50 protein-coding genes and 1 tRNA gene (2 of these 51 only partly in view) are annotated in these 57,552 nt (G+C 64.7%); 26 read left to right on the forward strand and 25 right to left on the reverse strand.

What is annotated here, in order from left to right:
• On the reverse strand, positions 1-239 hold the beginning of the coding sequence (locus tag DFR52_RS20785) for a LysR family transcriptional regulator (RefSeq protein WP_110033941.1). 676 nt of this gene lie to the left of the window's left edge; the window shows 239 of its 915 coding nt (coding positions 1-239); its start codon is at positions 237-239; its stop codon lies beyond the left edge, outside the window.
• A 92-nt stretch (positions 240-331) separates the two neighbouring features.
• On the opposite strand from DFR52_RS20785, the gene DFR52_RS20790 reads away from it, so the two are divergent.
• From DFR52_RS20790 to msrP, 3 genes are all read left to right on the forward strand, one after another.
• Complete coding sequence (locus tag DFR52_RS20790; protein ID WP_110033942.1) at positions 332-1,384, forward strand: NAD(P)H-binding protein; 1,053 nt, start codon at positions 332-334, stop codon at positions 1,382-1,384.
• Positions 1,385-1,422: 38 nt separating this feature from the next.
• Complete coding sequence (locus DFR52_RS20795) at positions 1,423-1,788, forward strand: DUF6220 domain-containing protein (RefSeq protein ID WP_146215639.1); 366 nt, start codon at positions 1,423-1,425, stop codon at positions 1,786-1,788.
• A 68-nt stretch (positions 1,789-1,856) separates the two neighbouring features.
• On the forward strand, positions 1,857-2,861 hold the full coding sequence (gene msrP, locus DFR52_RS20800; RefSeq protein WP_110033944.1) for a protein-methionine-sulfoxide reductase catalytic subunit MsrP: 1,005 nt from the start codon (positions 1,857-1,859) through the stop codon (positions 2,859-2,861).
• Between the two features lie 318 nt (positions 2,862-3,179).
• Here the strand turns inward: msrP and DFR52_RS20805 are convergent, their stop codons facing one another.
• Positions 3,180-4,076 (reverse strand): LysR family transcriptional regulator, encoded by an 897-nt coding sequence (locus tag DFR52_RS20805; RefSeq protein WP_170132325.1) that lies wholly within the window; start codon positions 4,074-4,076, stop codon positions 3,180-3,182.
• Between the two features lie 57 nt (positions 4,077-4,133).
• Positions 4,134-5,108: a thioredoxin-disulfide reductase gene (gene trxB, locus DFR52_RS20810; protein ID WP_110033946.1), complete on the reverse strand. Its 975-nt coding sequence runs from the start codon at positions 5,106-5,108 to the stop codon at positions 4,134-4,136.
• 292 nt (positions 5,109-5,400) lie between these two features.
• Here trxB and DFR52_RS20815 point away from each other — a divergent pair, with 292 nt between their 5' ends.
• Positions 5,401-5,871 carry an Lrp/AsnC family transcriptional regulator gene (locus tag DFR52_RS20815; protein WP_110033947.1) on the forward strand — a complete coding sequence of 157 codons (471 nt, stop codon included), beginning with the start codon at positions 5,401-5,403 and terminating at the stop codon, positions 5,869-5,871.
• Between the two features lie 81 nt (positions 5,872-5,952).
• On the opposite strand, the gene DFR52_RS20820 is transcribed toward DFR52_RS20815, so the two are convergent.
• From DFR52_RS20820 to DFR52_RS20835, 3 genes are all read right to left on the reverse strand, one after another.
• Complete coding sequence (locus tag DFR52_RS20820; protein ID WP_110034120.1) at positions 5,953-7,032, reverse strand: glycosyltransferase family 4 protein; 1,080 nt, start codon at positions 7,030-7,032, stop codon at positions 5,953-5,955.
• A 17-nt stretch (positions 7,033-7,049) separates the two neighbouring features.
• On the reverse strand, positions 7,050-7,526 hold the full coding sequence (greA, locus tag DFR52_RS20825; protein ID WP_110033948.1) for a transcription elongation factor GreA: 477 nt from the start codon (positions 7,524-7,526) through the stop codon (positions 7,050-7,052).
• Positions 7,527-8,389: 863 nt separating this feature from the next.
• Positions 8,390-9,235: a hypothetical protein gene (locus DFR52_RS20835; protein ID WP_146215640.1), complete on the reverse strand. Its 846-nt coding sequence runs from the start codon at positions 9,233-9,235 to the stop codon at positions 8,390-8,392.
• Positions 9,236-9,652: 417 nt separating this feature from the next.
• Between DFR52_RS20835 and DFR52_RS20845 the strand changes: the two genes are divergently transcribed.
• Positions 9,653-10,078: a CopD family protein gene (locus DFR52_RS20845; RefSeq protein WP_110033952.1), complete on the forward strand. Its 426-nt coding sequence runs from the start codon at positions 9,653-9,655 to the stop codon at positions 10,076-10,078.
• A 94-nt stretch (positions 10,079-10,172) separates the two neighbouring features.
• On the opposite strand, the gene DFR52_RS20850 is transcribed toward DFR52_RS20845, so the two are convergent.
• The 5 genes from DFR52_RS20850 to DFR52_RS20870 form a co-directional block, all read right to left on the reverse strand.
• Positions 10,173-10,451: a type II toxin-antitoxin system HicB family antitoxin gene (locus DFR52_RS20850; RefSeq protein WP_110033953.1), complete on the reverse strand. Its 279-nt coding sequence runs from the start codon at positions 10,449-10,451 to the stop codon at positions 10,173-10,175.
• Between the two features lie 3 nt (positions 10,452-10,454).
• Positions 10,455-10,649: a type II toxin-antitoxin system HicA family toxin gene (locus DFR52_RS20855; protein ID WP_110033954.1), complete on the reverse strand. Its 195-nt coding sequence runs from the start codon at positions 10,647-10,649 to the stop codon at positions 10,455-10,457.
• 12 nt (positions 10,650-10,661) lie between these two features.
• The gene (gene carB, locus DFR52_RS20860) at positions 10,662-14,153 is read right to left on the reverse strand and encodes a carbamoyl-phosphate synthase large subunit (protein WP_110034122.1); all 3,492 of its coding nucleotides are present in this window, start codon (positions 14,151-14,153) and stop codon (positions 10,662-10,664) included.
• Between the two features lie 450 nt (positions 14,154-14,603).
• Positions 14,604-14,930 (reverse strand): YnfA family protein, encoded by a 327-nt coding sequence (locus DFR52_RS20865; RefSeq protein ID WP_110033955.1) that lies wholly within the window; start codon positions 14,928-14,930, stop codon positions 14,604-14,606.
• Between the two features lie 78 nt (positions 14,931-15,008).
• Positions 15,009-15,353 (reverse strand): ArsR/SmtB family transcription factor, encoded by a 345-nt coding sequence (locus tag DFR52_RS20870; protein ID WP_110033956.1) that lies wholly within the window; start codon positions 15,351-15,353, stop codon positions 15,009-15,011.
• A gap of 192 nt (positions 15,354-15,545) precedes the next feature.
• Between DFR52_RS20870 and DFR52_RS20875 the strand changes: the two genes are divergently transcribed.
• Positions 15,546-16,724, forward strand: coding sequence for an MFS transporter (locus DFR52_RS20875; protein WP_110033957.1), 1,179 nt, complete (start codon positions 15,546-15,548; stop codon positions 16,722-16,724).
• Between the two features lie 70 nt (positions 16,725-16,794).
• On the opposite strand, the gene DFR52_RS20880 is transcribed toward DFR52_RS20875, so the two are convergent.
• Positions 16,795-17,169, reverse strand: a complete 375-nt coding sequence (locus tag DFR52_RS20880) for a hypothetical protein (protein WP_210205880.1) — start codon at positions 17,167-17,169, stop codon at positions 16,795-16,797.
• A 222-nt stretch (positions 17,170-17,391) separates the two neighbouring features.
• Between DFR52_RS20880 and ypfJ the strand changes: the two genes are divergently transcribed.
• Together ypfJ and DFR52_RS20890 are read left to right on the forward strand one after the other, a co-directional pair.
• A complete protein-coding gene (ypfJ, locus tag DFR52_RS20885) occupies positions 17,392-18,309 on the forward strand; it encodes a KPN_02809 family neutral zinc metallopeptidase (protein WP_110033959.1) in 918 nt (305 codons plus the stop codon).
• 369 nt (positions 18,310-18,678) lie between these two features.
• Positions 18,679-20,625 carry a methyl-accepting chemotaxis protein gene (locus DFR52_RS20890; protein WP_158285009.1) on the forward strand — a complete coding sequence of 649 codons (1,947 nt, stop codon included), beginning with the start codon at positions 18,679-18,681 and terminating at the stop codon, positions 20,623-20,625.
• 117 nt (positions 20,626-20,742) lie between these two features.
• On the opposite strand, the gene DFR52_RS20895 is transcribed toward DFR52_RS20890, so the two are convergent.
• The gene (locus tag DFR52_RS20895) at positions 20,743-21,747 is read right to left on the reverse strand and encodes an aldo/keto reductase (RefSeq protein WP_110033961.1); all 1,005 of its coding nucleotides are present in this window, start codon (positions 21,745-21,747) and stop codon (positions 20,743-20,745) included.
• A 117-nt stretch (positions 21,748-21,864) separates the two neighbouring features.
• On the opposite strand from DFR52_RS20895, the gene DFR52_RS20900 reads away from it, so the two are divergent.
• On the forward strand, positions 21,865-22,770 hold the full coding sequence (locus DFR52_RS20900; RefSeq protein WP_110033962.1) for a LysR family transcriptional regulator: 906 nt from the start codon (positions 21,865-21,867) through the stop codon (positions 22,768-22,770).
• Positions 22,771-22,785: 15 nt separating this feature from the next.
• Here DFR52_RS20900 and DFR52_RS20905 read toward each other — a convergent pair whose 3' ends face one another.
• Together DFR52_RS20905 and DFR52_RS20910 are read right to left on the reverse strand one after the other, a co-directional pair.
• Entirely contained in the window at positions 22,786-24,171 is a 1,386-nt protein-coding gene (locus tag DFR52_RS20905) for a mechanosensitive ion channel family protein (RefSeq protein WP_110033963.1), read from the reverse strand.
• A gap of 94 nt (positions 24,172-24,265) precedes the next feature.
• On the reverse strand, positions 24,266-24,880 hold the full coding sequence (locus DFR52_RS20910; RefSeq protein ID WP_110033964.1) for a TetR/AcrR family transcriptional regulator: 615 nt from the start codon (positions 24,878-24,880) through the stop codon (positions 24,266-24,268).
• Between the two features lie 176 nt (positions 24,881-25,056).
• On the opposite strand from DFR52_RS20910, the gene DFR52_RS20915 reads away from it, so the two are divergent.
• Positions 25,057-26,025 (forward strand): alpha/beta hydrolase family protein, encoded by a 969-nt coding sequence (locus DFR52_RS20915; protein WP_110033965.1) that lies wholly within the window; start codon positions 25,057-25,059, stop codon positions 26,023-26,025.
• 234 nt (positions 26,026-26,259) lie between these two features.
• Entirely contained in the window at positions 26,260-27,663 is a 1,404-nt protein-coding gene (locus DFR52_RS20920; RefSeq protein ID WP_110033966.1) for an MATE family efflux transporter, read from the forward strand.
• A gap of 52 nt (positions 27,664-27,715) precedes the next feature.
• Here the strand turns inward: DFR52_RS20920 and carA are convergent, their stop codons facing one another.
• Positions 27,716-28,912 carry a glutamine-hydrolyzing carbamoyl-phosphate synthase small subunit gene (carA, locus tag DFR52_RS20925; RefSeq protein ID WP_110034124.1) on the reverse strand — a complete coding sequence of 399 codons (1,197 nt, stop codon included), beginning with the start codon at positions 28,910-28,912 and terminating at the stop codon, positions 27,716-27,718.
• Between the two features lie 292 nt (positions 28,913-29,204).
• Between carA and DFR52_RS20930 the strand changes: the two genes are divergently transcribed.
• The 3 genes from DFR52_RS20930 (at position 29,205) to DFR52_RS20940 (ending at position 30,969) form a co-directional block, all read left to right on the forward strand.
• Positions 29,205-29,654, forward strand: coding sequence for a GatB/YqeY domain-containing protein (locus DFR52_RS20930; RefSeq protein WP_110034126.1), 450 nt, complete (start codon positions 29,205-29,207; stop codon positions 29,652-29,654).
• Positions 29,655-29,735: 81 nt separating this feature from the next.
• Complete coding sequence (locus DFR52_RS20935; RefSeq protein WP_146215641.1) at positions 29,736-30,164, forward strand: hypothetical protein; 429 nt, start codon at positions 29,736-29,738, stop codon at positions 30,162-30,164.
• Positions 30,165-30,237: 73 nt separating this feature from the next.
• Positions 30,238-30,969 carry a LuxR family transcriptional regulator gene (locus DFR52_RS20940; protein ID WP_110033968.1) on the forward strand — a complete coding sequence of 244 codons (732 nt, stop codon included), beginning with the start codon at positions 30,238-30,240 and terminating at the stop codon, positions 30,967-30,969.
• 34 nt (positions 30,970-31,003) lie between these two features.
• Here the strand turns inward: DFR52_RS20940 and DFR52_RS20945 are convergent, their stop codons facing one another.
• Positions 31,004-32,863, reverse strand: coding sequence for a putative bifunctional diguanylate cyclase/phosphodiesterase (locus DFR52_RS20945; RefSeq protein WP_158285010.1), 1,860 nt, complete (start codon positions 32,861-32,863; stop codon positions 31,004-31,006).
• 315 nt (positions 32,864-33,178) lie between these two features.
• On the opposite strand from DFR52_RS20945, the gene dnaG reads away from it, so the two are divergent.
• The 5 genes from dnaG to DFR52_RS20980 all read left to right on the forward strand — a co-directional run bounded on the left by dnaG (position 33,179) and on the right by DFR52_RS20980 (position 42,378).
• A complete protein-coding gene (gene dnaG, locus DFR52_RS20950) occupies positions 33,179-35,146 on the forward strand; it encodes a DNA primase (RefSeq protein WP_110033970.1) in 1,968 nt (655 codons plus the stop codon).
• A gap of 298 nt (positions 35,147-35,444) precedes the next feature.
• Positions 35,445-36,620, forward strand: a complete 1,176-nt coding sequence (locus DFR52_RS20955) for a hypothetical protein (RefSeq protein WP_110033971.1) — start codon at positions 35,445-35,447, stop codon at positions 36,618-36,620.
• 469 nt (positions 36,621-37,089) lie between these two features.
• Entirely contained in the window at positions 37,090-39,138 is a 2,049-nt protein-coding gene (gene rpoD, locus DFR52_RS20960; protein ID WP_110033972.1) for an RNA polymerase sigma factor RpoD, read from the forward strand.
• 390 nt (positions 39,139-39,528) lie between these two features.
• Positions 39,529-41,955: a hypothetical protein gene (locus DFR52_RS24330; protein ID WP_146215642.1), complete on the forward strand. Its 2,427-nt coding sequence runs from the start codon at positions 39,529-39,531 to the stop codon at positions 41,953-41,955.
• A 183-nt stretch (positions 41,956-42,138) separates the two neighbouring features.
• Positions 42,139-42,378, forward strand: a complete 240-nt coding sequence (locus DFR52_RS20980; RefSeq protein ID WP_110033976.1) for an RND transporter — start codon at positions 42,139-42,141, stop codon at positions 42,376-42,378.
• Positions 42,379-42,477: 99 nt separating this feature from the next.
• Here the strand turns inward: DFR52_RS20980 and DFR52_RS20985 are convergent, their stop codons facing one another.
• Entirely contained in the window at positions 42,478-43,101 is a 624-nt protein-coding gene (locus DFR52_RS20985; RefSeq protein ID WP_110034128.1) for an FMN-binding negative transcriptional regulator, read from the reverse strand.
• A 352-nt stretch (positions 43,102-43,453) separates the two neighbouring features.
• Between DFR52_RS20985 and DFR52_RS20990 the strand changes: the two genes are divergently transcribed.
• The 6 genes from DFR52_RS20990 to DFR52_RS21015 all read left to right on the forward strand — a co-directional run bounded on the left by DFR52_RS20990 (position 43,454) and on the right by DFR52_RS21015 (position 50,332).
• A complete protein-coding gene (locus tag DFR52_RS20990) occupies positions 43,454-45,280 on the forward strand; it encodes a methyl-accepting chemotaxis protein (RefSeq protein ID WP_110033977.1) in 1,827 nt (608 codons plus the stop codon).
• 529 nt (positions 45,281-45,809) lie between these two features.
• Complete coding sequence (locus tag DFR52_RS20995) at positions 45,810-47,108, forward strand: DUF930 domain-containing protein (protein ID WP_110033978.1); 1,299 nt, start codon at positions 45,810-45,812, stop codon at positions 47,106-47,108.
• Positions 47,109-47,191: 83 nt separating this feature from the next.
• Entirely contained in the window at positions 47,192-47,605 is a 414-nt protein-coding gene (locus tag DFR52_RS21000; RefSeq protein WP_110033979.1) for a ketosteroid isomerase-related protein, read from the forward strand.
• A 17-nt stretch (positions 47,606-47,622) separates the two neighbouring features.
• A complete protein-coding gene (locus tag DFR52_RS21005) occupies positions 47,623-48,231 on the forward strand; it encodes a GNAT family N-acetyltransferase (protein ID WP_210205881.1) in 609 nt (202 codons plus the stop codon).
• 159 nt (positions 48,232-48,390) lie between these two features.
• Positions 48,391-48,825 (forward strand): hypothetical protein, encoded by a 435-nt coding sequence (locus tag DFR52_RS21010; RefSeq protein WP_110033980.1) that lies wholly within the window; start codon positions 48,391-48,393, stop codon positions 48,823-48,825.
• Positions 48,826-49,942: 1,117 nt separating this feature from the next.
• The gene (locus tag DFR52_RS21015; RefSeq protein ID WP_110033981.1) at positions 49,943-50,332 is read left to right on the forward strand and encodes a hypothetical protein; all 390 of its coding nucleotides are present in this window, start codon (positions 49,943-49,945) and stop codon (positions 50,330-50,332) included.
• A gap of 129 nt (positions 50,333-50,461) precedes the next feature.
• Here the strand turns inward: DFR52_RS21015 and DFR52_RS21020 are convergent, their stop codons facing one another.
• The gene (locus DFR52_RS21020; protein WP_110034132.1) at positions 50,462-51,202 is read right to left on the reverse strand and encodes an SIMPL domain-containing protein; all 741 of its coding nucleotides are present in this window, start codon (positions 51,200-51,202) and stop codon (positions 50,462-50,464) included.
• Positions 51,203-51,386: 184 nt separating this feature from the next.
• Here DFR52_RS21020 and DFR52_RS21025 point away from each other — a divergent pair.
• A tRNA-Ile gene (locus tag DFR52_RS21025) sits at positions 51,387-51,461 on the forward strand.
• A 100-nt stretch (positions 51,462-51,561) separates the two neighbouring features.
• Here the strand turns inward: DFR52_RS21025 and DFR52_RS21030 are convergent.
• The 6 genes from DFR52_RS21030 to DFR52_RS21060 all read right to left on the reverse strand — a co-directional run.
• On the reverse strand, positions 51,562-53,187 hold the full coding sequence (locus DFR52_RS21030) for a cobaltochelatase CobT-related protein (RefSeq protein WP_158285011.1): 1,626 nt from the start codon (positions 53,185-53,187) through the stop codon (positions 51,562-51,564).
• A gap of 631 nt (positions 53,188-53,818) precedes the next feature.
• On the reverse strand, positions 53,819-54,613 hold the full coding sequence (locus tag DFR52_RS21040; RefSeq protein ID WP_110033984.1) for a DNA adenine methylase: 795 nt from the start codon (positions 54,611-54,613) through the stop codon (positions 53,819-53,821).
• Between the two features lie 193 nt (positions 54,614-54,806).
• The gene (locus DFR52_RS21045) at positions 54,807-55,826 is read right to left on the reverse strand and encodes a phage late control D family protein (protein WP_146215643.1); all 1,020 of its coding nucleotides are present in this window, start codon (positions 55,824-55,826) and stop codon (positions 54,807-54,809) included.
• Between the two features lie 4 nt (positions 55,827-55,830).
• Entirely contained in the window at positions 55,831-56,070 is a 240-nt protein-coding gene (locus DFR52_RS21050) for a tail protein X (RefSeq protein ID WP_245415427.1), read from the reverse strand.
• The gene (locus DFR52_RS21055) at positions 56,054-56,452 is read right to left on the reverse strand and encodes a phage tail protein (RefSeq protein WP_110033987.1); all 399 of its coding nucleotides are present in this window, start codon (positions 56,450-56,452) and stop codon (positions 56,054-56,056) included. Before DFR52_RS21055 ends, DFR52_RS21050 begins: the two co-directional genes overlap by 17 nt.
• Positions 56,449-57,552: the 3' portion of a phage tail tape measure protein gene (locus DFR52_RS21060; protein WP_158285012.1), read on the reverse strand. 57 nt of this gene lie beyond the right edge of the window; only the last 1,104 of its 1,161 coding nucleotides appear in the window; its start codon lies off the right edge, out of view — the gene reads right to left on this strand; it ends in the stop codon at positions 56,449-56,451. The genes DFR52_RS21055 and DFR52_RS21060 overlap by 4 nt, the downstream gene beginning before the upstream one ends.

A 57,552-nucleotide genomic window follows, 5' to 3' on the forward strand; every position in this document is an offset into this window, starting at 1 on the left:
GCGCTGGCCGCCATGGATTCGGCATGGCTGCGCATGCTCAGCGCCGTCTCGGTGGGCAGCAGCCCCTGATGCGAGCGCAGGAACAGCGGCTTGCCCGCCGCCAGTTCCAGCGCCTCGACATGCCTGCCGACGGTGGGCTGCGAGACACCCAGCGCGCGGGCGGCACCCGATTGCGAGCCTTCCTGCAGCACAGCCAGCAGGGTGCGGTAATGATCCCAGTCCAGTGATCCGTCGGACATGCATGAATGTATAGCAGGTCAACGCAAAACCACAATTCCGTTCGTCACCGCCATTCGGCATCATCTCCTCAGCGAAAAGAAGGAGCATCATCATGCGCAATGACAGCCAAATCCATGCGACGAGTCCGGCCGCGCCCCTGGCGCTGGTGCTGGGCGCCACCGGCGGCATCGGCGGCGCGGTGGCGGCAAAGCTCGCCGGCCGCGGCTACGCGGTGCGGGCCATGCACCGCGATGCCTCAAGCCAAAGGGCGAAGTCTCCGGACTGGGAGTGGGTGGAGGGCGACGCCATGAACAGGGAGGATGTCGTTCGCGCTGCCCGCGGCGCGCAGCTGATTGTCCACGCGGTTAACCCTCCCGGCTATCGGAACTGGGGGAAGCTGGTGCTGCCGATGATCGACAACACCATCGCCGCCGCCCAGGCGGCGGGGGCGGGCATCCTGATGCCGGGCACGATCTACAATTACGCCCCGGATGTCTTCGCGAATCTGGCCGAGGACAGCCCGCAGAATCCGCTGACGGCCAAGGGCAGGATCCGCGTCGCCCTGGAGCAGCGCCTGCAAGCCGCCGCCGGGCGGGGCACCCAGGTGATCCTGGTCAGGGCAGGGGACTTCTTCGGCCCAGGCGCCGGCAACAACTGGTTCGCCCAGGCGGTGGTCAAGCCCGGCGCGCCCCTGGCCGCCATCACCAATCCCGCCGAGCGAGGCGTCGGCCACCAGTGGGCCTATCTGCCCGATGTGGCCGAGACCATGGTCCGGCTTGTCGTCCGGGCCGACGAACTGCCCGCCTTCTCGCGTTTCCACATGCGCGGCTTCTGGGACGAGGACGGCCTGCAGCTCGGCAACGCGATCCGCCGGGTCACCGGCCGGCCGGATCTGCCGACCAAGCGGTTCCCGTGGCTCCTGCTGCGGCTCGCCTCGCCCTTCGTGCCGGTGTTCCGGGAGCTTCTCGAAATGCGCTACCTCTGGAAGACGCCCCTGCGGATGGACAATGCCAGGCTGGTCGAATTCCTCGGCGAAGAGCCCGCCACCCCGATCGACGAGGCCGTTCGCGTGACGCTTGCGAGTCTCGGCTGTCTGGGGCCCGCGACTGGCGGAGCAACCACGCGGGCGCCGGCGGACGACCGCCGCAAGGGAGTGGCGGCATGAGCCGGCGGCGCGGCCGCGCAGTGCCCCTGGTTACGGCCATGGCCGCGCTGGCGATTGCGGGCATCGTGATCCAGGCATATCTCGCCGGACTGGCGATATTCGGCGCCGCTTTCGGCCTCGCCATGCACCGGATGCTGGGCGGGCTGGTCGCCATCCCCATCCTCGGGCTGCTGTCCGCGACGCTACATCCGTCGGGCGGCACCGGATGGCGCGGCCCCGCCCGATTGCTGGGTGTGCTCTATTTCGTTCAGCTGGGGCTCGTCGCGGCGGGCACAGCCGCGGGCGTGAGCTGGATTGCGGCGCTGCATCCGGCAAATGCGCTTGCCATGCTGCTGGTGGCGGTCGAGATTCTGCGGCGCAATGCGGCGCTCCCGAGCGCACGGGCGACAGACACACGAAATTGATTCGTGGCCAATTGTGCAACGGAAGACCGGATTGCTACTCTGCGGGCCTCAATGGAGGTTCGATCGTCATGCCCGCAGCCCGTCCGCCGCTCGCCGCTCCCGCAGGCTCGATCAGGTCGTCCTGGTTCCTGGCCGAGCGCGAAGCCACGCCCGAGGCCGCCTTTCTTAGCCGGCGGTCCTTGCTCCGGTCGCTTGGACTCACCGGCGGGGGGCTGATCCTCGGCAATGCCGTGATGCCGGGCAGGGCGGCGGCCGGCAGTGCCGCCGACAAGACCGCCGGGCTCTATCCGGCCCGGCACAATGATGCCTTCGAGTTGGACCGGGATCTCACCCCGGAGGAGATCAACGGCAAGTTCAACAATTTCTATGAATTCGGCTCGCACAAGCAGATCTACCGCGAGGCCGAGCGGCTGGTCACCGATCCGTGGCCGATCAGCATCGACGGGCTGGTCGATCGTCCGGAAACGATCGAATTCGCCGAGCTGGCCAAGGCCATGTCTCTCGAGGAACGGCTCTACCGGCATCGATGCGTCGAGGCCTGGTCGATGACCATTCCCTGGACCGGCTTTCCGCTGGCCCGATTGCTGGACCGCGCCGGGGTGCAGCCGGGCGCCAGATATGTCCGCTTCGAGACGTTTCTCGATCCGGTCATGGCGTCAGGGCAGCGCCAGGTCTGGTATCCGTGGCCCTATGTCGAGGGCGTCACCATCGCCGAGGCGCGCAACGATCTCGCCTTCCTGGTCACGGGCGCCTATGGCAAGCCGCTCGCCAACCAGTTCGGGGCGCCGCTGAGGCTGGCGCTGCCATGGAAATATGGATTCAAGTCGATCAAGTCCATTGCCCGAATCTCGCTGGTGGCCGAGCGGCCGGTCAGCTTCTGGGAGTCCATCAGCAAGACCGAGTACGGATTCTGGGCCAACGTCAATCCGGCGGTGCCGCATCCGCGCTGGAGCCAGGCGAGGGAACAGGTGCTGCACACCGGAGAGGAGCGGGACACGCTGCCGTTCAACGGCTACGGGCAGCAGGTGGCCGCACTCTACGGCGGGCTGGAGAGCGAGGCGCTCTACAGATGAAGCCTGGGCACGCGATCGCATCCGCCCCGGTTCCCAGACCCCGCCGCCACCCGAATCCGGACAAAAAAATGGGCCTCGAGATTGCTCTCGGGCCCATGAATTATGAAGGTTAAAACCTCCAGAGGGGAACAGCTCATGCGGCGGCACTGGGAGGAGTAGGCCGCCAAAGGTGCATCAGCTGCAGGCGATATGATGCTTATTTGGGCAAGCTTCAAGTGGTGAATGCGCATGCCAGCCCTGCAATCTGTGCATATCTGGCATGTGTGCCCCTGAAATTGTCCGGGTCTGTCTACAGGCTGGCCGACACCGCGGCATGGGTCAGTAGCTCCAGTTGCGCGCCTTGTTGATCAGGAAATCCCGGAACGCCTTGAGTTTGGCGGCATTTCTCATTTCCTCGGCATAGCAGAAATAGCAGTCGAAGGTCGGGATGTCGGCGGTGAGCACCAGTTGGACGAGTCCGGCGTCGCGGCTGACCATGTAGTCGGGCAGCAGCGAAATGCCGGCGCCGTTCATGGTGGCGCGGCGGATGGCGGCGAGATTGTTGATCTGCAGATGCGCCGGCCGGCGGTTTTCGTTGCTGCGCCCGGCATGCTCGAGCCAGTTCACGTCGTGGAGATAGATCGGCGCCGGCTCTCCGAAGGTGATGATTCGGTGATGGTCGAAATCCTCGATCGACCGCGGCTCCCCGAACCTGGCCAGATAGACCGGCGAGGCATAGACGTGGAAATGCACGGTGAACAGCCGCCGCTGGATCAGGTCGGGCTGCTGGGGCGCACGCAGGCGGATGGCGCAGTCGGCCTGGCGCATATTGACGTCGAGTTCCTCGTTGTCGAGGATCAACTGCATCTGGACGTCCGGAAACAGCGTCTGGAATTCCTGCGCCTTCTCGGTCAGCCAACCCTGGCCCAGGCCGACGGTGGTGGTGACCCGGAGCTTGCCGCTCGGCTTTTCGCGGGTCTCCGTCAGCCGGCTCTTGACCGACTCGAGCTTCATCAGCACTTCGTGGGCTGCCTGATAGAGGATCTCGCCCTGCTCGGTGAGGATCAGGCCGCGCGCATGGCGGTGGAACAGCTTGGCGCCCACCTCCATCTCCAGCGCACTCACCTGGCGCGAGATCGCCGACTGCGAAAGATGCAGCTTTTCGGCCGCATGGGTGAACGAGCCGGCCTCGGCGGCGGCATGGAATATGCGCAGTTTGTCCCAGTCCAACGGCATTGGCAGTCCCCCGATGCCACCGGTTGCTCCGGTTGGCTTTTTCCCGCAGTCATGCGCCTATTCGGCTGCCTGCGAATGACCGACAAATGCGGTCAAATAGCGTTCAGCCTCCAGTGCGGCCATGCAGCCCATGCCCGCCGCCGTCACCGCCTGCCGGTAGATGTCGTCGGTGACGTCGCCGGCGGCGAAGACGCCGGGAACGTCCGTCGCCGTCGAATCGGGTGCGGTCCAGAGATAGCCGTTCGGCTTGTGCTTGAGCTTGCCGGTGAACAGGCTGACCGCCGGCGCGTGGCCGATGGCGACAAAGACGCCGTCGATCGGCCTGTCGGTCTCCTCGCCGGTGACGCGATTTCTCAACCGGACCGCGTTGACGGTCGACGGCATCGGGCCGACCGGCGGCGCGCCGTGGAATTCGGTCACCTCGGTGTTCCAGATGATCTCGACATTCGGCCTTGAAAACAGGCGCTCCTGCAGGATCTTCTCCGACCGCAGCGTGTCGCGGCGATGCACGAGCGTCACCTTGGCTGCCAGATTGGACAGATAGAGCGCCTCCTCGACGGCCGAATTGCCGCCGCCGACGACGATGACCTCCTTGCCGCGGTAGAAGAAGCCGTCGCAGGTGGCGCAGGCGGAGACGCCGAAGCCCATGAACTTCTTCTCGCTCTCGATGCCGAGCCACTTGGCCTGAGCGCCGGTGGCAATGATCAGTGCGTCGCAGATCCAGGTGGCGCCGGAATCGGTGCGCACGGTGAAGGGCCGGCTGGCGATATCCACCTCGGTGACCAGATCACTGACGATTTCGGTGCCGACATGCTGGGCCTGCTTGAGCATCTGCTCCATCATCCAGGGGCCCTGCACCGGTTCGGCGTAGCCCGGGTAGTTTTCCACGTCGGTGGTGATCATCAACTGCCCGCCCTGTTCCATGCCGGCGATGAGCACCGGCTTGAGCATGGCGCGCGCGGCATAGATGGCCGCGGTGTAGCCGGCGGGGCCGGAGCCGATGATGAGGACGGGGACGTGGCGGGTGGTCATGGTCGATATCCTGATGGCGGCGCGGGCGGTCCAGCCTGGCTGGTGCCAGTCTGGTCGAATCTTGACTCCCCCGCAATGAGAAGAACCGGGGATAAGCGTTTCATGCTCACCGGTCCACGGGCTCATGCCTATTTAGGAGTTCCTTTCCCGATGTTTCAAGCTTGCAGTGGCTTTGCACACAACTGTTGGTGTCCGCCTCCTGCCTGCGACTGGACAAATCCGGGTGGCCGCGCAATAAAGTTTCGTGTATGAGGCCATTGTGATGCCTCGGACCGTTTCTTGCGAGGCATCCATGGCCATAAAGGCCGAACTTGACGCAATCGATATCCGGATTCTGCGCGAATTGCAGAACGAGGGCCGCATCACCAATGTGGAGCTGTCGAGCCGGGTCGGCATTTCGGCGCCGCCGTGCCTGCGACGGGTGCGCAAGCTGGAGGAGGCGGGCATCATTGGCGGCTACCGCGCCATGCTCAACGCACCGGCACTCGGCTTCGACCTCGTCGCTTTCTGCATGGTCGGCCTCAAGCACCAGTCGGATGCCGGCATCAAGGCCTTTGCCGCGCAGGCCCGCGAGTGGCCGATCGTGCGCGAGGCCTGGATGGTGTCGGGCGAATCCGACTTCCTGCTGCACTGCGTGGCACGGAACCTCACGCATTTCCAGGATTTCGTCATCGAGCAGCTGACCGCCGCCGACAATGTCGACACGGTCCGGACCATGCTGACCATCCGCAAGGTGAAGCAGGAGGGCATGGTGGATATCTGACGGGGCTTCGTGTCGGGCGGCAGTTCGACCTGCCGGCTTCCGGAGACAGCCACGGCCTTCCGGCGAGGACGCAAACGCTCGTCAGTGCTGCCGCAGCAGGCCGGCATAGACGGCATTGACGGCTTCGGCTTCCACCTCGATGGCAAAGCGTGACCGGACCGTCTCGAGCGCGCCGGCGCCGAGCTCGGCGATGGCCTGCCCGCGCTCAAGCACGCGGGCGATCGCGGCCGTGAGTCCGGCGCCGTCGTCGGTCGCGCAGATCTCGCCATTGACGCCTGGAACGATCATGTCGGCATAGGCCCCGGCGGTCGTCGCCACGGCCGGCACGCCGCAGGCCATCGCCTCGAGCGGGGTCAACCCGAAACCCTCGTTGCGCGAGGGTGCGACATAGAGATCGATGGCCCGGTACCAGGGCAGGATGTCGGGCACCTCGCCGAGCAGCACAATCCGGTCGCCCAGCCCGGCTCCGGCGATCTTCTCGCGCAGGCCGGCGGCGAAGCCCGCATGCTCCGACGTCACCCGTCCGGCGATGACGGCCATCCAGTCGGGATGGGCGGGCAGCAGCGCGATCATCGCCTCGACGAACAGATCGGTGCCCTTCTGGTGGCGCACCCGGCCGAAGCAGCCGATGAGCCGCGTCCTGTCGGAGACGGCGCCGGGAAGGTCGACCGCGCGGCGCGCGGCCGGCTTGTCGGCGGCGGGTCGGAATTTCGCGGTGTCGATGCCGTGCATGATGACGGTGTGGGGGACCTTGAGATAGCGGGCGCTGCCGCTGCCGGTGGCGATCACCCGGTCCATGCGGCCGATCAGAAAACGGGTGAAGCCCTTGTGATGGCGCTGGGCCGCCGAGGTGAAGACCAGTTTCAGCGGCATGCGCAGCAGATCGCGCATGATGACGCCGGGCAGCATCTCGGTGTTGCGGCGCGCATGCCAGATGCGGACGCCGCCGCCGCGGGGTCGCTGCCACAGCCGCCACAGATCGCGCAGGCGCAGGCGCGGCAGCCCGGCGGGCAGGCCGGGTCCGACGACGGCGATGCGCGCTCCAAGGCGCGCCTGGGCGGGTACCAGCTGGATGATCGTCGATGTCACGCCCGACAGCCGTCGCTTGAAATTGGGCGCGATGACGTCGATTTCACCGGGATCGATGAAGCAGGCGGCCATGCGCGGACCGGACGGCATCAACCCCAGCGGATTTCGAGTATTTCGTAGGCCTTGGAGCCGCCTGGAGCGACGACTTCGACGCTGTCGCCGACGGCCTTGCCGATCAGCGCCCGGGCGATGGGCGACGAGATCGAGATGCGGCCGAGCTTGACGTCGGCTTCCTGGTCGCCGACGATCTGGTAGACCTTCTCGGCTTCCGTGTCCTCGTCGACCAGCTTGACGGTGGCGCCGAACTTGATGCTGTCGCCCGACAGCTTCGACGGGTCGATGATCTCGGCGCGGCCGACATAGTCCTCGAGCTCGCCGATCCGGCCCTCGTTGTGGCTCTGGGCTTCCTTGGCGGCATGGTATTCGGCATTCTCGGACAGGTCGCCATGGGCGCGGGCTTCGGAAATCGCCTCGATGATCCGCTGACGTTCGGTCTGCTGGCGAAAGCGCAGTTCCTCCACCAATTTGGTGTAGCCGGGCTGGGTCATGGGTACTTTTTCGACCATTTCACTGTCCTTCAGATCTGTGCCGCGCCAGCTTTTGTCTGCGCCAACACAAAATAAAAACGCCCCCGGAGACCGAACTCCGGGACCGTCAATCACTTCGATGGCTCCCATCATAGCAGAGTTGCGATTGAAAAAGCCAGATTTTTCGCGACCACCGGCAGCCGCCCCTGCTTTCTTGGGGGTCATGATCGGGTGATTGGCGCCGGTCCGGCGGCACCGGACCCATCGGCCCGAAAACCGGGCGGAGCTGGGGCGGCGTCCGGGTTTTCGGATAAACGCTATGAGCCAAGATGCGATCCGTACCTAGGGATGGAAGTGAAGCCGATAGAATCCGGGAGCCTAAACTCAATTGCATATGTGAAAATTCAATTTTCCAGAAATTCTGGAATAATAATATAAAAACTATAGACTAATGTCGGTAGTTTCCAACAAGGAAGTTTGACATGTTGAAGAAAATTTCTGTGTTTTTAACTTATGTTGGGTTGTCATGTCTCGTCTTGTACACGTCTACCGTTCTCGAGGCGGGAGCCGAAACGAGATACGGAAAAGTCGAAAAGACAATAATGAAGGGTGAGCAAGCCAGAATACAAATCATGTACTCCATACGCGCATCCAATTGCCATGCTGACAGGATACCACCGAAGCCGAAGATCGTCAGGGCACCAAAGTTGGGAACGCTGACTTTCAGTTCCGGCAGGAGCGCTCCATATCAATGTCCGAATATCGAGATCAACGTCAACTTCGCCGACTATAAGTCGGACGGGGCTCCGGGAGTGGACCGATTTAGGATCAGGTGGATTGCGTCAGGGGGAGTCGTGTTTGACCGGAGCTATGTCATCAACATCAGATGATGTGGACAGATGTCAGTTCGCCACATTTGTGCAGGCTGTGATCGTGCGCCCTCCGTCTCCCAGAAGAAGCCGCATGCTGTTCGGACTGTTTGATGTGATCGCGAGTCTTGCGCGAATGCTCCGGCACCCGAGCCTGGAGCTTCCGGTGCGAAGGAAAAAGCTCGTCGTCCAAGTGTCCCATGTGGGAATTCCGAGAAAACCGATCATCCGAAGCGTCCTCGCCCGCGACTTGGCGTGTGCAGCCAGGGAAGGAATGGTCTGGGCAATCACAGGCGCCGTTGCTGCCCGGGCGCCGATGCCGGTCCTGTAGGTGACCATCCACAGTTTCGCCGGGTGATGGCGGATCAGAAAGTCTTGGGCCCAGACATCTTCAGATACGTTCATATCCCGAAATGCAAACACGCGGCCAAGGCTACGATTGGTGGCGAAGCTCTCGTTGCGAACCCGCCCGCCGACGGCGAGAATTTTTTCAATTTCTGCCGGGCTTACATAGCCTCCGGAAAGCAATCTAGCTGACACGGTGACCGGACCAAGTTCAGCGATGACGACAGGCTCGGTCGCGGACTTGATGAGTTCTGCGATCGCGCGAAGGCGCTCGATGTCGGCGGACTTCTCCGCACGCTTGTTCAAGACGGTGGTGTAGCGCTCATCCGGCCCGCGCAAACGGCGCCAGAGGCCGCCGCCGAGTGCAGGCAACCGACGCTCAAGGTTCCTGTGTATCTGGGCTGTTGTCGAATTTCCGTTCCCAAGGATCGATACGACGCCAATGACCCTCAGACATCCGGCGAGTTCCAACTGTCGATAGGCATGCATGCTTATGCTGTCATCAATTTCGCCGTCGATTGTGAGATCGGTCACGAGCAAAACGGGCTGCTCCCGATCAACACATTGTGGATCTTGTCCAAAATAATGATCCGATAGGTCTCCCGCCAGCGACGGAGCTGCCAGGATAAATATGCAGAATATTGCACATGAACACGCGTTCATTTTTCACGGGTCCTCAATATTCAGAATATTCTACGATAATAACGGAAAAATGAAAATGACGGGCAATGCGAATTCTGGCTTGTTGTTTCTTCACCTATACGATAGGTTTTCGGATTTTTTAGAGTTCTCCGCTGCAATTGAGATGTGATCGACAGCGATTGTGGCAATGCTTGCGGGGCGATGGGTTGCGCGCAATCAGCGGTGGTTTTGGATGGTGATTGATTCCCACAGCCTGACGGTGCAATGAGAGCAAACCGCGCTAGATGCCCGATCCGATAGAGGCTAACCATGGACACCTATCTCTGGCTCAAGGCAGCCCATATCGCATCCGTCGTCGCCTGGATCGGCGGCATGCTGCTGCTTGGCGTCGTCCACCGACTGATCGCGACCGGCGCGATGACCGAAGAGCGGCTGCTGCTGATCCGGCAGGCACTGAAATGGGACCACCGGGTCAGCCAGCCGGCGCTCGGCGGCGTCTGGCTGTTCGGCATCGCCGTCGCCGCGATGGGCCACTGGTTCTCCTCGCCCTGGCTGATGGCGAAGCTCGCGATCGTCATCTTCCTCTCGGCGCTGCACGGCATCCAGGCGGGCCGGCTCAGGCGCTTCGCCAACGATCCGGCCCGGGTGCCGCCGGCGTTCCTGAGGCATTCCGCCGCCATCACCATCGCCTGCATGATCGCCATCGTCGTGCTGGTGGTGACCAAGCCGTTCTGAAGCTGGCGGCGGTAAGTGGGGGAAGTGGGGAGCTTGCCCGACCGCCGGCAACGGACCCGCGGTCCGACCGCCCCTCATGCCGGGGGCCGTGCTCTCACGCCGCGTCGGCTATCCCTGGCGCGGGCATGACGGCGGCGACCACGGCGTCAGCGGATTGCTCCAGAAACACCGGATCCAGCCGCAAAGCGTCGAGCGTGCGCGGCGCCGGACGGTGGCCGCTCCAGTCCTCGAAGGCAAAACCCAGGGCGACCGATGCCTCGCGCATCGCCTCGTCAAGTGTGTCGGCGACTGCGGTAACTCCCGGAACATCGGGAAAGGATACACCGTAGCCGCTGTCGGACTGCTTGTGGATGAGGGCGATGTAATAAGCCATGGTCTAGTCCTTGGGCCAGTTTGCCTGCGCGTAGATCGAGCGCACGGTTCCAACGGGGATGTCCTTGCGCGGATGCGTGACAATCACGATCCTGCCGTCCGAGTGGCGCCGGAACTTGTGGTGAGATCCGCGTGTCGAGACCAGCACGAAACCATCAGACGTCCGACGTTTGATGATATCGCGGCTGTCTCTCAGCATCAACTCACCCCATCACGCCGCCGGAAAGTAACTCTGCAGCGGATGGACCTCGAGATTGCCGGCCTTGAGCGCGGCAATCGCCCGGGCGGCGGAATGGGCGCCGGCCATGGTGGTGAAATAGGGCACCTTCTGCATCAGCGCGGCGCGGCGCAGTGACTTCGAATCCGAGATCGTCTTGGCGCCCTCGGTGGTGTTGATCACCATCTGGACCTGGCGATTGCGGATGGCGTCCTCGACATGCGGCCGGCCCTCAAGCACCTTGTTGACGCGCTCCACGTCGAAGCCCTTGTCCTTGAGGAAGTCTGCGGTGCCCGACGTCGCCATGATGCGGAAGCCGTCGGCGGCGAGAATTCGCACCGCGTCGAGCACGCGCGGCTTGTCCTCGTCGCGCACCGAGACGAAGACGGTGCCCGAGCGCGGCAGATCGACGCCGGCGCCGAGCTGCGCCTTGGCGAAAGCCAGCGCGTAGTCGCGGTCAAGTCCCATGACCTCGCCGGTGGAGCGCATTTCCGGTCCGAGCAGCGTGTCGACGCCGGGGAAGCGGGCAAAGGGAAAGACCGCTTCCTTGACGGCGATGTGCTTGAGCGTGCGGTGGTTGGGCGTGGCGCCATAGGCGGCGAAGGCGGTTTCCAGGCTCTCGCCCGCCATCACCCGGGCTGCGACCTTGGCGATCGGGGCGCCGACGGTCTTGGCGACGAAGGGCACGGTGCGCGAGGCGCGCGGATTGACCTCGAGCACATAGATGACATCGTCCTTGATGGCGAACTGCACGTTCATCAGGCCGACGACCTTGAGCGCATGCGCCATGGCCACCGTCTGCGCCTCGAGCCGGTCGATCATCGCGTCCGACAGCGTGTAGGCCGGCAGCGAGCAGGCGGAATCGCCCGAATGGATGCCGGCTTCCTCGATGTGCTCCATGATGCCTGCGATGTGCACCGACTTGCCGTCGCAGAGGCCGTCGACATCCACCTCGATGGCATTGGACAGGTAGCTGTCAAACAGCAGCGGATTGGTGCCGAGCAGGGTGTTGATCTGGCCGGTCTTGTCGTTGGGATAGCGCGCCTTGATCTCTTCGGGCACCAGTTCCGGCACGGTGCCGAGCAGGTAGTTCGACAGGTTGGTCTCGTCGCGGATGATCTGCATGGCGCGGCCGCCGAGCACATAGGAGGGCCGGACCACCAGCGGGAAACCGATCTCGGCGGCGACCAGGCGCGACTGCTCAACCGAATAGGCAATGCCGTTGCGCGGCTGGATCAGGTCGAGCCTGGTCAGGAGCTTCTGGAAGCGGTCGCGGTCCTCGGCCAGATCGATGGCGTCGGGCGCTGTGCCGAGAATGGGAATGCCGGCCTTTTCCAGCGCGTCGGCGAGCTTGAGCGGCGTCTGCCCGCCGAACTGGACGATGACGCCCAGAAGTTCGCCCTTTTCCTGCTCCTTGTGCAGGATCTCGAGCACGTCCTCGGCCGTCAGCGATTCGAAATACAGCCGGTCGGAGGTGTCGTAGTCGGTGGACACGGTTTCCGGGTTGCAATTGATCATGATCGATTCGTAGCCGGCATCCTTGAGCGCGAAGGCGGCATGGCAGCAGCAATAGTCGAACTCGATGCCCTGGCCGATGCGGTTCGGGCCTCCGCCGAGAATGACAACCTTCTTGCGGTCGGAGACCTGCGCTTCGCAGGCGGGTGCGCCGATGAAGGGCGTCTCGTAGGTCGAGTACATGTAGGCGGTGGGCGAGGCGAACTCGGCCGCGCAGGTGTCGATGCGCTTGTAGACCGGATGCACGTCGAGGCCCTGGCGCAGTCGCGCCACGTCGGTGGAGCGGGTGCCGGTGAGGCTGCCCAGCCGTGCGTCGGAGAAGCCCATCGCCTTGATGGCGCGCAGGTTCTCGGGATCCTGGGGCAGTCCGTGCTCGCGGATGCGGGCTTCCATGGTCAGGATGGCCTCGATCTGGGCCAGGAACCAGGGGTCGATCCTGCAGATGGAATGGACCTCGACGGCGCTCATGCCAAGCCGCATCGCCTGGGCCACCATGCGCAGCCGGTCGGGGGTGGGCACGCCGATGGCGGCCTTGATGGCGTTCTCGTCGTCGCCTTCGCCCAGACCCGGAATCTCGATCTCGTCGAGGCCGGTCAGCCCGGTCTCGAGGCCGCGCAGCGCCTTCTGCAGGCTTTCGGCGAAGGTGCGGCCGATGGCCATCACCTCGCCCACCGATTTCATCGCAGTGGTCAGCGTCGGCTCGGCGCCGGGAAACTTCTCGAAGGCAAACCGCGGAATCTTGGTGACGACGTAATCGATCGACGGCTCGAAGGAGGCTGGCGTGGCCCCACCCGTGATGTCGTTGTCGAGCTCGTCGAGCGTGTAGCCGACGGCAAGCTTGGCGGCGACGCGGGCGATGGGGAAGCCGGTGGCCTTGGAGGCAAGCGCCGAGGAGCGCGAGACGCGCGGGTTCATCTCGATGACGACGAGGCGGCCGTTTGCCGGATTGACGGCGAACTGCACGTTGGAGCCGCCGGTCTCCACACCGATCTCGCGCAGCACCGCGATGGATGCGTTGCGCATGACCTGGTATTCCTTGTCGGTCAGAGTCAGCGCCGGGGCGACGGTGATCGAATCGCCGGTGTGCACGCCCATCGGGTCGATGTTCTCGATCGAGCAGATGATGATGCAGTTGTCGGCGGTGTCGCGCACCACCTCCATCTCGTATTCCTTCCAGCCGAGCACCGATTCCTCGATCAGCACTTCGGTGGTCGGCGAGGCGTCGAGCCCGCTTTCGATGATGTCGTAGAATTCCGAGCGGTTGTAGGCGATGCCGCCGCCGGTGCCGCCCATGGTGAAGGAGGGGCGGATGATGGCGGGGAGGCCGATCTGGTCGAGCGCCTGGGCGGCCATGGCGATGGCATGGCTCATATAGCGCTGCTTGCGGTCGGATTCGCCGAGATTCCAGGTGTTTTCCAGGGCGTCGAGCGCCGTGTCGAGCTCCGGCCCGGACAGCTCGGCGCGAAGCTTCTGCCGCTCGGCCTCGTGAGTCTTGCGGTCGGTGTCCTTGATGTCGGTGGCGTTGGCGAGGAAGGAGCGCGGCGTCTCGAGCCCGATGCGGGTCATCGCCTCGCGGAACAGCGCCCGGTCCTCGGCCATGTCGATGGCTTCCGGCTTGGCGCCGATCATCTCGACATCGTAGCGCTCAAGCACGCCCATGCGGCGGAGCGACAGCGCCGTGTTGAGCGCGGTCTGGCCGCCCATGGTCGGCAGCAGCGCGTCGGGACGTTCCTTGGCGATGATCTTGGCCACCACTTCCGGGGTGATCGGCTCGATGTAGGTGGCGTCGGCCAGTCCCGGGTCGGTCATGATGGTGGCCGGGTTGGAATTGACCAGGATGACCCGGTAGCCTTCTTCCTTCAGGGCCTTGCATGCCTGGGTGCCGGAATAGTCGAACTCGCAGGCCTGCCCGATGACGATCGGTCCAGCACCGATGATGAGGATCGACTTGATATCAGTGCGTTTGGGCATGGTCCGGTCCATTTCGTGCGGTTTGCGCAAAAAATCCCCCGTCGGGAATCCCACACGGGATTCGGAGGCGGGAGAGGCCATGCGCACAATCTGAGGCTAGACGCGGCTTATAGGGAAATGTTGGCCACGGCGAAACCCCTAAAGCGGGTTGTCAAAGGGAAAGTGCGGGCAACCGCGGATGCTGCGGGACGGAGATCCGAAACGCCGGGTCGTGCGCGCGTGCCGAGGAGCCTCGTTCCATCACCCCGCCTATCGACCGGGAGATCGAACGCTGAGTTGATCGGCGTTGGGGGCAGTATTCTGCTCGGGCTATGACTCGACGGACGACGCCTCCCTTCACTCTCATCCCGGGCGGCCGCGAAGCGCCCTCGAAGGGCGAGCGCGAATCCCTATCTGTCGCAGCGACAAGTCCGCGCCATCTGTCGCAGCGACAAGTCCGCGCCGACGATCTCAGCCTGCGCGCGGCGCCCACAGGATGATGCCCGCGCCGACGAGGCAGAGGCCGGCGCCGAGCCCGTCCCACGGATCGGGACGGTGCCCCTCCACCAGCCAGAGCCACAGCAGCGAGGCGGCAATGTAGATGCCGCCATAGGCCGCATAGGCGCGCCCGGCATGGTCGGCGGGGCTGAGCGCCAGCAGCCATGCGAAGGCGGCGAGCGACATGAGGCCGGGTGCCAGCCACAGCGCGGAATGGCCCAGCCTCAGCCACGCCCAAAAGGCGAAACACCCGGCAATCTCGGCCAGCGCCGCGGCAAAATAGATCGGATAGACCAGCATTTGTCCGGGTTACGATCTGGCGGTTGCGGCGTCAACCGGATGCCGCTCGATCATCCCGGGCCGGTCAGGGCGCCATGATCACTGAAGACCGCAACCTTCCGGCCCGAAAGGAGAGGGCAGCGCAATGGCATTGGCGATGATGGCGTCGAGCACGCCCGGAAAGCGGCTGTCGATGTCGGCGCGACGCAGGCTGATCAGCCGCCTGGTGCCGCTCGGTTCGACATGGACGATGCCGGCCTCGCGCATCCTGGCGATATGATAGGTGAGGTTGGATTTCGATGTCAGTTCGCGAAAGTCGGCGCAGCAAAGGGCGGTGCCGGTGCTGCGGGCGAGATCGCCGAGAATGGCCAGGCGGATCGGGTCGCCGAGCGCCGCGAGAATTGTCGTCAGGTCGATGTCTTCTACGGCGGGATGGTCGAGCATGACGCAAAGCTAAGCAATTTGTCGCCCGTTGCAAGGCCGCGCCGGCCTCGCGCTCCGAATCCGCGCCTGCGCGAGGGCCTGCACCGCTGGCCGGGGCATGGATGCTGCAGTGCGGAAGAAAACCGGATCGCGGGCCTTGCAATGAGTCACGACGGCGCTTAGTTCAATGTTTATTGAACAAAGGATTTTCCCGTGGACAAGCGTCTCTTCCTTCTCGGCCTTGGCGCCTTCTGCGTCAGCACTGTCGCCTTCGTCTTTGCCGGCGTGCTGCCGCTGATCTCGCAGAGCACCGGAATCCCGATCGCCAATGTGGGCGCGCTCGTGGCCGTCTATTCGCTCTCCTATGCGATCGGCACCCCGATCCTGTCGGCGATGGCCGGCACCTACAACCGCCGCAGCGTGCTGCTGATCGGCATGGCGGCCTTCGTGTTGGGAAACCTGATGATCGCGGCGAGCGCCACGGTGCCGCTCTTGTTCCTGGCGCAGATGGGCACGGGCATGGCCGCCGGCCTGTTTGCCGCCACGGCCCAGGCCATCGCTGTGCAACTGGCCGGACCGGAGCATCGCGCCAAGGCGATTTCGGTGGTCGTTGGGGGCACCACCTTCGCGGTGGCTCTGGGCGCTCCGCTTGGCACCTTCTTCGCGCATATGCTGGGCTGGCGCGAGACCTTCGTCGGCATCGGCCTGGTGGGACTCCTCTGCGTGGCGGCTCTCAGGCTCTGGCTGCCCGACAATCTTGCCGGCTCCCGCCTCAGCCTCGGCAGCAGGCTCGGCGTCATCCGGCGACCCGGCGTGCTGCGCGCGATCTCCGTCACCTTCCTCTATCTCGCCGGCGGCTTCTCGCTGATTTCCTATCTCGGGCCGCTTGCCATCGAGGGCGTCGGCCTGCCGCAGGACATCCTGCCGGTGGTGATGCTGGCCTATGGCGTTGGCGCCATCGCCGGCAACTACACCAGCGGACGGCTGGCCGACGACCTTGGCGCCAGGCGCGTGGTGGTGACGGCGATCATGTCCTCAATCCTGCTGGCCGTCGTGATGTCCTGCGTCGCGCGCTTCGTGCCGGATGCGATCGCCGGCCCGCTGCTCATCGCCCTGATGCTGATCTGGGGATTCGTCGGCTGGATCTTTCCGCCGGCGCAGACGAGCCGGCTGGTCGCCCTGGCCCCTGATGTTGCCCATCTGACGCTGGCGCTCAACGGTTCGGCGATCTATCTCGGCATCGCGACTGGCACCTTTGTCGGCGGCCGGGTGCTGGCCCTGGCTTCGGTCAACGAACTGGGCCTGGTCGGCGCCGGCTTCGCCCTGCTCGCGCTGGGCCTGGTCGTCACCGACCGCGCCGGTGCGCGCCGGCTTGCCGGACAGCAGGCTTGAGCGCCGTCGCCTCCTTGACCAGCCGGTCGTCCGGTCCCCGGCCCGGCCATGGCTGGCGATCTCCAGTCCGTCACTGCGGCTTGAGCGACAGCAGATACTCGACCACGTCGGCCTTTTCATTCTCGAACAGCCGGTAGGTGGTCATCGGAAAGTGATCTTCCCTGAAGAATCGCTCGAAATAGGCCCGGTCGCGGCCAGGGCGCAGGACGATGCGCTCATAGGGCAGCGCCATGTCGGCATCGGGCCGGTCGCGGGCGCGAAGATGGCAACCTCGGCACCAGTCTTCGACCACCTGCCGCCCACGCCCGGCGGCGGCCGTGTCAAACGCCTCAGCGCCGCCGGCGGGCGCCGGCAAGGCCGGTGCGAGCAGGACCGCGGCGAGCGCCGCGGCGCGGAGATGCGGGGTGGCAAGGGCATTCAGGACTGCAAGAGACTGTGGGTTCACGGCGACCTCCATCGTTGCCTTCAGTCTGCGCGGCAATCGGATACCGCACCCTGATCCTGATCAAACCGGCCGGATCTCCGCGCGAGGGAACTGGTTGGGGCCCGGCGATATTGCCCCGGGCTACGGGATTGGCTTGCGTCGGGATATTCCACCATGCTTGATATGAACCGAATGGCGTCCCGGGCATTGAACGGGACCGGCTGGATGAAGGAGCATTGCGTCATGGACTGGAAGGGCCGTCGCCAGAGCGACAATATCGAGGATCGGCGCGGCCAGGGTGGTGGGCGCGGCAATCCGTTCGGCCGCGGCGGCATAAGGCTTCCCACCGGGGGCGGCGGGATGCGCGCCTCGGGCGGCGGGCTCAAGACCATCATCTTCCTCGTGCTGCTGTTCGTCGTGCTTCGCGCCTGCGGCATCGATCCGACCGCCTTGCTCGAAGGCGTGGCGCCGGGCGGATCGGGTTCCGTCACCGAGAGCCGGACCGCGCCGACATCGGCCCGGCAGGACGAGATGAAGCAGTTCGTCGCCACTGTCCTGGCAGAGACCGAGGACACATGGACAGGCATCATGAAATCCGAGGGGCTGGATTATCCGCAGCCGACGCTCGTGCTGTTCACCGGGTCGGTGGCGTCGGCCTGCGGCAACGCCAGTTCTGCGTCCGGACCATTCTACTGCCCCGCCGATTCCAAGGTCTATCTCGACCTCGATTTCTACAACGAGCTGTCGGACCGTTTCGGGGCTTCCGGTGATTTCGCCCAGGCCTATGTACTCGCCCACGAAGTGGGCCATCATGTGCAGAACCTGATCGGCGTGCTGCCCGAATTCAACCGTCAACGCCAGGCGATGAACCAGAGCGAGGAGAACCAGATGTCCGTGCGGGTCGAGCTGCAGGCCGACTGCTTCGCCGGGATCTGGGGGCATTATACCGAGCAGAAGGGCATCCTCGAGACAGGAGACCTGGAAGAGGCGCTCAACGCCGCCCAGCAGATCGGCGACGACGCGCTGCAGCGCTCGACCCAGGGCTATGTGGTGCCCGACAGCTTCAACCACGGCACCTCGGCGCAGCGCGTCAAATGGTTCAAGCGCGGGTTTGACACCGGCCGTCTGGATTCCTGCGACACGTTCAACGACCCGGTCTGATCCTTCAAGGACGAAATGCATCCGGCACGGGCCGCATCATCGGATGCGGCCCGTTTTCGTTGCGCCGCAGCGGCAGGCCGAAGCGGAAAGCCAGTCCAGTCTCTGTCCTGGGCCTGCCTGGCGCCTTGGCAATCGGCCACAGGCAACGCCTCCGCGGCGCGGTCGGTCTCGTGCCGAGGTGGTTTCTCGCCTGTTTCCTTTTCCTGTTTCTTAAGTATTGGAATTTTAGATATTGGCTATGGACCCGGATGAGACAGGGTCCGCTGCTCTCAACACACCACCTGTCGGCCAGACGCGCTCTGGCGGAAATGGGCTTCAACTTCCCGCATGAGGCTGCGAGTTGAAACAATAGGCCGGGATCATACGGGAATGCACTCTACCAAATTCAAAGTCGGCGCCAAGTTCGCAGCCACCTTCGCACTGCTCATCGGTCTGTTCCTGGCCGTCGCCGGAACGACCTTCTTCAGCCTGCGCACAATCGAGACCGCCAGTGCTTGGAACACCCATACCTACGAGGTCCTGGGCAGCTCAAATGAACTGATGCTCTCCGTCATCAACCAGGAAACCGGGCTGAGAGGATACCTGATTTCAGCCAACGAGAACTTCCTCGAGCCTTACACCAAAGGCCTTGCCAGGTTCGACGAGACCCTGAAGACCCTGCTTGACCTTACCTCGGACAATGCCGAGCAGCAGGCGCGGCTGAAGCTGATCCAAGAACTGCACAATGAATGGCGAACGACGATTGCCGAACGCGAAATCACCATGATGAAGGACCCCGCCACAGTGGAAGAGGCGCGGGCTCTGGCAAGCGCCGGCGTCGCCAAGGGGATCATGGACAAGTTGCGCGCGGCGCATGCGGAATTCGAATCTGCCGAAAGCGGGCTGCTGGGTACCCGCAGCGCCATGCGCGCCGATGCCATCAACTTCTCCCAGATGGCCATCCTGGCTGGTATCGCGGCCATTCTGGTCCTCGGCCCGCTTCTGGCCTATATGCTCACCCGTCACATCGGCGGCGCCGTCTCCTCGCTCACACGGGTTATGGCGGTGCTCGCTTCCGGCAAGAACGACGTGGAGATTCCTTACCGCGATCGCGGTGACGAAATCGGCGAGATGTCCGCCTCCATCGTCATGTTCCGTGATGCGGCCCTCGACAAGGAGCGCATGGAGCGCGAAGCCAACGAGAACCGCAGCCTGAGCGAACGCGAACAGGCCGAGCGCGAGGCCACCAAAGCGGCGGAGGCCCGAAGCCTCGCCGCTGCCATCGAGGCGCTGGCAACCGGCCTGCAGCACCTGTCCGACGGCAACCTGACCATCCGCCTCGACACGCCCTTCGCCGGGGAGCTCGACCGCCTGCGCACGGACTTCAACAGCTCGGTCGAGAAACTCGCCGATACGCTGTCGGACGTGAAGGTCAACATCCACTCGATCCATGCCAATGCCGGCGAAATGCGTTCGGCGGTCGAGGACCTGTCGCGCCGCACCGAGCAGCAGGCGGCGGCGCTCGAGGAAACCTCGGCCGCGCTCGAAGAAATCACCGCCACGGTGAAGAGCTCTTCCGACCGGGCGCAGGAAGCCAGCGACAAGGCATCCGAGGCCAACAGGGCCGGCAGTGCTTCGGCCCTCATCGTCGCCGACGCCGTCGGCGCCATGAGCCGCATCGAGAGCGCCTCCGGCGAGATCGCCAAGATCATCGGCGTGATCGACGAGATCGCCTTCCAGACCAACCTGCTGGCGCTGAATGCCGGGGTCGAGGCGGCGCGCGCCGGCGAGGCGGGCCGCGGCTTTGCCGTGGTCGCGCAGGAAGTGCGCGAGCTTGCTCAACGGTCCGCCACGGCGGCCAAGGAGATCAAGACCCTGATCGGCAAGTCGAGTTCCGAAGTCGAAAGCGGCGTCAGCCTGGTGAAGGCCACCGGCGAAGCGCTGGGCAAGATCGCGGCGCATGTCGTCGATATCAATGCGCATATCGAATCGATCGCGACGGCCGCCCGGGAGCAGGCGAGCGGGCTGCAGGAGGTCAACTCGGCCGTCAGCCAGATGGATCAGGTGACGCAGCAGAACGCGGCGATGGTGGAAGAAACCACCGCCGTCACGCATCGCCTGGCCAACGAGGCCGACAGCCTCAATGCCCTTGTGTCACGCTTCACCACCGAGGGATCCTCCGCTCCGGCCCGCCCTCAGTCGCGGACCGCGCCATCTGCGGCTGTGTCGGGATCGATGCCCCGGACATCACCGGCCAAGGCCATGGTCAACAAGGTGCGGCAGGCGTTTTCCAGCAACGGATCGGCCGCGGTTGACCAGAACTGGTCCGATTTCTGACAGCCTGACGGGTCTTCACCGATACCGGCCGGGAGCCTCAGGGCTCCCGGCCTTTTTGTCTCTGCGGGTCGCCGCGAACGAACCGCCCGGCGGACGGCGACCTCTGGTCGGGGCGGCTCAGCGGCCGCTGCGCTTCTCGCTGTCGAGATGGGCCATCTGCGCCTCGGCGTAGCGAGCACCCGCGGCAGCGTCCTTCGGAACCGCCCGCTCGATCGCCGCCAGGTCTTCCGGCGCGAGCGTCGCTTCCATGCCGCCGATGGCTTCAGCAAGCCGGTCGGGGCGGCGGGCGCCGATCACGGGGAAGATGTCCTCGCCCTGCGCTGCCACCCAGGCGATTGCTGCCTGGGCGGTGGTCATGCCGCGGGATTCGGCAACACGGCCCAGTGCTGCACCCAGGGCGAGATTGCGATCGGCGTTTTCGCCCTGGAAACGCGGCGAGTGGACCCGGTAATCGCCTGCGGCGGCAGTCGATGGCTTCCAGTGGCCGCCAAGCAGGCCGCGCGACAGCACGCCGTAGGCGGTGATTGCGATGCCCAATTCCCGGCAGGTGTCGAGGATCTCGTCCTCGATGCCGCGGGAGAGCAGCGAATACTCGATCTGCAGGTCGACGATCGGATGCACCGCGGCGGCACGGCGGATTGTGTCGGCGCCCACTTCCGACAGGCCGATGTGGCGGACATGACCGGCCTCGACCATCTCGGCGATGGCGCCGATCGTGTCCTCGATCGGCACATCGGAATCGAGCCGGGCCGGGCGGTAGATGTCGACATGGTCGGTCTCGAGCCGCTTGAGCGTGTAGGCAAGCGCCGTCTTGACCGCCACCGGACGGCCGTCAAAGCCGATGAAATTGCCCGCCGGGTCGCGCAGCGCACCGAACTTCACGCTGAGCAACGCCTGGTCGCGTCTGCCGTCCTTCAGCGCCTCGGCGATCAGCAACTCGTTATGGCCCATGTCGTAGAAGTCGCCGGTGTCGATCAGGTTTATGCCGGCTTCGAGCGCTGCGTGGATGGTGGCGATGCTCTCGGTCCGGTCGGCGGGGCCATAGACGTTGGACATGCCCATGCAGCCGAGGCCGAGGCGGGTGGTGAGGGGGCCGGTGCGGCCGAGTTGAAGCTGTTTCATTGTGTCGTCTCCATTGTGGCTGCCGCGGACCTGCGGCAGCGATGAAGGGGATGTAATGCCGATTGCTTTGTGCGATAATCCCAAGCAATCGAAACAGGCTGTTTGGAATTTTGCACAATGGCTGATCTGCCTCTTGCCGAACTGGATGCCTTCGCCACCGTCGCCCGGCTGCGGAGCTTTCGCGCCGCGGGCAAGCTGCGTCGCGTCTCTGCCTCCTCGCTCAGCGAGGCCATGCGGCGGCTGGAGACGCGGCTCGAGGTCCGCCTGCTCAACCGCACCACCCGCAGCGTCACGGTCACCGACGCCGGCCGGCGGCTGCTGGAACGGCTGGCGCCGCTTCTGGGCGAGATCGAGACGGCGCTCGACGACATCAACGACTTCCGCGACCGCCCGGCGGGCCGGCTGCGGCTCAATGTGCCCAGCATCGTGGCGCGCTGCATCCTGCCCGACATCGCCTGCCGGTTTCTCGCGCTCTATCCGGACATCACGCTCGAGGTTGCGACCGAGGATGCCTATATCGATGTGGTGGGTGAAGGCTACGATGCCGGCATCCGCTACGAGGAGGAACTGCAGCAGGACATGATCGCGCTGCCGCTGGGTCCGCGTCGACAAAGGTATGTAACGGTGGCCTCGCCTGCCTATCTGGAGCGATGCGGCACGCCGACACATCCCCGTGACCTGGTCGATCATCACGGTATCCAGCACCGGTTTGCCAGCGGGCGGCTGGCGGCATGGTCGTTCGAGCGTGACGGCGAAACCATCTCGGTCAGCCCCAAGGCGCGGCTGATTGCCGGGTCACTCGACATGGAACAGGCGGCAGTGATCGCCGGACTGGGCATCACGCTGACCTTCGAAGAGATGGTGGGCGAGGCGCTGGCCAGCGGTCAACTCGTCGAAATCCTGCCGGACTGGTCGGACAGCTTCTCCGGTCCGTTCCTCTACTATCACGGCCGCAAATACATGCCGGCGGCGCTGCGCGCCTTCGTCGATTTTGTTCGCAGGGACGGCGGCGGAGGGCCCTGACCGGCCGGGCGGCGGTCAGGCGCGGTCGGGCTTTGTCTTCGGAGCCGGCTTCCTCCGGACGGCCTTCGCGGGTGCCTGGGCCTCGCCGTGGGGGTCGGTCTTGAGCACCACCTCCACCGGCTTGCTCAGCACGATCTCGCGATGCGGGTAGGGGATCGAGACGCCGTTGCGCTTGAATGCGTCCCACAGCGCGAGCAGCACCTGGCCGCGCACATTGGTGAGGCCGGCCTGCGGATCGGAGATCCAGAAGCGAAGCTTGAACTCGAGCGAGGAGTGGGCAAAGCCGGTGAGCCAGCAGACTGCAGTCGGCGCATCGAGCACCCGGGCAACGGTGCCGGCCGCTTCGATCGCCAGCTTCGAGACCTGGTGCGGATCGGAATCATAGGCGACGCCGAACTCGACATCGAGGCGCACCAGCTTGTCGGTGAAGGACCAGTTGATCACCTGCTGGGTGATGAAGTCTTCGTTCGGGATCAGGTATTCGCGGCCGTCGCGGGTGATCACCGAGACGAAGCGGGCGCGCAGTTCCCGGATCCATCCGAACGTGTCGCCCAGTTCCACGGTGTCGCCCGGCTTGATCGAGCGGTCGACCAGGATGATCACGCCGGAGATGAAGTTGGACACCACCTTCTGCAGGCCGAAGCCCAGGCCGACGCCGACGGCGCCGGAGAAAACCGTCAGCGCGGTGAGATCGACGCCGGTCGACGACAGCGCCAGCACGCAGGCGATGGTGATCAGCCCGATGCGCACCATCTTGCCGGCCAGCACCTGGAAGGAGGGCGACAGGTCCTCCATGGTGGTGATGCGGGTCTCGAGAAAACTGCCGATCCAGCCCGCCACCCAGAGGAAGACTGCCGTGATGACGATGGTGCGCAGCAGGAACAAGAGCGACAGGCGGAAATCGCCGATGTCGACGGCGATGCTGTCAAGGATCACCGTGGTCTCGTCGCGCCAGCCGAGGATGCCGAGCGCGATGTAGGCGAAGATCGCCAACGCGATCAGCCGGGCGAAGGACTTGTTGCGGACGATGCGGGTGAGGACCGCTGTGGCGAGCCAGGTCGCCCCGAGCGCCAGCGCCACGGACAACAGGTAGGTTCGCGACGGCCAGGTGGTCTCGAGCAGGACTTCGCGCACCGCTGCGAGCAGGAGCAGGAAGACGATCCATTCGCTCCGCCGCATGAACGCGACGATGATGCGCAGCAGCCCCGGCTTGCCCTTGATCCGGCGCGCGCGGGCTTCGAGCGCCGGCTCGACGCGGCGCGAGACCAGCCAGCCGACGAGGAAACAGACGGCAATGATCAGCAGTTGGTAGAGCGTCCAGCGCTGGGACAGGTAGATGCCGACCGTGTGGCTCAAATTGTTGAGCACGAGCGGCCATTTGGACAGGTCAATGGGTTCCATGGCCCATTATGGAATGCGCCGCACGCTTTGCAACGGAATGTTTGGGGCCGGACGCCGTCGCTCCCCGCGGCTGTGTCCGGCCCCGGGCCGGGCGTCAGCGATCCGGCATCTTCGCTCTGGAAGCCGCGCCCAGGCGCAGGCCGTCGATGAGGAGATCGACCATGCTGCCGGCATGGGCTGCGCCGTCCGCGCCCGTTGCGGAGGAGAGATTGCCGATGGCCCGCAGCAGGTCGTAGGGCGCGACATCGCCGCGGATCTCGCCTTCAGCGGCGGCCGCCTGCATCAGTCCGGTCAGCACCGGCTCGAAATTGGCCCGGAAATAGGCCGGCAGCGCCTCGAAGGCGGGATCGCCGGAATGCAGCGCCGCCGCAAGGCCGCGCTTGGTGGCGATGAACCGGGTGTAGCGCCGGAGCCAGCGCACCAGCGCCTCGGCGGGCGGATGCTCGGCGGAGAGTCTTGCCGCTTCGGCGGCACAGGCGTCGACCTCGCGGCGGAAGACGGCGGCCACCAGATCGGACCGGTTGGGGAAGCGGCGATAGAGCGTGCCGACCCCGACCCCGGCGCGCGCCGCGATGTCGCGCACCGGCGCATCCACGCCGGTTTCGGCGAAGACCTGCCTGGCCGCTTCCAGCACCGCGTCCTCGTTGCGCTGCGCATCCGCGCGCAAATTGCGCTCGGGAAGGCTGTCTCCGTCCTCGCCGCGGGTCAAACGCGCGCTCCGCGCCGGCTGGATGACATTGTCCGGTCTCCCCTTGATAAATGGAACCTTGTTCCGTATATGGTTCCTGCAAGCGGAACGGCGATCCGCTTGCGTCGGATCACCGTTCCACTTTCATCCATATAGGCGCACCACGCCGGTGCCGCCACCGCAAACGAGGTCATCGCATGAACAACCTGATCAATGCCGCCCGCCACATTCCCGTCGGTCCGGCGGCAGTCACGATATCCATCAGTCCGGTGAGCCTGCCGGCTCCGGACCGCGGCCTGCCGCTGGAAATGCGGATCACGGCCCCCGCCGACGGCCACGACCTCCCCGTCATCCTCCTGTCCCATGGAGGCGGGCCGTCGTTCTATATCTCCTCCAAGGACGGTTACGGGCCGCTGGTCAATTTCTATGCGGAGCACGGCTTTGCCGTCATCCAGCCGACGCATGCCAGTTCACGCGTCGGCGGCCTGCCGTCGGATGCGCCCGGCGCGCCGCTGTTCTGGCGGTCGCGGGTCGCCGACATGACGCGCATTCTCGACCGGCTGGATGAGATCGAGGCGATGGTTCCGGCGATCGCCGGCCGCCTCGACCGCAGCCGCGTCGCGGTGGTGGGGCATTCGGCCGGCGGACAGACGGCCGGGATGCTGCTGGGCGCCGGGCTCACCGATCCCAAGGATGAGACCGCCCAGAATGTGCGCCTGATCGAGCCGCGCATCACCGCCGGCGTGTTGCTTGCCGCCCCCGGAAACGGCGGCGACAGCCTCACCGATTTTGTCCGCGAGACCTATTCCGCCCTCAACCCGGATTTCTCCACCATGACGACGCCGACATTGGTGGTCGCCGGCGACAGCGACGTCAACCCGCATCTGACCGTGCGCGGCGCCGACTGGCACACCGACCCCTACCACTGCGCCCCCGGAAGCACCGCTCTCCTAACCCTGGTCGACGGCAAGCACGGCCTTGGCGGCATTGCCGGTTACGACGCCAGGGAGACCGACGACGAGGATCCGGACCGCCTGGCGGTGACGCAGCGCATGAGCTGGGCCTATCTGCGCTCGGCGCTTTATCCCGGCGACGGCGCCTGGGCGGAGGCTTGCAGGGCGCTGGCGCTTCATGCCCCAGCGCTGGCCCGCGTCGAGAGCAAATAGGCAGAGCTGCGCGCGCCACGCCCCATGCCGGGAGATCGGTCGGCAGGGGAGATCGGCCGCTCCCGGGTGCGGAGACAGAGGTGTCCGCACCCATCAATATTTCTGAACGATCAGCCAGACTTTCTTCTGTGCGGGCGATAGTCCTTGCCTGTTTGCCGGCTTTCTTCTACCGGTTTCGGCATGCCGCTGGCCAGAGAACCTGGAAGCGGCTTTTTGCGTCCGGAGGTATGTGGCATGGCGATCGGGATCCAGTCAGACGTCACTGCGGCACGCGGCCAGTCCTGGCTCGGCCATGTCTGGGCGACGCTGGCGCTCGGCATGCCGCTGGTGGGTACCCAGATCGCCCAGATCGCCATCAACACCACCGACGTGGTGATGCTCGGCTGGTACGGCACCGAGCATCTTGCCGCCGGCGTGCTGGCGACGCAGGCATTCTTCTTCGTCTTCATCTTCGGCGCAGGCTTCACCCATGCGGTGGTACCGATGGCGGCACAGGCCGAGGGCAGGGGCGATTCCACCCAGTTGCGCCGCTCGGTGCGGATGGGGTTCTGGGTGGTCATCCTCTATTCGGCCCTTGTCATGCCGGTGATGTGGCAGATCGAGGCGATCCTCCTTATCCTGGGACAGAAGCCGGAACTGGCTGCACTGGCCGGCGATTACATGCATCTGGCGCAGTGGAGCATTCTGCCTGCACTGGCCACGCTTGTGTTCCGGGCCTTCTTCGCGGCGCAGTCGCGGGTGCAGATCGTCCTGTGGTCGGCGCTGGCCGGCACGCTGGCCAATGCCGTGCTCAACTATGCCTTCATCTTCGGCCATTTCGGCGCGCCGGAAATGGGCATCCGCGGCGCGGCCGTCGCCTCGCTCGGCTCCAGCATCGCCATTCTCGTCGTGCTGGTCGTCTGGACCTCCTGGGTGCCGCAGTTCCGCGCCCATCAGCTGTTCGTGCGCTTCTGGCGGCCCGACTGGCAGGCCTTCAACGATGTGGTGCGGATGGGCATTCCGATCGGGCTGATGATCATCGCCGAGGTGGGCCTGTTCCTGTCGGCCTCCGTGATGATGGGATGGCTCGGCACGGTGACGCTCGCCGCCCACGGCATCGCGCTGCAACTGGGTTCGATCGCCTTCATGGTGCCGCTCGGCATGGCCAGCGCCGCCACCGTGCGCGTCGGCCAGTTGCATGGCCGCGGCGACGATGCCGGCCTTGCCCGCGCCGCCCATGTGGTGCTGGCGATCTCCGGCGTGTTCGCGCTTGCCTCGGCGCTGCTGTTCTGGTTCCTGCCCTCCGAACTGGTCGGCCTGTTTCTCGACAACACCAAGCCCGAGGCGATGGAGGTGCTTGCAATGGCCGTGCCGCTGCTGGCCATCGCCGCCTGTTTCCAGTTCGTCGATTCCATGCAGGTGGTCGGCGCCGGGCTGTTGCGCGGCCTCAAGGACACGAGGGTCCCCATGCTGATTGCGGTGATCAGCTACTGGCTGGTGGGGCTGCCGGTGGCCTGGGGAATGGGCTTCGGCCTTGGCTTCGGCGCCAGGGGAGTCTGGTGGGGCCTGGCGCTCGGCCTCGGCGTCGCAGCAGTGTTGCTGAACTGGCGCTTCTTCCGCCGCGAGCGCTTCCTGCCGATCACGCAAAACGCCGCCTGACGGGGTCGGGCGGCGCTGTCTCATTGGCGGGCCGGGTTCAACCGTGGTCCGCTCAGCGTTCGGCCAGTGCCGGTTCGCCCTGGCGCTCGCGCACCATGTTGATGAAGCGCTTGAACAGATAGTGGCTGTCCTGCGGTCCGGGCGAGGCCTCCGGATGGTGCTGCACCGAGAACACCGGCTTGCCGGTCAACCGCAGGCCGCAATTGGAGCCGTCGAACAGCGACACATGGGTCTCCTCGACGCCTTCCGGCAGGCTGTCGGATTCCACCGCGAAGCCGTGGTTCATCGAGACGATCTCCACCTTGCCGGTGGTGTGGTCCTTGACCGGATGGTTGGCGCCGTGATGGCCCTGGTGCATCTTCACCGTGCGGGCGCCGAGCGCCAGCGCCAGGATCTGGTGGCCGAGGCAGATGCCGAAGAGCGGAATGCCGCTTTCGACAAGCTTGTTGATCTCGGCCACCGCGTACAGGCCGGTGGCTGCCGGATCACCCGGGCCGTTGGACAGGAAGATGCCGTCGGGATCGAGGTCGAGGATCGCGGCGGCCGTGGTATCGGCCGGCACCACGGTGATGCGGCAGCCGAGATCGGCGAGCTGGCGCAGGATGTTGCGCTTGATGCCATAGTCGATGGCGACGATGTGGGCGGCCCGGCCGTCGGAACGGCCGTAGCCGGTTCCCCAGCTCCATGCGCTCTCGTCCCAGCGCGACGACTGGCCGGAGCTGGCGGTCTTGGCAAGGTCGAGGCCCTCGAGCCCGCTCCAGGAACGAGCCAGCGTCTTGAGCGCCGGGATGTCAAAATTGCCCGCCGGATCATGGGCGATGACGGCGTTGGGCATGCCGTGGTCGCGGATCCAGGCCGTCAGTGCCCGTGTGTCGATGCCCGACAGGCCGATGATGCCGCGGGCCTTGAGCCAGGCGTCGAAATGGCGTGACGAGCGATAGCTCGACGGCTCGGTGACGTCCGCCTTGATCACCGTGCCGACGGCGCCGTGACGGGCCGCAGGCGTCAGGTCCTCGATGTCCTCGTCATTGGTGCCGATGTTGCCGATATGCGGGAAGGTGAAGGTGACGATCTGGCCCATATAGGAGGGGTCGGTGAGGATTTCCTGGTAGCCGGTCAGGGCGGTGTTGAAGCAGACCTCGGCCTGGACGTGGCCGGTGGCTCCGACGCCGGTGCCCTCGATCACGGTGCCGTCGGCAAACACCAGCACCGCGGTGGGCTTCTTGGTTGTCCAGGGAGGGGTGCTCATGGTCGCTCCGTTCCGGCCGTCGGCTGCGCTCCAGGGCTGCCCCTTGAAGAACGCCAGCGTCAGCGCCATTTGTGTTGCTGATGTCGAATCCGCGTCCGTGTGCGCGCGATCAGTTCCGACTGTTCATGTCATGCAGATGCAGGAAAATAGACAAGCCGGGTCGCGCGGTCAATCGGTCGCGCCTTGATGTCCCGGGAATTATCCACTTGAACTGCCCCTTGAAACGGGGGTAAGCAATCCGTCTGCCGTCGGCACCGCCACGGCAGGACCATGGGACCAGAGAACACATATGCTGCGTGAGAAATTTTCCGAGTCGCTGAAAGATGCCATTCGCGCCAAGGACAGCCGTCGCCTTTCAACCCTGCGCCTCATCCTTGCGGCCATCAAGGACCGGGACATCGCCAACCGCACGGCTGGCAAGGATCCGGTCAGCGATGACGAAATCCTGCAGATCCTGACCAAGATGATCAAGCAGCGCGAAGAGTCCGCCCTCATCTACGAGCAGGCCGCGCGGCTTGAGCTTGCCCAGCAGGAGCGTGACGAAATCGGCATCGTCAAGCAGTTCCTGCCGGTGCAGCTGCCGGAGGAAGAGGTTCGCGTGCTCTGCGCATCGGTGATCAACGAAACCGGCGCTCAGGGATTGCGCGACATGGGCAAGTGCATGAACGTGCTCAAGGAGCGTTATCCCGGCCGGATGGATTTCGCCAAGGCCTGCGGCATGGTCAAGGGCCTGCTGCAGTAACAGGGGCGCGGCGCGACCTCCGTCCGGTCGCATGGACGCCAGCACCGACCTCATTGCCATTTCCATCCGGACGTCACGTCGTTGTTCAGCAGCAATCTCCATCGGAACGACCCTCCAGAGCATTCCCCCGCCGATTTCGCGGTGTCGGCGGCGGACGTCGTCGACATCGCCGGAACCCTGTTTCCGCTCGGCCTGTGGCGGGCGGAGCTGGACACCGGGCTGTTCTACTGGTCGGCCGAAACATTCCGGATTCACGGCATGGAGTTTAGTGCCGCACCGATCAATCTGAAGCAGGCTCTCAGCTGCTACCACGCGCAGGATGTGCAGCTCATGGGTCGGCTGGTCGAAGATGCGGCGGTGGGACGAAGCGATTTCTCCGCCGCGCTTCGGCTTGGCGACGACGCCGGGGGCTATCGCCAGATCGTCTTTGGCGGCCGGTATCGGGATGTCGGCGCGGGCGAGCTGATCGGGTATTTCCACGAGGTTTCGGGGTCGCCGACACCGAAGTGATTTCCCGCTGCCGGGCCGGCGCGGTCGCCCGAGCCAGTGCATCGGAAGTCCAACAAAGAATTGATTTGTCCCATTGATCCAGCAACTCCTGACCCGCCCGCCCTACGCGGCCATCGCAACGATCCATTCGGTGTTCGATGCCATGCAGGTCCTGCGCCAGACCTGCAACAGCCTCGGCTTCCGGTATTTCTCGGTTCTGGCGGTGCCGCCGCTGGCGCTCGAGCAGAGCGTGTCGCTCTCGCGCCTGGCGATCCTGTTGAGCTGGCCGCGCGAACTGATCGCCGAATACGATCGGCTCGACCTGATCAAGACCAGTCCCATCCTCGACCAGCTGCGCCGCCAGATCACCCCGCTTATCTGGGATCTGGCCGCCGTCGCCGAGGCGAGCCGCGGGCCGCTGTTCGAGACCGTTCGGGCGATGTTCCAGCAATACGGGGTCACAAGCGGCATCTACTGTCCGGTGCCCGACGGCAAGGGATCGCTGCATGCCGTTTCGTTCATCGGCGACCGCGAAGCGCTGGACGCCGACGAGATCGCCACGCTTGCGCTGTTTTCCAGCCTGGTCGTCGAGCGTCTTGCCAGCGTCAGCCTGACCGCTTCGGCGTCGACCTCGGCCCTGTCGCCGCGCGAGGTCGAGGTGCTCAAGTGGACGGCCGAAGGCAACACCAGCAACGACATCGCCAGGATCACCGGTCTCTCGGAGCACACGGTCAACCATTATGCGGCGCTGGCAACCCAGAAGCTCGGCTGCACCAACCGGACCCAGGCGGTGGTGCATGCCATCCGGATGGGACTATTCAGCTAGGCCGTTCTCCGGACAGATCGCGGCGCGCTCCAGCCTACCGGCCTGCCGCCGTGTTTCGCGACGAAGCGACTTCCGCTCTGTCTGGAAATGCCGGAGCCGAGGCGGTGATCGTGGTCCCGCTCCTCGCCGGATGCCGGGTGGAATGGTCGGTGCCGGAGGCGGCGGCCTGCTTGGGAGACGTCGCTTCTCCGCGTTTGTGCTGCCATCCCTCGAAGGCCGCCAGCGTCATCGGCCGGGCGAAATAGAAGCCCTGGATTTCGTCGCATCCGAGAGCCGAGGCGGCTGAAACCTGTCCGATGGTCTCGGCGCCTTCGGCGACGACGCGGCAGCCGAGATTCCTGCCCAGCTGGATGATCGACCGGGAGACCTCCTTGCCGGCGCCCTCGGTCTCCAGGCCGGCGACAAACGAGCGGTCGATCTTGAGGATGTCGAATTTCAGGGTGGCGAGCTGCGCCAGGTTGGAGTAGCCGGTGCCGAAGTCATCGATCGCAAAGCGGATGCCGAATTCCCGCATCGGATCTATCTGTCCCCTGACCATGGCGATGTCGGTGCTGGCGATGGTCTCGGTGATCTCGATCGTGATCAGCTGCGGCGGACAGCCGTGGGCCTTGACCAGTTCGATGACGGTGGTGCTGAAATCGGCCTGCTGGAACTGCTCCAGCGACACGTTGATGGAGACCTCGATGGCCCGGCCCAGGGCCGTCCATGCCGCGCACTGGCGCACCGATTTCTCCATGACGAACATTCCGAGGTCGACAATGATGCCGGTCCGCTCAGCCATGGCAATGAACTCGCCGGGCTCGATGACACCACGCAGGGGATGGTTCCAGCGCACCAGCGCCTCCACGCCGGCAAGCGACCAGTCGAGGGCGTCGACCTTGGGCTGATAGTAGACTTCCAGTTCGCCTCTGGCGACGGCTTCCCGCAGTTCCCGCTCGGTGGCTTCCGCCTGCAGCAGCACGTCCAGCATTGGCTGATCGAGAACGCATGTTCCCGCCAGCCGGGGATTTGCCAGCACCTGGCTGCGGGCAAGCGCCGCCCGTCGCAGGATGAAGCGGCCGTTGCCTGCATGCAGCGGGTAGGAGGCGATGCCGACGCCGATGGTCAGCGCGATCCTGTGCCCCTCGACCGCCACCGGTTCCACCATAGCCGCATGCATGGCGCAGGCCAGGCGCCTGATGCCGTCCGGATCTGAAAGACCAGGCATGTGCAGGGCGAAATCCTTCATGCCGATCCGGGCCAGGATCGGGCCGCCCCGGCCCGCGGGCCTGCCCGCATTGACGCGGTTGCCTTCGATCGTCGCCATCGGCGTGACCGCCAGCAGCCGTTCGGAAATAATCCGCATCGCCTGGTCGCCGCAATCATGGCCGTAGCGTTCCAGCACATGGCGCAGCTCGACGACGTCGATGAAGAACACCGAGCCCGCGGCGGACGGCGCGCTGTCGATGTGCGCGTCGAGGCCGTGCACCAGGACATGCCAGTTGGCAATTCCCGTGGCCGGGTCGAAATTGGCCAGATCGGTGATCCTCGCATGGGCCTGGCGCAGCCGCCTCACCATGGTCCGCATGCTGTCGGCCAGCAGCCCGATGTCGCAGGCGCAGTCGACCGAGATGTCGGTGTCGAGATTGCCGCCGGCGATTTGGCGGGCGGCGTCGGTCAGGTCGCGGATCGGCCCCGTCAGGCCCGCGCTGATCCTGTGCATGAGCGCTGCACAGATCAGAAGGCTGAGGGCCGCCAGGCCGAGCCGCACTTGGAACTGCGGAATCTCGTGCCCGAGCCATCCCGGAAGAGCGGTCAGCACCATGGCAAGCCCGCCCAGGGCGGCGAAGATCAGCGACAGGCGCATGCGGGTGCTGTTGAGGCCTTTTCCATAGTCGGCTGGAGCGGATGACATGCGCGGATTTCCGGGTTGAGGGTCCGCGACGCGGAGCATCGGCGGCCGGCAGGGTGCTGTGGAGAGGCGACATGCTGTGACGCTCCGCTGCGGCATCATGCCTGTCGGTCGTGCTGCGACCGAGTGCGTAATCTCTTGATTAGCAGCGTTGGATGAAGCGGCGATTGCCGCGGATGCTGCAATTTTAACGAACCGGCCGGTTGCGGCGGGCCGCGGCGAAGCCGTGAACTCTCCTTTCGCCCTTGGCCAATGGCAGCTGTCGGGCCTATATGGAGGACTGATCCCCAAACCAGCGCGTCGGAGGTGCTTGTCGCAATGCGGTTTTCCCCGTCATTCCTTGACGAAATCAGGGAGCGCGTCCCGATCTCGGACGTGATCGGCCGGCATGTGACGTGGGACAAGAAGAAGACCAACACCTCGCGCGGCGACTGGTGGGCATGCTGCCCGTTCCACGGCGAGAAGTCGCCCAGCTTTCACTGCGAGGACAAGAAGGGCCGGTACCACTGCTTCGGATGCTCGGTCTCGGGCGATCATTTCAGGTTCCTCACCGAAATCGAAAGCCTCAGCTTTCCCGAGGCCGTCGAGCGCATCGCCGGCATGGCGGGCGTGCAGATGCCGGCCCCAGACCTCGAGGCCGAGCGGCGCGAGAAGAGCCGCGCCACGCTGGAAGACGTCATGGAACTGGCCACCGCGCATTTCGAGGCTCAGTTGCAGGCGCCCATCGGCGCCAGGGCGCGCGCCTATCTGCGCGACCGCGGCCTGTCGGGACGCACGCTGTCCACCTTCCGGCTCGGATACTCTGCCGACAGCCGCAACGCGCTCAAGGAATTCCTCGCCGCCAAGGGCATCGAGAAGCAACTGATCGAGGACTGCGGCCTGGTGGTGCACGGCCCCGACATCCCGGTCAGCTACGACCGCTTCCGCGACCGGGTGATGTTTCCGATCCTGTCTTCGCGCGAGCGCGTCATCGCCTTCGGCGGCCGGGCGCTGTCGGAGACGACGCCGGCCAAGTATCTCAACTCGAACGAGACCGAGCTCTTCCACAAGGGCAATGTGCTCTACAATTTCGCCCGCGCCCGCCGCGCCGCGGGCAATGACGGCACGCTGATTGCGGTCGAGGGCTACATGGATGTCATCGCGCTGCACCAGGCCGGCATCGAGAACGCGGTCGCGCCGCTCGGCACGGCGCTGACCGAGAACCAGCTCAAGCTTCTCTGGCGGATCACGCCCAATCCGGTGCTCTGCTTCGACGGCGACGAGGCCGGCCAGCGCGCCGCCGCCCGCGCCGTCGACCTGGCGCTGCCGCATATCGGGCCGGGGCGGTCGGTGCGCTTCGCCGTCCTGCCGCCGGGCAAGGATCCCGACGACCTGGTGCGCCACGACGGCCGCGAGCCGTTCGACCAGGTGATCGAGGCGGCGCGACCGCTCGCCGCCATGGTCTGGAGCCGCGAGGCCGGCAGCGGCGTGTTCGAGACCCCCGAAAGCCGCGCCGAGCTCGAGGCGCGACTGAGGCAGGTGACCGGCACGATCGCCGACGAGAGCGTCCGCTTTCACTACCAGCAGGACATGCGCGAGCGCATGCGCGCTTTCTTCGGCGGGCCGGGGCCGCGTCAGCGCAACCAGGGCGGCCAGGAGCGCCAGCCGCGCCGCCAGGGCGGTCAGGGAGGCGCGCGCGACGCATTCCGCGCGCCGGACCGCAACGTCACGATCACCGACCGGCTGGCACAATCCGCCATGGTTCGCGGTCATGCCGAGCTGCCGGCATTGCGCGAGACCGTGCTGGTGATGACGGTCGCCAACCACCCGCAGATGCTCAACGAGGAGTTCGACGAGCTGGCGACGTTGGAGTTCGACGACAAGGCGCTGACCCGGATCTGGCAGGCGATGCTCGACACCGCGTCGGCGGGCGGCCGGCTCGACCGCGAGCACCTGATGGCCGCCATCGAGCTGGCCGGCCACGGGCCGCTGATCGAGCGGCTGGAGCAGCAGGTGCGAAATGCCCGGATCTGGACGGCCACTGTGCTCGCCGCCGCCGAGGACGCGCGCGAGGGCTACAGCCAGGCGCTGGCCCTGCACAAGCGCACCCGCGCGCTGAAATGGCAGAAGGCCGAGCTCGAGCGCGACATCGCCGAATGCGAGGACGTGGAGGAGAGCTACGCCATCATTGCGGCGCTGCAGCAGGTGCAGCTCGAGATCGTGCGGCTGGAGAACCAGGAAGCCATCATCGACGGCTTCGGCGTGCTCTCCGGCCGCGCCAAGAAGGGCTCCGGCGGCATGGGTTGAGCCGCGGCCGGCGCCGCAAGGCAGACGTCTTAACCGCACCGATGACCTGGTCAGGCATGGACCCCGACCGTGACGCAGCCCGATGCCGCCCCCGGCTCGCATGCGCTATACTGCGTTGATGCCTTTCCAGCCTGGTATGTATTGAATTCGTTCAGCTTTGAACCGTCTGTCAAATATTCATATTGAGTCGCTTCATGTATTGATATAGATATTAACTTCTTTGAAGCAGTGCATTTCTGGGTGTCTTTTGTGATTTTCTGGCAAATCTGCCGGTTACGATCTCGGGGGAGGGGTGGGAATGTGGGAATCTGAAACAACGCGGACGCTTGGTATCGCGATCGTCGTCGGCCTTGTCGTGGTGGCGCTGCTGGTGCCTTTGCTCCGTTCGCTGATCAAGCGCGACGTCGAGATTCTTCGGCTCAATGCCGGTCGGGCGGATGGCATCCCCTTTAGTGCCATGTTCATTCTGATCATCCTTGGCGGGACGGTCCTTCTCGGCCTGCTCTTCTGGATTTTCCAGCCCGCCCAGGACCACTCCAGCAGCGGCTTCGGCACTCTCGCCGGCCTGATCCTGCTCGGCATGGTCGTCTTCATCGGCATCATGAACATCCTCACCCTGTCGGCTTCGCGGATCGGCATGCTCGACGGCCGCCAGCCCTTCGGCCTGCCGGAAGGCTCGGTGCGGGCCATCCTGACCATCGCCTTCATCGTGCTGGTGGGCGTGCTGTCGTCCTTCCTGCTCACCGGCTCCAACAATCGCACCGGCTACAGTGCCCGCAGCATCCTGCTCCAGACTGTCCAGGACGAAAAGACAGCGCAGGACCTGGCCCGCGATATCCGCGCCACCCAGGGCGGGAATGCGCTCGTCGCGATCGAGCGAGTTGGCCCGCTGGGCGACGCCGGCGCAGTGCCTCCGGTCGAGGCTGCAGGAACGCAGGGCGACACTGCGCCGACCGCATCGCCGGGCCCCGAGTTCCGGATCGTGGTCTACCCGAAGGTCGACAATTCCGTCGCCGACGACATCTCCAAGCAGACGCTGACCATGGTATCGACAATCCTGGCGGCGATGATCGGTTTTTACTTCGCCACCCGCAGCGACGCCGGCGCCGCCGACCCGGCCAACGTCGTTCGCACCGACGCGCTCAAGCGACTGCGTGAACTCGCCGAGTCGAGCAAGCCGGAGGCGGCGCTGAGCACGGCGAGGAGCCGGTTGGAAGAATACAAGAAGCGGCTGGCGCAAGCCAGCAAGGGCGACGCTAAGGCAGTGGCAGCCGACGACGGGTCCATCCAGAAATGGACCGATGAACTGGCAGGGCTTGATGCCACGCTGAAATCCGCCAAGGCTGTGGGCGATGATGACAACGCGTCCTACACCGCCAGCATGGAGGCGGCCCGCAATATCGAGAGGGTCAACGCCGCGCTGCCGGTTCTCCAAAAGGCAATAGCCGACAAGCTGGATGCATTGCCCGCCTGACTCCGCCGAACGGCGGCCGCTGCGAAATGTCCCGCCAGGGCTGATTCCTGCCCAAAAGGGCCGCACTTTGCGGCGCGCCCCTTGCGCTTGTGTCGGGCGGCACTACATCAACGCTCAGGCCGGAGCCTGCGGAAAGTCGGTATATATGGCTGAATCGCGGACTCTCTCGGGTTTTTCACCGATAAACCTTGACGGACGGGCTTTTTGTGGGAATCACCTTCTGTGAGAAGATGGTGTCCAGCCCCGGTTTTCCGTGGGAAAATTCGGCTTGGCACAAATTCATGCCGATGCTGCGGCAAATCGGGCCTGCGGGCGGCATGGTTAACAGGGAATTAGGTATCCATACGCCACAACGATCTTGATGATTCGCGTGCGCCCGCCGGCGTGGATTGAACGAAGGTGGTTCGGCCTTGGCCGACGACGCGGCAACGAAGCAACCGAATGAAGACGATCGGGAAAGTGACTGCCCATGGCAAGCAAGGTTAAAGAAGCAGCCGAAGACGGCGAGACCGAACGCGAGACCGGCACTGACGGTCCGTTGCTCGATCTGTCGGATGACGCCGTCAAGAAGATGATCAAGACCTCGAAGAAACGGGGTTATGTGACGATGGACGAGCTCAATGCCGTCCTGCCGTCGGAAGAGGTAACCTCGGAGCAGATCGAGGACATTCTCGCCATGCTGTCCGACATGGGCATCAATGTGGTCGAGGAGGACGAAGCCAGCGAGGATTCGCCGGCCGAGAGCGATTCCGACAACGAGGAGGAAAGCGAAGGCGGCGAGATCACCACCGCCTCGTCGACCGCCGTTGCCGCCACCAAGAAGAAAGAGCCGACCGATCGCACCGACGACCCGGTGCGGATGTATCTGCGCGAGATGGGCTCGGTGGAGCTTTTGTCGCGCGAGGGCGAAATCGCCATCGCCAAGCGCATCGAGGCCGGCCGCGAGACCATGATCGCGGGTCTGTGCGAAAGCCCGCTGACGTTCCAGGCCATCATCATCTGGCGCGAGGAACTCAACGAGGGCGCGACGCTGCTGCGCGAGATCATCGACCTGGAGACCACCTATTCCGGTCCCGAGGCCAAGGCCGCGCCGCAGTTCCAGAGCCCGGAAAAGATCGAGGCCGACCGCAAGGTGGCCGAGGAAAAGGAGCGCGTCCGCTCCGAGCGCGCGTCAGCCGACGACATCACCAATGTCGGCGGCGAGCAGCAGCGCTTCGAGGAGGACGACGAGGACGACGACGAATCCAACCTGTCGCTGGCGGCCATGGAGGCCGAACTGCGCCCGCAGGTGATGGAAACGCTCGACCTGATCGCCGAGACCTACAAGAAGCTCCGCAAGCTGCAGGACCAGCAGGTCGAGGCCCGGCTTGCCGCCACCGGCACGCTGTCGCCCGCCCAGGAGCGCCGCTACAAGGAGCTCAAGGACGCGCTGATCAAGGCGGTCAAGTCGCTGTCGCTCAACCAGAACCGCATCGACAACCTTGTCGAGCAGCTCTACGACATCAACAAGCGCCTGGTGCAGAACGAAGGCAAGCTGCTTCGCCTGGCCGAAAGTTACGGCGTCAAGCGCGAGGACTTCCTGCAGCAATATTACGGCGCCGAGCTCGATCCCAACTGGATGAAGTCGATTTCGAACCTTTCGGCCAAGGGCTGGAAGGAATTCTCCAAGGCGGAATCCTCCGGCATCCGCGACCTGCGCGCCGAGATCCAGTTCCTCGCCACCGAGACCGGCATCGCCATCGCCGAATTCCGCCGCATCGTGCAGATGGTGCAGAAGGGCGAGCGCGAGGCGCGCATCGCCAAGAAGGAAATGGTCGAGGCCAATCTCCGGCTGGTGATCTCGATCGCCAAGAAATACACCAACCGCGGCCTGCAGTTCCTCGATCTCATCCAGGAAGGCAATATCGGCCTGATGAAGGCGGTGGACAAGTTCGAATACCGCCGTGGCTACAAGTTCTCGACCTATGCCACCTGGTGGATCCGGCAGGCGATCACCCGCTCGATCGCCGACCAGGCCCGCACCATCCGCATTCCGGTGCACATGATCGAGACCATCAACAAGATTGTCCGCACCTCGCGCCAGATGCTGCACGAGATCGGCCGCGAGCCGACGCCCGAGGAACTGGCCGAAAAGCTCGCCATGCCGCTCGAGAAGGTGCGCAAGGTGCTGAAGATCGCCAAGGAGCCGATCAGCCTCGAGACGCCGGTCGGCGACGAGGAGGATTCGCATCTGGGCGATTTCATCGAGGACAAGAACGCCATCCTGCCCATCGACGCGGCGATCCAGGCGAACTTGCGCGAAACCACCACCCGCGTGCTCGCCTCGCTCACCCCGCGCGAGGAGCGCGTGCTCAGGATGCGCTTCGGCATCGGCATGAACACCGACCACACGCTCGAGGAAGTCGGCCAGCAGTTCTCGGTCACCCGCGAACGCATCCGCCAGATCGAGGCCAAGGCGCTGAGGAAGCTCAAGCACCCGAGCCGCTCAAGGAAGCTGCGGTCGTTCTTGGATAGTTGACAAGTTCCACTCTCCCCCTTGAGGGAAGCGAAAACTTGGGCTTGGCGTGGCCAAGTCCTTAGTTTTCGCAAGTGAGGGGGAACGATCCGGAGTTAAGAGCCCTGCCATCGCGCCGGGTCTTTTGTTGCGGTTTGTCTGCTTGGCCGTGGACACCAACCCCCGTCATTCCGGCCCCGACCGAGACAAGCGAAGAGATGTCGTCGCCTCCGGAATCCAGCCACGACGCGTCCGCGTCGTGAAAGACTCTTCTGGCTCGCAGACGCTCCCCGCTGGATGCCGGGTTAAGCCCGGCATGACGGAGGAGAGCCTTTGCCAGAGTTAAACCGTACATTCCTGTTGCGCGGGCCGCAGCTTTGGCGTGTAGTCTCGCCGTGAAGGGGAGGCTGCATTTTGGCGGACAGGCTCAATTTTGAAGATGGCGACACGCTTAAAGTCTGGTTGAAGGATGAGCCGGCGACCTGGGCGCAGGCGATTGCGGCGCGATGCGCGTTGAGGGTTTTCCCTTTGGTGTTTTCATTGGTAGACCATCCTAGCGGCCCAGACTTCCTTGATCTTAAACAGGAATTGATTCTGAATGTATGGCGTGCGACCTTCATATCATGGGTCTGCCGTATGTATCCGAAATATGATCTAAAGGCCGCCGCCGCCGCCGCCGCGTCTGTTACTAACGCCGCCAATGCTTTCACAAAGGCCGCTTCCAAAAAGACAACGTCGCAAACGTTCCCCGCACTTTCTAAAGCAGTTTCTGCGACCTCATCTGAAGCCGCGGCTTTCTACGCGTGCAGTGCGGCTTCCTACGAATCCAGAGCCACCACTGCTTCAGCGGCTTCTAATGCCGCCGCCGCCGCGTCTCAAGCGGCCCTTGGGGATCGATATTTTGTTTGGAGTGCTGTCAATGCCGATGTGCAGTTCCTACAAGCTGGAAACGTTTCAGAATCTCCGGTTCCCCGTCTGGTTTCCATGCCTTTGTGGATCGAACCGATTCCGGAAAGCGAACGATATAAGACAAATTCTCCAGAATTTACGCGATTAGCGTTCGACCGCTTTGCCAATCTTGACTGGGTGCGCAATAGCCCATGGGAGTTGATAACCGATTGGTACGTTGCTGTTTTGCCGAATGACAAGACCGCCAAGCCAAGCAGCCGGTTCGGAGAGAGGGCGGATATTGTAATCGCTACGCAGCCGGATGAATTTTGGGACCGTGAGCCGCAGATTGTCCTGGACGCTATCGCAGAGATCGTCGCGAGGGAAATGCCAGAACAACCCGTTGATAATTGGGATCATTCGCGGTTTAGCATCATCAGAACAGCAAAAGATGGATATTGGGGACGTGGTACAATATTTTCTTTTGATGCCCGACGATTCCTTGAGCATACGAATGCATTTTACACAGAAGAATTTTCTCCTCTGGATGATCGAGTTCAGGCGAATCTATTAAACATCCCAACTCTATTTACATATGAACAAGTGGCTTCGGCGCAATCCAGAATTGGTCACATTTCAGCCATCACGAAAAATGGAAATACATTGGATTTCACAGTAGCGTTTGACGAGGAAGCCGGTTGGATAGACACCGAGAAACTGGAGAGGGTCAAGGTCGAACTTGGGATCGATACGAACTTTGAACTCCATCGTACCCACTGGTCGATCAAAGAGGGCGACCTGTATCAAATACTCCATGATGCAAGTCTCATATCTGACGCCCACCAGCCAACTATCGCTGACTTCATAGTCAATTATATAGAGGCAGCGTACGAGCCTGTTACGATAGATCAAATCCGATCAGCGTTCCGAGATGCCAATTATCCGGTCATCGATAAAACGATGCGTGGCGAACTAAGTCGATTGGCTAAAATCGGGGGCATCCGGCGGGTTGATCGAGGGCTATATGCTAACAAAAGTTGGGTTGCTCCCTCAGTCAATCAGCCGCCGACGCCGGAATCCGGTCCCGGGCCTAAATACGGTGTCGTTGATGGTAGGTTAGCAGCCCTTGCTTCCCCGCCGCCTGACGATGAAACGACGGCGCAGGAAAGGCTCATCGCACGCCTGAAACGGGACATTGGTGTGTTGAATGAACTCGCCAAACCGATTGGCAACAGCCACCCCCATCTGGCTGGTGCCATTGCGGAATATGGTGAATTGCTTTCGGCAAGTATCGAAGAGATGGATGTGACAGGGTTGTGGTCCGTCGGCAGTTCGTTGGCCGGCTATGCCCAGGCCTTTCGCGATCAGAATATTGCCCGGACATTATCCGAACCGTTGGAACCGCAACTGGATGGTCTCCTGCAGAGCGTCGTGAGGCAGCATGGCGCGTTCATTCTTGGCTTTGAAGAAGGACGCGATCTTGTTAGCCGAGCGGATGAATTCGCGCTTGATCGAAACAGGCTTGCCGAAATCGAGCAGCCTGGAAATGAGCTCCTTGAGGAACTCACAGAAAACGCAGCTTTGGTCGATGATGCGACTCGAGATTTGCATGCGCCGGTCAGAGATTATCTTCATGATGTCGGGTGGATGGCAAATCGTGCCGGTTATTCGGGCTATTTGATTATTCGAAATAGCATCAGGGCAGTCATTCATTTGACCATTGGTAAAGAGCCCACGGTTGCGGCAATAGTCGGCGCGCTGGCCGGCGTTTCCGTGATGGCTGGCGATCCCAACATGAATTTTCTGCGGGCGGCGCTCCCGTTCCTGAGGGAAAATGCTCCCCAGCTCATTGCTTTCTTCAACCACTCGCCAGAAATGAAAGCGTATGTGGAATGGGCGTTGAGAATCGTTGGCGAGGTGGAGATGGCCGAAAGGTATGAATCCGACGACTGACCAGGGGCTATTGCCGCGAACTTCGTCCGTATTCTCCGTTCGCATATGCAGGTCCCCCCCGTGCGCGCGCCATATTCGCCCATTTGAATGTGTGGCGCTGGACATTCCGCTGCGTCGACATGATATGCGCGTCAACGCCGCCGGCCCCTGCCTGTGGTCGCATCATGCCGGAGGCGGATCCCGATGGAACAGCTGACCCATTTTCTCAACCAGTTTCCCTGGCCCATCGTGATCATCGCCTGCCTGACGCTGGGGCTGGCGCCGTTCTTTCCGGAGCCGCATATCTGGGAGAAGCTGAAGATGCTGGCCTCCGGCACGCTCGGCAAGCCGATCGATATCCTCGATCTGCTGATGCATGCGAGCCCCTTCATCGTCGCGGCGCTGAAGCTGGCGCTGATGCTGCATGCGGCGAAATCGGCCTGAGAGGCCGATCCGGGCTGATCGGTCGGATGCGCGGTTAAGGGCCTGGCCGCGGCGGCCGGTGAAGACAGGTGGACCATGGTTGCCGGGCAGGGCCCGCCGTCACTCCCCTTCAACTTGCCGCATCAACCGCGCCATTTCGGCGGTCTCGCTGCCGATGCCGGCCGCCTCGACCCCGTCCGCGGCGCCGAGGCGGGCTGCCGCGGTCTTGTTCTGGTTGAGCTTCCAGGTGCCGTCGATGGTCTCCACCTGCATGGCCACGGGCACGATCTGGCGCTGCATGCGGGCGTAGATGTCGGGATCCATCTTGTCGATCTTCCATGGCGTCTTGCCCGCGATGCGGCTTTCCATCTGGGCGGAAAGCCGTTCGAGAATGCCGTGCAGGTCGCCCTGTTCCAGCACCTCAAGCCGGCCGCGCAGGTGGACGGCGACATAGTTCCAGGTCGGCACCTGGTTTTCCAGGCCGTACCAGTCGGGCGAGACATAGGCGTCGGCGCCGGTGACCGCGATCACCGCCGGCTGGGGATCTGCCAGCAGGCGGAAGATCGGATTGGAGCGCACGAGATGCGCCTCGAGCCGGGTGCCGTCTTCCGACAGTCGGAACGGGATGTGGCTCATCAGCGGGCCGTCCGGCCCGTTGACCGCCAGGCTGCCGAAGCCGCGGGCCCGGGCGAAATCGACATGCGCCCGGCGCGGCGCGGTGCGGTAGATCGGATTGGGATGCATGGTTGATGTCCTGGGATGGCGCGGCGTTGCCGCATTGATGCCGCGCCGGCTCTTCCGGCGCAACCGGTTTCCGGTGCCGGCTCGGTCGCGGCCGGGTCTCGTCCGGCCGCCCGCCTTCTTCCCGGCGTGGGCTGCGCTTTCGGACCGGCGATATCTCGGGTGGCGCGCGGCAGGTTTCGTTAACCCTGCTTGGGCAGATTGGAGGGGCAAGACGATGGCAGCCATGACGGATGCCGGCGAACCGCCCGTTTGCACCTGTTCGCCCGTGTCCATCCGAAGCGGAGCCCCGGCGGTGCCGCCCAGGCCCATCCGCCCGGCTGCCGCCAGCCCGCTTCAAACCCAGGGATCGTCCATGAAAACCCTTTCCATTCGCAGCAAGCTCATCGCCATCGGGGTGGCCACCGCGGTCGGCTTCGTCAGCCTCGTCGGCATCGGTTGGGTCACGGGCAGCCGCAGCCTCGCCTCGCTCGACGCCGCCGATGCCCTGAGCGGTGACGTCGAGGTGATCAGCACCATGCGCTTTGCCAACATCAAGCTCATCCTCGCGGCCATGGATTCCATCATCGACCGCGAGGAGGGCGCCATGCAGCCCGAGCGCACCGAGATCATCGCCAGCTCGCTTCGGATCATCCGTGACGGCATCGAGACCGCCGCCCGCGTCGCCGTCCTGCTCGGCGAGGCGGACCTGACCGCGACGCTGGTCGCCGACGTAGCCGAACTCGCCAGGGCGGTCGAGGTCGACCTGCCCGGCCTGATCGCCAGCCGCGCCGACGCCGGCGCCTTCGCCGCCCTCGATGACGCCATCGACGGCGGCGGCGAGCGGGCACAGCAGGCCTTCACCGTTCTGGCCGAGCGCGGCACGGCGCGGATGCACGCCGAACTGGCGGCCGCCCACGCGGCGGCGGAGGAGTCCAAGATCCTGCAGTCCTCGTCGGCGCTCGTGTTCCTCGTGCTGGTCTGCGTGCTGACGGCGCTGATCGGCCGCGGCATCATCGGCGCGCTGGCGCGGCTGCGCGCCGACATGCAGGCGGTGGCCGGCGGGGAGTTGCGCCGCGAGATCAAGGGGGCCGAGGGCTCCGACGAAATCGGCCTGATGGCGCGCGCGCTGGTCTCCTTCCGCGAGGCCGCCGTCGACAAGGCCCGCATCGAAGCCGAGGCCGAGGCCGGCCGCTCGACGGGCGAGCGCGAGCGCGCCGAACGCGAAGCTGCCAAGGCTGACGAGGACGCCGAGTTTCAGAGGGCCGTCGAGGCGCTGGCCGGCGCGCTCACGGAGCTTTCCCAGGGCGATCTGCGGGTCCATATCGATCAGCCGTTCACCGCCGGGCTGGAGCGGCTCAGGCTCGACTTCAACACCTCCATCCGCCGCCTCTCCGACACGCTCAGCCAGGTGGCGCATTCCAGCGGCGCCATCAACGCCAATGCCGGCGAGATGCGCGCCTCGGTCTCCGATCTCTCGCACCGCACCGAACAGCAGGCGGTGTCGCTCGAGGAGACCTCGGCGGCGCTCGACCAGATCACGGCCACGGTGCGGTCGTCCTCGCAGCGCGCCCAGGAAGCCAGCCGCATGGCCGACGAGGCGGAGGCCGACGGCGCCTCCTCCAACGCGATCGTCGCCGATGCCGTCTCCGCCATGGGGCGGATCGAGGCGGCGTCCGGCGAGATCGCCAAGATCATCGGCGTCATCGACGAGATCGCCTTCCAGACCAATCTGCTGGCGCTCAACGCCGGCGTCGAGGCTGCGCGCGCCGGCGAGGCGGGCAGGGGCTTTGCCGTTGTCGCCCAGGAAGTGCGCGAACTGGCGCAGCGCTCGGCCGGCGCGGCCAAGGAGATCAAGACGCTGATCGAGCGGTCGGCCGCGGAGGTCAGGAGCGGCGTCGATCTTGTCACCGCCACCGGCAGCGCGCTGTCCAAGATCTCCGGCCGGGTGATCGACATTTCCGGCCATATCGGCGAGATCGCCACGGCGGCGCGCGAACAGTCGAGCGGGCTCGACGAGATCACCTCGGCGGTCAACCAGCTCGACCAGGTGACCCAGCAGAACGCCGCCATGGTCGAGGAAGCCACCGCGGCAACCCACAGCCTCGCCGGCGAAAGCGACAGCCTGGCCGCGCTGCTCGGCAGCTTCCGGCTGGCGCAGCCCGGCCAGTCCCCGGCCCGGGACGGCCGCCGCGCCGCCTGAGCCGGTTCGCCTCCATCCACCGCAACCGCTGATGCCCCACCCCTGCCCTGAAGGGGGCGGGGACAAGGCCCACTGCCCGTCCGGACACGGGTGGCCCCTCCACACTATTTGACTCTCGCAGCGCCCGTGAGGCGGGGCTGCCGGGCGTCAGCTGTCGGCGTGACCCCGGCCACCGCTGCACCCATTTCGGGAGGGCGCGCTGCCTGAGACGGGTCCGGCCGCTTTGCCGTCGCCGCAACCACCGATACCCCCACCCCTAACCCCTCCCCTCAAGGGGGAGGGGGAATAGACCATTGCAGCGCCTCGGAGGTACTGCCGTTTCATCTTGTCACGGATACCGCCACGCTTGCCGAACAAACCTCCCTCCCCCTTGAGGGGAGGGATTGAGGGTGGGGGTATTCTCGACGGCGACCCGTGGCGCGAGCCGGACCGTGGGTCGATCTGCGAAAGGCCGCCGGGTCTCGAACCGCGAGCGGCCGGCTGCCGGACCGGTCTTGTTTTCGGCCCAATTGGCGGTATGGATCGCCGCATGACAGCGTGGACGAGGATCACCCAGGGTCTGCCGGGGCGGGGGCTGCTGATTTCCGCGGCGCTGCACGGCGCGGCGGTGCTGGTGCTGCTTGTCACCATGGATCCGACGCAGCCTGAGTCCGCGGCCGAGCCGCCGGCCGTCGAGGTGACGCTGGTCGAGCCGCCGCCGCCGGTTCCGCAGGCGGAGGCGCCGCAACCGCCGGACCCGGCCGCCGAGCCGGACCCGGAACCGACCGCGGAGCCCCCGGCCGCGCCGCCGGAATTGGCCGTGGCAGAGCCCGGGCCGGAGCCGGGCGCGACGGCAGCGGAGCCGGCCGAACCCGAGCCTGCGCCGGCACCCGAGCCGCAACCCGCAGCCGCGCCCCCCGTCGAGCCGGAGTCCCCTGAGACCGAAGTCCCTGAGCCCGAAGTCCCTGAGCCCGAAGCCCCCGCGCCCGAAGCCCCCGAACCGCCCGCCGAGCCGGAAGCGGCGGAACCGGAGGTCCTCGAGCCCGAGGAGCCCGGCGGCGCCGGCCCGTCCGACGCCGAGGCGGCGCCGATCCCGGTGCTGCGGCCGGTGGTCCGCTTCGGCGAGGAGGACAGCGGCCCGCGGCTCTCCCCGGATGGCAATGCCGCCGAGGACCCGGCCGACGAAGCGCCGGATGCGCCGGGCGAGCCGCCGGCCGATACCGCCGCCGCAATGCCCGATCCCGCGGCCGAGCCGGCCGGGGCCGAAGCCGACACGCCGGAGGCAGGAACGGAGCCGGCCCCGACGCTCGCCCTGCCGGAGATCTCGCTGCCCGAGGCCGCCCTTGCCGGCTCACCCCAGAGCCTGGTCGAGGCGGCCGAGAGCACCCGGCTGCAGCCGGCGCCCGCCGAGCCGCCCCCCGCAACGGAGACCGCGCCTCCCGAACCCGCGCCCAATGCCGCCGCATCGACGCTGCCGGATGCGCAGGCCGAGCCGCTGGCCGCAGCGAAGCGACTGTTTTCCACACGCATCTCCGGCGACGCGCTGGCGATGACGGCGGCGGGCACGCTGCCGCGCGAGGTCAGGGCCAGCGAGCTCTGCACCACCGAACTGCGCGAGCAGTTGCGCCATGCCGGCCGCCGCCCGGAGCTGCTGCCCGCCTACCGGCTGGCAAGCGGCAATGTGCTTGAGGTCCGCGACGCCGCCTTCCGCGCCGAAGGAAGCTGGTACGCGCTGCAGTTCCGCTGCACGGTCGATGACGCGGCGATGCAGGTCGAGGGCTTCGCCCTCACGGTGGGCGCGGCCATTCCGCGCGCCCAGTGGAAGGCGAGGGGATTCCCCGACTTCTGACCCTGCTCGGCGCGGCGATTGCGCTTCCCCCTTGTCAGGACCCGCCCGGCCATGGCACCCATCTCTGCAACCAAGGAGCCGATATGACCGCACAATCCACCGCCGCCCTGATCCGCCGCTATCTCGACGCCTTCAACGCGCGCGATTTCGACGCCATGCTCGCCTGCCTGTCGGAGGATGTCGTCCACGACATCAACCAGGGCGGCCGCGAGATCGGCCGCGACGCCTTCCGCTGGTTCAATGCCCGCATGGCCGAGCATTACGAGGAGACGCTCGGCGACATCGTGGTGATGGTCGATGACAGCGGCCACCACGCGGCGGCCGAGTTCACCGTGCGCGGCCGCTATCTCAAGACCGACGAGGGCCTGCCGGAGGCCACCGGCCAGTCCTATTCGCTCACCGCCGGGATCTTCTTCGAGGTCGAGGACGGGGCCGTCACCCGGGTGTCGACCACCTACAACCTGCCGGCCTGGATCGCCCAGGTTCAGGCCGGGTGAGCGCCGGGCCGCCCGGCATGACCCCACTGGCCACGCCGCTGAGCTATCAGGTGACGGCCGGCGACGATGTCGGCCACCTCGTCGACGAGCTGGCGCGGCTGCGCATCGCGGTGTTTGCCGACTGGCCCTATCTCTACGACGGCGACCCGGACTACGAGGCGCGCTATCTTGCGCGTTTCGCCGCCTCGACCGGGGCCGTGGTGGTGATCGCCCGCGATCCCGACGGGCGCATTGTCGGCGCCGCCACCGGGGCGCCGCTCGCCGATCATGCCGACGAGTTCGCCGCCCCCTTCGCCGCCGCCGGGCTCGATCCCGCCGATTTCTTCTACCACGCGGAATCCGTGCTGCTGGCGCCCTGGCGCGGCCATGGCGCCGGCCGCGAGTTCTTCCGGCTGCGCGAGGCGGCGGCGCGCGCGCAGGGTTTTCGCCGCGCCGCCTTCTGCTCGGTCATCCGCCCCGACGATCATCCCGCCCGCCCCGAAGGCCAGTCCTCGCTGGAGCCGTTCTGGCGCCGGCTCGGCTACAGCCCGCTTCCGGGCCTGGTGGCGCAGTTCTCCTGGCGCGACCGCGGCGAGGCCGGCGACAGCGTCAAGCCGATGCAGCTGTGGAGCCGGACGCTCGGCTGAGCCTGGCAGGCCGCGTCCGCCCGGCCGCGAAGCTGAACGGCGCATGAACGGGGCCTTCTGGCTGTGTTCAGCCCGGGTGCCATAGGATCAATTGCATCGATCGGATCCCCGGTCGAGGCATGCACCCGCGGCGCTCCGCGCCTTTACAGGACCCTTGTCATGAGTCGCTTCCTCAAATCAGCCATTCTCGCCCTGTCGCTTGCCGCCGCCGGTCTGTCGGCCGCCACACCGGCCGCCTCCGCCGCCGGCCTCGAATACCGCTTCGGCGGCGGTGAATCCTCCGTCATCATCCGCGGCCACGACCGCGGCTCCGATTGGGGCCATGATCGGGATCGCGACGGCGAGCGCCGCCGCGACCGCGACGACCGCGGCGGCTGGGGCCGCGACGGCGCCCGTCACCACGGCCAGCATCTGGCGCAGGGCTTCTGCGATCCTGCCCGCGCCATCGACAAGGCCCGGTCGATGGGCCTGCGCCGGGCGCGCGTCGCCGACGCCAGCCGCCGCACCCTGACCGTCGACGGCTTCCGCCGCGGCCGCCTGGTCGAGATCACCTTCGGCAATGTCTGGTCCTGCCCGGTCGCCGATTACCGCTAGACATTGCAAACCGGGTGACTTCCACCGCGTGCGGGCAGGGTGGCCGCCCACGAGCCGCTCAAGCTGCCGCACCCCGCACCCTCCACCCGTCACCCCGGCCCCCGAGCCGGGGTCCAGCCACCGCGCTTCCGCGCGGTGAGACGACTCCCTTCTTGCGGACGGTTCGAAGGAGTCTCCCGGCTCGCCGACGCGAGCCGCTGGATGCCGGCTCGGGGGCCGGCATGACGGCGGAGAGGGCGCCGTCAGGCCCGAGAATCGACGGATGCGCAACCTCAACCAGTCCCCAAAGCCCCACGACTTTCCGGGCGGCGTACCTCATGCAATCATCGCCGGATGCGGGATGTCGGGGACAGTTTACTCTTGGCAGCGGATCAGGCCACGGGCACAGTCCCAAAAGTAAACTGTCCCCACCCCTCATCCGCCTACGGGCCTTCCGTCGCCCTTCGAGGCTCCCTGCGCTGCGCTGCGGTCGCATCTCAGGGTGAGGGAAGGGGCAGCGCACCCTCCACACCGTCACCCCGGCCCCCGAGCCGGGGTCCAGCCACCGCGCGTCCGCGCGGTGAGAAGACTCCCTTCTTGCGGACGGTCCGAAGGTGTCTCCCGGCTCGCCGACGCGAGCCGCTGGATGCCGGCTTGGGGGCCGGCATGACGGCGGAGAGGGCGCCGTCAGGCCCGAGAATCGACGGATGCGCAACCTCAACCAGTCCCCAAAGCCCCACAGCTTTCCGGGCGGCGTACCTCATGCAATCATCGCCGGATGCGGGATGTCGGGGACAGTTTACTCTTGGCAGCGGACCAGGTCACGGGCACAGGTCCAAAAGTAAACTGTCCCCACCTCTCATCCGCTTCACCGGCCTTCCCTCGCCCTTCGAGGCTCCCTGCGCTGCGCTGCGGTCGCACCTCAGGGTGAGGGAAGGGGCAGTGCCCGCTCCACCCGTCACACCAACTGGAGCCGCGCATTCCCCCAATCCTCCGGCGCGGCGCAAGCTGAACGGCAAATGAACGCGGGTTTCGGATTGGGTTCAGGCGCGGCCGGCTAGGGTCAGCTCAATCGATCGGGTGACCCGGTCGAGACGGGGTACCGAACGGCGCAAGGCGCCAACCAAGGAGATCAGTCATGAACAGCTTCATCAAGACCGCATTGGTCGCACTCTCGCTCGCAACCGCCGGCCTGAGCGTGTCCGCGCCCGCCGCCTCCGCCGCCAGCATCGGCATTTCCATCGACGGCTCCGGCGCCAGCGTGCAGCTGGTGCGCGACCACGGCCGCAATGACGGCTGGCGCCGCGACCACGGCCGCCGCGATGACTGGCGCCGCCACGGCCCGCGGCGCGACGGCATCTGTGCGCCGCAGCGCGCGCTCAACAAGGCCCGCCACATGGGCGTGCACCGCGCCCGCGTCACCGACGCCGACCGCCGCATCGTCAAGGTCCGCGGCGTCCATCGCGGCCACCGCGTCAACGTGATCTTCGCCAATGCCCGCGGCTGCCCGGTGATCGGCTACCGCTGACACCTGCCCGCATGAAGCGGAATCCGCTTCGCCGACAGGCTCCACGCACGAAAAACCCCGGCACCGCAAGGTGGCCGGGGTTTGTCGTCTCTGTCTCTTCCGGCGCGGAGCGGCTCCGGCCGTCCCGGCTCAGGGGGCGATCTCGAAATTGATGCTGACGCTGACGCGGTATTCGTTCTCGCCCGCGGCCATCGGCACGGAGGAGTCCGAGCGCATGGCCGACTTGGCGAACTGCGCCTCCATCATCGGCATTGGCGGCTGGCTCGAGGACTGCTCGGAGATCTGGGTGATGCGGCCGAGCTTGACGCCCGCGGCATCGGCCAGCTGCTGCGCCTTGGCCATGGCGCGGCTGACCGCGTCGCGGCGGGCCTCCTCGATGGCGGTGTCGGGATTGTCGTTGGTGAAGCGGACGTCGCCGCCCTGGTTGACGCCCAGCGTCACCGAGGCGTCGAGGATGGCGCCGAGCCGGTCGAGGTCGCGGATGCGCACCGACAGCGTGTTCTGCACCTGGTAGCCGATGATCGAGGGCGGAACCTGCTGGCCGTCCTTGGGCTCGGGATAGAGCCAGCGCGGCTGGATTGAGAAGCCGGCGGTCTGCAGGTCGCGCTCGGCGATGGATTCGGCCTTCAGCGCCGCCATCAGCTTGTCCATGGTGGCGTTGTTGGCGTCAAGCGCCGCGCGCGCCGTCTCGGCCTCGTTGAGCACGGTGAGCGTCGTCACCGCCATGTCGGGCGCCATTGCTGCGCTGCCTTCAGCGGAGACGGAGATCATCGGCGGCGCCGGCGGCTCGGCAAGGGCCGGCACGGCGGCGAAGGCGAAGAGGGATCCGGCGAGCAGAAGCCCGCGGGCCGAAAGGTCAAATGCACTCATGAAATGGCTCCGTTTGGTCATGTCCCGACATCCGCCGTGATGACCGGGGATTGTGGGCGGATTGCGGCGACGGCTTGTGAAGCCCCGCTTTATGGTCTACATGCCGGACGTCCCCGAGCCGATGCCAGCCGCATCGCCCGGCACGACCCGGCAGTCCTGCCGCGACCCGTGTCCTCCGGTGGCCGGGCCTGTAGCTCAATGGTAGAGCCGGCGGCTCATAACCGCTTGGTTGGGGGTTCGAGTCCCTCCGGGCCCACCAGATCTTGCGGCGCTTGTCGCGAGTGTAGCTTGTCGCGCGGTTTTGCATTTTTTGTCACCGGGTTTTGCCACACGCGTATTTTAGCGCGCTTCGAAAAAGGCTATTGAGGAATGCTATCTTTGGGCCCTGGCTTGATCCGGGGACGACGCTTCCGAGCACGAAATGGAGAGGATTCTGGTAGCTTTGCTGGCCGTTCAACTGCCTTCTGGAATGCCCCAATTCGTTGGGTGTCATGCCGCAGAATCAGAGACAGCAAATTCAGGAGGTCTGGACCAATCTGTTCGTCATCAAGGGTCGGGCTACTCTGCCCGTAGTAAGCGTCGACATTGTATCCGATACCCACACCATAAAGTTCGACGTCATCCAGAGACCTTATCCAGCCAGCGCTTGATTGGAGGTGATCGTGCAGGAACGAACCTGCGTTAACTGATAGGGTTGAATCGTCGACAGGAGCTCCGTCGCTCAACACGACGAGAATTTTGCGTGCGGCATGACGGCGCTGCAAACGGGTATAAGCCCATAAGAGGGCCTCGCCGTCGATGTTTTCCTTCAGGAGACCGTCCCTGATCATGAGCGAGAAATTAATATCTGCTTCCTGAAACGTTTCGTCGAAGCTCTTGTAGACAATGTGTCGGAGGTCGTTCAAACGTCCAGGAGATCCGGCTTTATTGTCAGAGAGCCACATTTCCCTCGACTGACCACCCTTCCAAGCCTTGGTGGTGAACCCTAAGATCTCGTTGCTGAGACCAGCGCCCGACATGATCGAGGACGCGATCGATGTCCAAGTGGCAACGTTTCGGATCTTGTCTCCGCGCATGCTTCCCGAATTGTCAATCAGTATGGACAGCGAAATGTCTTGGTCGTTTGCGACGCCAGCGATATGGGCAGCTCCATTTTCAATCGCGTCTTCAAATTGCAGGGATTGCTCACGAATGGTTTTAAGGAGAGCTTGGTGTAGCGCAAGACTTTCGTCAGATGACATCAGCTGGCGCGGGCTGATCACCTCGTCAAACTTCGTCGTGTATGCGTAGTAAGGCTGCTCCTGCGCACGTTTTAATGTGCTGGCCGAAGCTTTTTCGTCCCGTGCTACGGGGATCGCAAGCGGATTCGCAGCAATAACAGTTGCCGGAGCGGTCACCTCGGCCGGAGGTGGCGGTGGACGCAAACTCTGGGTTAGATTCAGCTTGCTTTGAGTTGCAGCCTCAAGCTGCGCGCGCAGATTGACCATAGTTTCCTTAATCGTCGTCGCAAGTGTCGCGATCTGTTTGCGGATGATCGAATCGTCGAGCTCGGTAAATCTCAGTTCACGCCAGTCCGACCAATTTCGTTCCCGGAGGGTCGCTGCCATATCGTCCGGGTGCTTCGCTGAGTCGTCAATTTCGTCGGCCGTGACGTAGTAGATCGGCAGAATCAAGCGAGGAAGGCCAAGCGCACGCTCTCGAAGGATAAACGCCTCGAACTCTTCCCGGCACATATGGCTACGAAAATAACTAGGTGTGATGATCGGGATGAGGAATGAGATGCTGTCTATTGCCTCCTTGATCCGCTCCCTCCATCGCTCACCCCAATCTATGTCATTGCGGTCCTGGAAGATCGGAAAGGGAAAACCTGTTTGTATGCGGACTTCGCCTTCAAGGCGCGTTCTGAGATCAGATATCCGGCCACGATCGTGCGCATCATCATCTCGGACATAACTTAGGAATGCCAGTGGATCTTTATTCTGCATGAACCGTCTCGATTGTGAAATCTGATCGCCACAACATATGCGAAAATAGACAATTGTCATCTTGCCCAGAATGCCGGCAGGTCTCGACGACCGACACGGAGGCACGCAGCCGTCGAAGCTGCTTACAAACTGATTGGCAGCTTCCCGTACTTGCCACACAAAACCTGACCATTCGCTTATCAACCCATGTCGCATGGATTGGGTCGCGGCTTACCGCTGCTTTCAAGGTTCGATCGCACCAAACCTCAACGGCCGTTGTGCGAGCAAAGCATCCATTACACTGAGCATGGCTTAACGGCGGCAATACGCCGACACTATTTTGATCGCCATTTTTGGATGAATCGGGAAATGTCGGGACCAGCACTAAGGCCCCATATGGCACCGATAGCCATGAAAATTGAAGCGCCGGCGACCGCACCGAAGACACCCCCAACGATACCTGTGCCGCTCCCAACCAGCGCCCCGAGAAGCATACCTCCGATGGATCCGAAAATTCTTGCTTTCATAGTGGTTTCCCGTTTCGACGTTGGATGTGAACGTGCGCAATAGCGGTGATGCACCGCAGCATCAAGAATAGTGGGTAAGGTCGGCTATGGGTCGTAATTGTCACGATCAAAGACGCTTTTCTTGATCACCCCGAAATGATCACCTCTTTCACCTTCTGCCCAACGCCACCGGCGATCGAGTAGGTGCAGTCGATCCGATCGATCTCGAAGCCTTTGAATATTTCCCGCACCTCTGGACGGTCGTTCAAAGACAATTTGAAGCGGCCTTGAATGGCTCTCAAAGCGGTCGCCATGTCGCTGAAATCCTCCCTCGAAAACTGCCCGACGCCATAATCGTCCTCGTTCCCGAAGTAGGGCGGGTCGAGATAGAACAGCATGCCCGGCCGGTCCCAGCGCCGGAGGAAGTCACGCCAGTCGAGCTGCTCGATGACGACGCCGGCCATGCGCTCGTGAATGTCTTCGAGCAGCGGCCCCAGGCGGGTGACGTTGAAGTGGCCGCCGCCATTCCTGTTGATACCGAAGTTCTGGCCCGTGACCTTACCGCCGAAGCTCAGACGCTGGAGATAGAGGAACCGGGCGGCGCGTTCGAGATCGGTGAGGGTGCCGGGATCGCTGCTCGCCAGGCGCTGAAACTCGCGCCGGGACGTGATCTGGAATTTGAGCGTCTCCATGAACTGCGGATAGTGCCGCTGCAGGATCCGGAAGAGATTGGCGACGTCGCCGTTCCTGTCGTTGATCACCTCCGTCTTCGGCTTCTGGGTGCGCCTCAGGAATACGCCGCCCATGCCGACGAACGGCTCGGCATAGCCGGTGTGCGGCGTGGCATTGATGCGCTCGATGATCGCCTTGGCGAGCACGCGCTTGCCGCCAATGTAGGCGGCTGGCGGGGAAACCGGATTGACCGGGGAAAAGTCGTTCATTGCTATCGCACTTTCAGAGAATCAGACACCGTTTGGCTGCTCGCGAAAGCGAGCCGGGTGAGACGTTATCTTTGGGTGCGTCTGACGGGTCCTGACGCCAATCCTGGCCCGTCGCTTGGAGCGTTTGCGCGCTCCGGCCGCCCGGAAAAATTCGAGCAGGCGAATATGCGGGAGCAAGCTCCCCCGACTGTCGTCAGGCCTTCTCCTTCGCAGTCAGGTTGATGGTGGTGATCCAGCCGGGATCCGGCGTGAACTCGTGCTCCACGCTTTCGGCCTCCCATTCGATCGCGTCGACGTCGGCTCCGAATCCGGAAACATTGACCGGCGCTCCGCCCGTGGCGGCAGCGTTGCCGGCGATCTCGATCATGCCTGAGCCGGTGTTGCGGGAGAGCTGCTGGGCCATGGCCTTTCCGCCGCGCCTGGCTTCATCCTCGCTGGCGAAGGGGTGCATGGCGTTAAAGAGCGACGCGGCCTTGCCGGTCGCGGCCTCGACGGTTTTCACCAGGCCTTTCGCGGGATCGAAATAGGGCGTCTCGACCGTTCTGAAGCCAGAGCGAGGCTCGATCTGGAACTCGTAGCTGTAGGCCTGCATGCGATCGACCGAGATCGCCGGGAGCGCCTGGCCGGAGGCGGAAGCGGCCGCGCCGCGCTCGCGCACCACGAGCTTCCCGGCCTGGGGTTTGACGGTGGCGCCGATGTCGTCTGCGAGATCGCTGAGGAAGTCGATGGCTGACTGGTTCCAGCGCAGCCGGTAGGGGATCTTGATGTCGCGTAGCGCGGAGGCGACGACGGCCGAGACGCCCATTTCACTGGCAAGCGCGTCGATGATCTTGCCGGCCGTGCCATGGCCGGTGGTCTCGTCATAATGGCCGCGCCCGGCCTTCTTGTCCTTGTCGAGGAAGTCGGCCGCACGACAGGTCAATTCGATCTCGTCGCCGTCGTCCGGAGAGCCACGCACCGACGCGCTCTGATATTCGAAGATGCCGAGCGTGGTGAGATCCAGGGCGCTCCATCCGGCGATCACGGTGTAGCGGGCACCCTTTGCAGGCAGCGTCAGGAATGGCGGCCGCGCGGTCGTCCGGATGGTCAGCGCATCGCTCTCATAGCCTTCCTGATCGGTCACCGTCGCGCCCAGGAATGCCGGGCCGAGGACCGGCACGATGTTGCGACCTGAGGGGCCGATGATGCGGATGATCGGTTTTCGCAAAGTCACGCCATTACTCCCACGGCCGGATGGTCTCGCGAATGGATTCGGCCGTGATGTTCGGCACGCTCAGAGCCAGCCCGCCGGGCAGTTCGCCACCATAGTCCGCAAGCCCGGGATTGGCAGCGAGCAGTGCCTCGACGCCGCCCGTCGTTTCATCTCCGTAGATGCGCCTGGCCAGCCGATCGATCCGCTCTCCAGGCGCAAGCGTGGCCACTGTCTGCTCGATCGCCATGTCAAAGCCCTCCGACATGAATGAGCTCGGCCGAGAGATCGACGCGCCGGCCGATGCCGGTGAAGGGATGGAGGCGATCCTCGTCGATCGACAGATTGCGGATGACGACCAGGCCCATCATCTCGCCGAGATAGTTGGGGCCGAGCCTGATGAAGGGCGCCGGCACCTGGGATTCGTGAAGGCGGATGATCCAGCCGACCGCATCCATGCCGCCGATAACATGGGGATGGGTGACCGCCTCGATCGTCGTCACCTTCTCGCCCATGCCGGTGAGCTGATAGTCCATGCCCCGGAAGGTGGGCTTGCCTGGAACACGGCTCTCCGAGGCGCGGCCGAATCCTTGCGGATTGAGGCCGATGACCTTGAGCTGCGCCGCACCGATTGCCGCAAGCGACCTCATGCCAAGCTCCCCATGTCATGGAGCGCGCCGGCGCGCGCCGTTCTGATTGCACGATCCTGCCGGCGGGAGGCAGCGGCCGCCACGCGTTCCGGGTTGCCCGTGCCCGAGATGTGCTGCGTCAAAGACAGCCCGGCAGGCTGTGCCGCGGCAGGGCTTCCGGACGAGCCGCCGAAGCGGGGAGAGATCGTCGGGGTGGCCGTGAAACTGAACGCCGCCTTGAGCTGCGCCGCCTTCTCCTTGGCGATCCCGATCGCGGCGTCACCCTCGATCGAGATCTTCTCCTTGTAGTCCTGCATGCTCTTCTCAGCGGCAGGGCCAAGGCTCTGGCCAAGAGCCGCGCCCGATTGGGACTTGAGCGCCGAAATTGCTGTCTCCAGGCGCGATATCTCTGCCTTCAGATCGGCGATCTGGAAGTCGGCGCCGGGATAGTTCGAGGGATTGGCTTCGATCTGGCTCTTGGTGGCGCGGGCTTCCTCTATCCGCTTCTGGTAGGTACTGATCTGGGCGTCGCGGTCCTCATTGGTCCGGAGTTTGTCGAACTCGTCACTGAGCATCCGGGAGAAGAAGTCTGCAAAGGGTGCCGAAACGCCGCCCCAGACCTCGCCGAGCTTGCGCCAGCCCTCGTTGCGGGCCGCTTCGCGCCGGCGTTCCTTTTCGATCGGCAGCTCCTGGACCGTCTGCAAGTCCTTGTCGACCACGCCGTTCGCACCCGAGATCTGCCCGAGCATCTCCTTGTAGAGATCGCCATTCATCTTGAGCGCTTCCAGGGCCGCGCGTGCATTGGTGTCCTGGACGAGGCCGGCCAGGTCGAACTTGTCACCAAGCCCATTCTTCTCGATCGCCTCGATGACGACATCGACCAGCGGCCGGTTTTCCGCCGTGGCCTTCTTGTTCAGGCTCTCCATGTTCATGCCGCTCTCGGCAAAGTTCTTGATCACCTCGGGCGAGAACAGCTTGTTGAGGATCTCGCGCTGCGCGGTCGCCGCCTCAGAAGAGGAGCCGAAGCCGCGCCGGATGATCTGCGCCTGCGCAACCATCTCGGCGACAGCATCCAGACCCTCGCGGCCTGTCGATTTGGTGACCGCTGCGATCTGAGGAAA

The sequence above is a fragment of the Hoeflea marina genome, from assembly GCF_003182275.1.
Taxonomy (GTDB): domain Bacteria; phylum Pseudomonadota; class Alphaproteobacteria; order Rhizobiales; family Rhizobiaceae; genus Hoeflea; species Hoeflea marina.

Bases quoted from the DNA above. Each gene is read 5' to 3' on its own strand.
- ypfJ (WP_110033959.1), top strand. From the start codon at position 17,392: ATGGACTGGAAGGGCCGTCGCCAGAGCGACAATATCGAGGATCGGCGC.
- DFR52_RS20905 (WP_110033963.1), bottom strand. From the start codon at position 24,171: ATGGAACCCATTGACCTGTCCAAATGGCCGCTCGTGCTCAACAATTTG.
- DFR52_RS20990 (WP_110033977.1), top strand. From the start codon at position 43,454: ATGAAAACCCTTTCCATTCGCAGCAAGCTCATCGCCATCGGGGTGGCC.
- DFR52_RS20850 (WP_110033953.1), bottom strand. From the start codon at position 10,451: ATGGCTTATTACATCGCCCTCATCCACAAGCAGTCCGACAGCGGCTAC.
- DFR52_RS20855 (WP_110033954.1), bottom strand. From the start codon at position 10,649: ATGCTGAGAGACAGCCGCGATATCATCAAACGTCGGACGTCTGATGGT.
- DFR52_RS20980 (WP_110033976.1), top strand. From the start codon at position 42,139: ATGGAACAGCTGACCCATTTTCTCAACCAGTTTCCCTGGCCCATCGTG.
- DFR52_RS20900 (WP_110033962.1), top strand. From the start codon at position 21,865: ATGGCTGATCTGCCTCTTGCCGAACTGGATGCCTTCGCCACCGTCGCC.
- DFR52_RS20795 (WP_146215639.1), top strand. From the start codon at position 1,423: ATGGCCGCGCTGGCGATTGCGGGCATCGTGATCCAGGCATATCTCGCC.
- msrP (WP_110033944.1), top strand. From the start codon at position 1,857: ATGCCCGCAGCCCGTCCGCCGCTCGCCGCTCCCGCAGGCTCGATCAGG.
- DFR52_RS21040 (WP_110033984.1), bottom strand. From the start codon at position 54,613: ATGAACGACTTTTCCCCGGTCAATCCGGTTTCCCCGCCAGCCGCCTAC.
- DFR52_RS20865 (WP_110033955.1), bottom strand. From the start codon at position 14,930: ATGCTGGTCTATCCGATCTATTTTGCCGCGGCGCTGGCCGAGATTGCC.
- DFR52_RS21015 (WP_110033981.1), top strand. From the start codon at position 49,943: ATGAACAGCTTCATCAAGACCGCATTGGTCGCACTCTCGCTCGCAACC.
- DFR52_RS20845 (WP_110033952.1), top strand. From the start codon at position 9,653: ATGGACACCTATCTCTGGCTCAAGGCAGCCCATATCGCATCCGTCGTC.
- DFR52_RS20955 (WP_110033971.1), top strand. From the start codon at position 35,445: ATGTGGGAATCTGAAACAACGCGGACGCTTGGTATCGCGATCGTCGTC.
- DFR52_RS20815 (WP_110033947.1), top strand. From the start codon at position 5,401: ATGGCCATAAAGGCCGAACTTGACGCAATCGATATCCGGATTCTGCGC.
- DFR52_RS21050 (WP_245415427.1), bottom strand. From the start codon at position 56,070: ATGTCGGAGGGCTTTGACATGGCGATCGAGCAGACAGTGGCCACGCTT.
- DFR52_RS20890 (WP_158285009.1), top strand. From the start codon at position 18,679: ATGCACTCTACCAAATTCAAAGTCGGCGCCAAGTTCGCAGCCACCTTC.
- DFR52_RS21030 (WP_158285011.1), bottom strand. From the start codon at position 53,187: ATGCAGAATAAAGATCCACTGGCATTCCTAAGTTATGTCCGAGATGAT.
- DFR52_RS20995 (WP_110033978.1), top strand. From the start codon at position 45,810: ATGACAGCGTGGACGAGGATCACCCAGGGTCTGCCGGGGCGGGGGCTG.
- DFR52_RS20920 (WP_110033966.1), top strand. From the start codon at position 26,260: ATGGCGATCGGGATCCAGTCAGACGTCACTGCGGCACGCGGCCAGTCC.
- dnaG (WP_110033970.1), top strand. From the start codon at position 33,179: ATGCGGTTTTCCCCGTCATTCCTTGACGAAATCAGGGAGCGCGTCCCG.
- DFR52_RS21010 (WP_110033980.1), top strand. From the start codon at position 48,391: ATGAGTCGCTTCCTCAAATCAGCCATTCTCGCCCTGTCGCTTGCCGCC.
- DFR52_RS21005 (WP_210205881.1), top strand. From the start codon at position 47,623: ATGACCCCACTGGCCACGCCGCTGAGCTATCAGGTGACGGCCGGCGAC.
- DFR52_RS21000 (WP_110033979.1), top strand. From the start codon at position 47,192: ATGACCGCACAATCCACCGCCGCCCTGATCCGCCGCTATCTCGACGCC.
- DFR52_RS20915 (WP_110033965.1), top strand. From the start codon at position 25,057: ATGAACAACCTGATCAATGCCGCCCGCCACATTCCCGTCGGTCCGGCG.
- DFR52_RS20870 (WP_110033956.1), bottom strand. From the start codon at position 15,353: ATGCTCGACCATCCCGCCGTAGAAGACATCGACCTGACGACAATTCTC.
- carA (WP_110034124.1), bottom strand. From the start codon at position 28,912: ATGAGCACCCCTCCCTGGACAACCAAGAAGCCCACCGCGGTGCTGGTG.
- DFR52_RS21055 (WP_110033987.1), bottom strand. From the start codon at position 56,452: ATGAGGTCGCTTGCGGCAATCGGTGCGGCGCAGCTCAAGGTCATCGGC.
- DFR52_RS20805 (WP_170132325.1), bottom strand. From the start codon at position 4,076: ATGCCGTTGGACTGGGACAAACTGCGCATATTCCATGCCGCCGCCGAG.
- trxB (WP_110033946.1), bottom strand. From the start codon at position 5,108: ATGACCACCCGCCACGTCCCCGTCCTCATCATCGGCTCCGGCCCCGCC.
- DFR52_RS20985 (WP_110034128.1), bottom strand. From the start codon at position 43,101: ATGCATCCCAATCCGATCTACCGCACCGCGCCGCGCCGGGCGCATGTC.
- DFR52_RS20895 (WP_110033961.1), bottom strand. From the start codon at position 21,747: ATGAAACAGCTTCAACTCGGCCGCACCGGCCCCCTCACCACCCGCCTC.
- DFR52_RS20945 (WP_158285010.1), bottom strand. From the start codon at position 32,863: ATGTCATCCGCTCCAGCCGACTATGGAAAAGGCCTCAACAGCACCCGC.
- rpoD (WP_110033972.1), top strand. From the start codon at position 37,090: ATGGCAAGCAAGGTTAAAGAAGCAGCCGAAGACGGCGAGACCGAACGC.
- DFR52_RS20790 (WP_110033942.1), top strand. From the start codon at position 332: ATGCGCAATGACAGCCAAATCCATGCGACGAGTCCGGCCGCGCCCCTG.
- greA (WP_110033948.1), bottom strand. From the start codon at position 7,526: ATGGTCGAAAAAGTACCCATGACCCAGCCCGGCTACACCAAATTGGTG.
- DFR52_RS21020 (WP_110034132.1), bottom strand. From the start codon at position 51,202: ATGAGTGCATTTGACCTTTCGGCCCGCGGGCTTCTGCTCGCCGGATCC.
- carB (WP_110034122.1), bottom strand. From the start codon at position 14,153: ATGCCCAAACGCACTGATATCAAGTCGATCCTCATCATCGGTGCTGGA.
- DFR52_RS20820 (WP_110034120.1), bottom strand. From the start codon at position 7,032: ATGGCCGCCTGCTTCATCGATCCCGGTGAAATCGACGTCATCGCGCCC.